Here is a 55509-nt window from a genome sequence, read left to right on the forward strand (position 1 = left end):
TTGAACTGCGCCTGGTAGATCGCGTTCATCGGGCCGATGCCCATGGACACGGTCGGGAACTGCCAGAAGTCCGGCATGGACCGGGGGTGCGGATAGGACGGGATGCCGTTGCTGCCCTTGGACTTCTCCTGCCGGAACCCGTCCAGCTGCTCCTCGGTGAGCCGCCCCTCCAGGAACGCCCGGGCGTACATGCCCGGGGAGGCGTGGCCCTGGAAGAAGACCTGGTCCCCGCCGCCGGGATGGTCGGGGCCGCGGAAGAAGTGGTTGAAGCCGACCTCGTAGAGGGTGGCCGCGCCGGCGTAGGTGGAGATGTGCCCGCCCACGCCGATCTCGGGGCGCTGGGCCCGGTGCACCATCACGGCGGCGTTCCAGCGCAGCCAGCGGCGGTAGGTGCGCTCGATCTCCTCGTCGCCGGGGAACTCCGGCTCCTGGTCCACGGGGATCGTGTTCACGTAGTCCGTGGTGACCGTCGGCGCGGCCGGGCCAGCGGACCCGGGTCGTGGTGCCGACGACTGCAGGAGGTACTGCGTCCGCTCCCGCACCTGCTTCTCGACGAGGTCCTCGAAGGAACCCAGCCACTGCGCGGCTGCGGCCGATGTGCTGTCCGGGGCCTCGGGGGTCGGCCGGTTGCGGTGTTCAACCATGTGCTCAGGGGTCACGTCAACTCTTTCTCAGGGGTCATGGGTGGAGAAAGCCAGGGGTGGAGGAGAGGCGCGTCCGACCGGCCTTCTGCGGCGCCGGGATCCCCGGCGCCGCAGAAGACCGGTGGAGGTTCGTCGGCGGGTCAGTGTGCGGACGAGCCGCCGGAGCCGTCCTGGGGCTTGCAGACCCTGGTGTCGATGATCTCGCCGGCGGCGGTGATGACGGGCACCTCGTTGCCGTCGCAGTCCACGAGCTTGCCGTTCCTGACCGTGTCGCCCTCCTGGAGGTGGTCCTGCAGGTGCTCGATGCTCTCGTAGCGCACCGCGCGCACCGGGGCGTTGGCGAAGACGGAGCCGGTGCCCCGCGGTGGGTTGCCGGCGCGGAACTCGTTGAACAGGATGTTGAGCAGGATCGCCATCACGGCCGCCGAGCTGATGCCGGAGTGGAAGATCGTCTCGAACCAGGCCGGGAAGTTCGCGTAGATCTCGGGCACGGCGATGGGCAGCATGCCGAACCCGAGGGAGGTGGCCACGATGATCAGGTTGGCGCCGTTGCCGAAGTCCACCTTCGCCAGGGTGCGGATGCCGGAGGCGGCCACGCTGCCGAAGAGCACGATGCCGGCCCCGCCCAGCACGGGCGGCGGGACCGCCGCGACGACCCGCCCGAGCACGGGCAGCAGGCCGAGGGTCACGAGGATGAGGCCGCCGGCCGTGACCACGAAGCGGCTCTTGACGCCGGTGATGGCCACGAGCCCGACGTTCTGGGCGAAGGCGCTCTGGGTGAAGCCGTTGAAGAGGGGGGCCAGGGCGGAGGAGGCCATGTCCGCGCGCAGGCCGTCGGCGATGCGCTTCTTGTCGACCTTCGTGTCGACGATCTCGCCGACCGCGATGATGTCGGCGGTGGTCTCGGTGAGGGTCACGAGGATGACGATGAACATGGAGAGGATGGCCGCCACCTCGAACACGGGGGGACCGAAGGCCAGTGGCTGCGGGACGGCGAAGATGTCGCCGCTGAGCACCTGGCTGAAGTCCGCCATGCCCAGCGCCGCGGCCGCGGCCGTGCCGAGCACCAGGCCGATGAGGATGGAGAGCCGGGAGATGGCGGCGCTGCCGAGCTTGGAGAGCAGCATGATGATCAGCAGGGTCAGGCCGGCCAGGGCGATGTTGCCGACCGAGCCGTACTCGGGGGACTGCGCGTTGCCGCCCATGGCCCAGCGGGCCGCCACCGGGAACAGCGTGAGGCCGATGGACGTGATCACCACGCCGGTGACGACCGGCGGGAAGAAGCGGATGATGCTCACGAAGAACGGGGTGATGAGGAAGCCGACGACCGAGGCGACGATGACGGCGCCGAAGACGGCCTGGATGCCGCCGCCGCTCTGGACGATCGCGGTCATGGTGGCCACGCCGGCGAAGGAGGTGCCCTGCACGAGCGGCAGCTGCGAGCCGAAGAACTTGAAGCCCCAGGACTGCAGGACCGTGGCGAGCCCGCCCACGAACAGCGAGGCCGCGATGAGCAGACCCTGCTCCTGCGGGGTCATGCCGGCGACCCCGCCGATGATGAGCGGCGGCGCGATGATGCCGCCGTACATGGTGAGCACGTGCTGCAGCCCGTAGCCGAGGCTGGCGCCCGCGCCGAGGTACTCGTCCTCGGGGCGGGCGCGGGTGGTGGTGGGCGGCTCGGCGGTGCGTGACCTGGCCATGGTGTTCTCCTAAGGATCCTGGTGACGGGAGAGACCCGGTGCCGGCGTCGGAGCGGGACCGGGGCGGAGCGAGGAGGTGGAGAGGTGCGCGATGCGCGGTGGGCGCCGCGGGGCGCCGGGCGAGCCGGCAGCGTGGGCGCCGCCCGCAGGAGGGTGCGGGGCCCGCCGTCGTCGCGCACGGACGACGACGGACCCCGGCCGGTGCCGCCGTGGGCGGCACCGGGGAGTGTGGTGCTCAGCAGAAGCCGGCGATGCCCATCCAGGCGGACTCGTTCTCCGCGGCCCTCTTGCGCTGGATCGTGGCCTCGATGAGTCCGTAGGGGCGGTCGGCCGCCCAGTGGGTCTCCTTGTCGTTCTCGAGGCCGCAGAAGCCGAGGTCGTACACGAAGTGGTGCTTGTTCGGGCACGAGAACTTGATCTCGTCGATCTCCGGGTGGGCCTCGATGACGGCCTTGCCCATCAGGTAGAGGGTCTCCTGCAGGGCCTTGGAGTAGTGGTCGGTGAACTTGGCGAGGATGATTTTCTTGACGTTCTCGTAGACGGCGTCGTAGTCCACGTCGGTGGTGTTGTACCGCCACCGGGTGGCCACGTCCGTGGACATGATCCGGTCCTCGGTCTCGGGCAGGACCGTGTACTTGTCCTTCGGGTAGCCCGTGAAGCCGGACTGCGTGGACTTCAGGACGGTGAGGTCCTTGAACCCGGAGATCACCGTGCGCTCCTCGCCGTCGGCGACGACCACCGCGGTGCGCACCTCGTCCTTGTGCTGCACGAAGCAGTGGTCGTGGTCGTTGATGCGGTTCCACGCGTACTCCTGGGCCGCCCAGCGACCACCGGTGATCCAGTCGAACTCGCCGGTGAAGTGGTCGGCGAGCTTGAGCAGGAACTGCTCGGGGGACTCGATCCCGTACTGCTGGGCGAAGGCGAACACGGTCTGCTTCTGCGTGTCCGTGGGCACGCAGTGGGCGTTGTCGCCGAGGGTGTGCACCTCCTCCAGGTCGCCGCGCAGCTGCGAGGTGACCACGAGGTCGCGGATCTCGTGGCGGTCGGTGTCGCGGTTGATGCGCACCACGTGGTTCTCGGCCTTGCCGTACTGGTTCTTGCCCAGGACGACGGTGTCCGTGGTCTTCTCGGTGATGACGTCGGTCATGACGTTTCTCCTTGCACTCGAGGTTTCTGCTGATCGGGGCGGTCGAAGACGGGCTGACCCGTCGACTCCTGGGTCAACTGCCCCGGTAGGTGGAAAAGGCGAACGGGCTCAGCAGGAGCGGCACGTGGTAGTGCCTCTCCTCGGCCTGCACCGTGAAGTTCACCGTCACGAACGGGTAGAACGTCGGCTGGTTCCGGCCGGCGAAGTACTGTCCCGTGGCGAAGGTGATCCGGTAGTCGCCGGATTCCAGGGTCTCTGGGCCCAGTTCGGGCACGCGTCCGTCGGCGTTGGTCTCGGCGGTCGCGATGGAGGTGCCGTCGGCGGCCTCGAGGGCCACGGCGATCCCCTGGGCGGGGGTGCCGGTGACGGAGTCGAGGACGTGGGCGGTGACGTAGCTCATGGGGTGACGAGTCCTTCGAGTCGGAGGAGGGCGATCTGGCGCAGCTGGTCGGCGACCACGGCCTGCTCCGTCCCGGGGTCGTTGTCCATGCGGGCGGAGAGCTGGTCGAGGATCTCCTCGGGGGTGCGCCCGGCGGCGCGGATGAGGAACACCTGGCCGAACCGCTCCTCGTAGGCGAGGTTGCCCTCGCGCAGGCGCTGCTGGACGTCGGTGTCCGTGGGGTCGACCGCGGACTGCTCCGCTCGCGACAGCCCGGCCTCCGCGTGGTCGCCCTCCGCCCGCTCGCCGATGCGAGGGTGGTGGGACAGGGCTCTCTCGATCTCCTCGGCGCCGAACGGTTTCGCGGCCGTCCGGGCCGTGCTGAGCAGGGCATCATGGTGGGCGTAGGGCCGGGCGTCGACCACGGCCTCCACCCAGCGCGGGATGTCGAGCGCAGGACGGACGACCTCGGCCGCCTGGGTCCTGTTGAGGGAGTTGAACGCGGTGAGCTTCATGGAGTGTGCCTGCCACCTCTCTGTATTCCGTAATGTGGAAGAAAACTTTCACTACGTATAGTGAACTGGCTCACAAGCCTGAAGTCAATGGTTGCATCCTTGTGTTACTGATTTTTTGCAGAGAGGTGCCGGGCGTGAAACTTCGGTTTCACTGCGGGGCAGGAGAATTGCGGCCATGCCGAGGGAGTACGGAGGGAACGTCATGGATGGAGCAGGGGATCGGCACGGCGGTGCGGGTGCGGAGGAGAAGGTGTTCGTGGTGACGGGGGCCGGCTCGGGGATCGGCCGCGCGGTGGCGCGTGCCTTCCTGGCGGCCGGGTGGGTGGTGGTGCTCGCCGGCCGGCGGCGTGCCGCCCTGGAGGAGACCGCCGCCGGGGCGCCGGGCGCCCGGATCGTCCCGGTGGATGTTGCCGACGCCGAGAGCGTGGCCTCGGCCTTCCGGGAGATCGAGCGGCTGACCGGGCGGATCGACGTGCTGTTCAACAACGCGGGCACCTTCGGGCCTCGCGGCGGGGCGGACGAGATCGATCCCGCGGAGTGGCAGCGCACCCTGGAGGTCAACCTCACCGGCACGTTCCTGTGCTCGGCGCAGGCCGTCCGGATCATGAAGCGGCAGCAGCCCCGGGGTGGGCGGATCATCAACAACGGCTCGATCTCCGCGCACGCGCCCCGGCCCCTGTCCGCGGCCTACACCGCGAGCAAGCACGCCGTCACCGGCCTCACCCGGTCCCTGGATCTGGACGGGCGCCCCTACGGCATCACCTGCGGGCAGATCGACATCGGCAACGCGGCCACGGAGTTGCTGGCGGGCCTGGGCACGGACGGTGGCGCCCTGCAGGCCGACGGCACGCTGCGACCGGAACCGAGCTTCCCTGTCGAGGAGGTGGGGCGGGCGGTGCTGATGATGGCCGAGCTGCCCGCCTCCGCCACGGTGAACTCGCTCGTGCTGACCGCCTCGGGGATGCCGTTCGCCGGCCGCGGCTGACGGATCGGTGCCGCACTCCGCGCGGGGGATCTCCGCGACACTGTCTCCGCGACACTGTCTCCGCGACACTGTCTCCGGGGGGCACCCGTTCTCGCGATCCCTCTTGACGAGCGCCCCGAGAGGTATTAATTTCATATTGTGGAAACTTAATTCCATGGTACGAATCCTGGAGGAACCCGTGAACCACACCGCGCCGTCGCCCGCACCCGCGATCTTCTTCGACTACACCGCCATCGACTGCGACCCGGACCTCAGTCGCCCGCTGCACCGGCATCGGCGGACCGCACCGCTGTGGGCGCTCGCGGTGTCCTCGGCCTGCGTGGGCGCGATGGTGGGCCGCGTGGCCGCTCGACGCCTCCCGTAACCACGTCCTCCAGGAGCCGGAGCAGACCAGCGCGCCGGCTCGCTCCACCGATCCACCCCTCGAGGAGAACCCATGACCCAGCAGATCCGTCCCGGCCGGCAGGCCCCCGACCTCGCACTGACCGACCACGAAGGACAGCAGGTCCGGCTCTCCGAGCTGCGCGACCACAAGGTGATCGTCTACTTCTATCCCAAGGCCTTCACCCCCGGCTGCACCTCCGAGGCGTGCGACTTCCGGGACAGCCTCGCCTCGCTCCAGCACCTGGGCTACACCGTGCTCGGGGTCTCCGGGGACGACCCCGAGACCCTGTCCCGATTCGCCGAGGAGTACCACCTTCCCTACCGGCTGCTCTCCGACCCCGACGGTCAGGCCGCCCGGGCATGGGGTGCCTGGGGGGAGAAGACGGTCAACGGGGAGACCCGGACCGGCCCGCTCCGCTCGACCTTCGTCATCGAGCAGGACGGCACCGTGAGCTCCGCGGAGTACAACGTCCAGGCCGAGGGCCACGTCAAGAGCCTGCGGGAGCGGCTGGGCGCCTGAGCCGCACCGGTCGTCGGACCCGGATGGGCTCAGGCCCGGAAGGTCAGCTCGGTGCAGAGGTCGTCGCCGAGCACGAAGCGGCGCACCGGGGCGCGCAGCGCCCCGGAGAGGTGGTCCGCGCCGGGGAACCGGATGCCGGGCACCCCGTCCCCGATGAGCATGGGCGCGGTGGTGAGGTAGAGACGGTGCAGCGTCCCGGCGGCGAGGAACCCGGAGACGGTGCGTCCGCCGCCCTCCACGAGCACTCGCCGCAGGCCCCGCCGGGCCAGCGCCTCGAGCACGGCCCGGGGTGCCAGCCCGGGCTCGCCCACGGGCACCCGCAGCACCGCGACGTGCGGCGCGGGCGCCGCGGGCGCGTCCGCGTCCTCGCCCACGACCCACAGCGTGGGCGCGGCGCCGTCCGTGAGCACGGCCGAGGTCAGCGGGGCGCGCGCCGAGGGGTCCAGGACCACCCGGGTGGGATGGGGGCCGGGCACGGCGCGGACGGTCAGCCGGCAGTCGTCGGCGACCACGGTGCCGACGCCCACGACCACGGCCTCCACGAGCGCGCGCAACCGGTGCAGGTGCTCCCGGTCCTCCGGGCCGGTCACGAACTCGGCGTGCCCGGTGCGCGAGGCGATGAACCCGTCCAGGCTCTGTCCCAGCTGTGCGAGGACGAGGGGCCCCCGGTGCGCCACGAGCGGTCCGTAGCGTTCGACGAGCTCCGCCCCCGGCGGCGGCACGGGGCCGGTCCGGCCGGCGAGCAGCGCCTCCCAGGCGGCGGGGGAGGCGTCCGGGGCGGCCGGGCCGGAGGCGTCCGGGGCGGCCGGGCCGGAGGCGTCCGGGGCGGCCGGGCCGGAGGCGTCGTCGTCCGCGGGCGGTGGGGCGGCCCCGGTGCCGCGGGGCGCGGAGCTGTCGATCACGGGGTCAGTCCCGGGCGAGGAACCGGTCCCGTGCCGTCTCCGCGGCGATGGCCCGCAGGCGGTCGTACTGGTCGGCGGCCCCGGCCTCGAGGGTGCTCAGCTCCTCGGCGTCGAGGCGTGGCTCGGCGGGGGCGAGCTCCAGGAGCGTGACCCACATGCTGCGCTTGGCGACCACCAGGGACTGCAGCATCTCGAGCTCACCGTGGGCGGCGATGCCGGTCCGCTCCCGGATCCGGCTCAGCGGGTTGAGGCGGGAGGCGATGCCGGTGACGGTCCCGAGCCCCTTGGCCACCGTGCGCCGGCCGGAGCCCAGGCGGTCGATCATCGCCTCGAGGCGGCCGATGTCGTCCTTGATCTCGTCGACGAACACCGCGAACCGGCCCTCGTAGGGGGTGCCGGCCCACGTGGTGGCCGCCTCGTCGAAGAGCCGCACCCCGGAGAGGGCCCCCATGTAGTGCCCGAGCATGTAGGCCTCGAGCTTGTCGGACCGGACTCCGGCGCCCGCGGCGCCGTTCGGGCCGGTGGGCGGCTGCTCGCTCATCTGCTTCTCCTCGCTCGTGGGAAGGGCGTCGCCGGGGCCCAGCACGGATCTCCCCGGGGCCACCAGCCTACTGACTCCGTCCCCCTCGCGGCAGGAGGGGTGCGGCGGGACGGCGTGCGGGGCCGCCGGGCGGGGCGGAAACCATAAGGGATGTGACTATCATGGGGCGCATGACTGAGAACGCGAGCGGATCCCCGGACCCCGACGAGCAGCAGACCATCGGCGCATCCAGCCCCGAGCCGGGCAGCGGGCTCGACCGCGACCCGGACGAGTGGGCCACCGGCGAGGAGCCGATGACCAGCGCGCAGCGCAGCTACCTCGACACCCTGGCCCGCGAGGCCGGCGAGGAGCTGCCGGCGGACCTCACGAAGGCCGAGGCGTCCAAGCACATCGACCGCCTGCAGGGCGAGAGCGGCAGGGTGCAGGACCAGTAGGTCCTGCACCGGCGGAGGGGGAGCACCGTGAAGATCGTCGTCCTGGGAGCCACGGGCAACGTGGGCACCGCGGTGCTCCGCCGGCTGCACGCCGCGCCGGAGGTCACCCACATCGTCGGGGTCTCCCGCGAGGGGCCCGAGCGGGGCGGGGAGCCCTACGACGGCGTGGAGTGGCACACCGTCGACGTCGCCGCGAAGGAGTCCACCGCGGCGCTGGCGGAGATCATGGCCGGCGCGGACGCCGTGATCCACCTCGTGTGGCTCATCCGCCCGAACCGGGACTTCGCGCTGATGCACGAGACGAACGTGGACGGCCTCGTCCACGTGCTCGACGCCGTGGTGCTCGCCGGCGTGCCCCAGATCGTCTACCCCTCCTCGCTCGGCGCCTACAGCCCCGGCCCCAAGGACCGGGCCGTGGACGAGTCCTGGCCGGTCGGCGGGGTCGAGACCTCGCACTACAACGTGCAGAAGGCCGAGACGGAGGCGCTGCTCAACCGGTTCGAGGAGGCCCACCCCGGGATCGTGGTGACCCGGCTGCGGCCCGGCTTCCTGTTCCAGGCGGACGCAGCCCCCGAGATCGGGGACTACTTCTTCGGCGCCCTCGTGCCCAGGAAGCTCATCGCCCGGCTGCGCCTGCCCGTGCTGCCGTTCCCCGAGAAGTTCCGTTTCCAGACGCTGCACACCGACGACGTCGCGGACGCGTTCTGGCGGGTCATCCAGCACCGGGCCGGCGGGGCGTTCAACGTCGCCGCCGAGCCGGTGCTCGGCGCCGACGGCGTGGCGCAGGTGCTCGGCGCCCGGCGCGTGCTGCCCGTGCCGCCGGCCCTGGTCCGCGCGCTCGTGGCGATCACCTATCGGTTGCGGCTGCAGCCCACCGACCCCGGCTGGATCGACCTCGCCGGCGCCGTGCCGATCATGGACACCACCCGCATCCGCGAGGTCACCGGCTGGTCGGAGACCGTGAGCTCGCTCGAGGCGCTGCGGGAGCTCATCGACCACCTGGACGGCCGGGAGGGCCTGGGCAACAGGGAGCACCGGCCACGGTCGCCGCTGGTCTGACCGCGCCGGCCCCGCCGGGCGGGTCCGTGGACCCGGACGTCCCGCGGGTCAGCGGTCCCGACGCCGGAGCACGGCCAGCACCGCGCTGATCAGCACCATGGCGCAGGCCGCGCCGACCGCGGCGGCGAACGCGCCCCGGTGCCCGGCGGTCTCGGCCAGGAGCCCGGCCGACGCCGCGCCCACGGCGGAGCCGAGGACCACGCCGCTCGCGAGCATCGTCATGACCGTGCCCAGCCGCTCCGGCCGGGCGACGTCCCCGCCGATGGTGTAGATCGTGACCATGGCGGGCCCCAGCGGCAGACCGGCGAGCAGCAGCACCACGAGCATCGACCCGATCCCGCTCGGCAGCAGGAACAGCAGGCTCAGGACGGCCATGGCGCCGGAGCTGACCAGCCAGCGGGAGGCGGGCGGGAAGCGCTGCGGCCACCACGCCACCGACAGGGCCGCGGCCGCCGAGCTGATGCCGAGCACGGCGTAGAGCAGACCGGTCGCGCTCTGGATGCCGAACTCGCCGCCGAAGGCGTTGAGACCGTTCTGCACGGCGCCGAAGAACGCGCCCATGGCCACCATCCCCAGGACGGGGAGCAGCACGAGGACCCGTTCGCGGCCGGGAACGGGACGGGCCGCCGCCCGGCGCCGGTCCTCGCGCGAGACGGCCGGGACCGCCAGGCGCGTGGGGTGCACGGCGAAGGTCGTGACCATGGTGAGGGTCAGGACGGCCGCGAGGACGAAGGGGGACCAGGGTGCGGCCAGGGAGGCCAGGACACCGACCAGGGCCGGGCCGAGCACGAAGGTCAGCTCGTCGGCGGTGGACTCGTAGGACAGGGCGGTGTCCAGCTCGCGCCGGTTCCCGCCGACCAGGCCGCGCCACCGCACCCGGGCCAGCGGGCCGACCTGGGGGCAGGTGGCGCCCACGAGCAGGGACGCGCCGACGAGCAGCGGCACGGCCGGCGCGTCCGGGCCCGCGGGGGCGTAGGCGGTGACCAGCAGCAGCGCGATGGCCGCGGCGTGGGCGAGGGCGGAGACCAGCAGCACGGCCCGCTGGCCCAGGCGGTCGGCGAGGTGGCCCATCAGGGGCCCGCCCAGCGCCGAGCCGACCCCGACGGCGCCGGCGGCCAGCCCTCCGACGACGTAGGAGCCGCTGACGGCGGTGGCGAGGGTGAGCGCCCCGACGGTGAGCATGGCCAGGGGCAGGCGGGCCGCGAAGGCGATCGGCAGGAAGTCGCGCCCGGCGAGCTGCACGAGCCGGGCGTACCGGCCGCCGGACGAGGGCGTCGTCCGGCGGCCGGTGCCGTGCGGGACGGCCGCGGGGTGCTCCGCGGCGGGGGCCGGGGCGGCGGGCACGCGGGCCGCGCGCTCGGCCGTGGAAGGGGTGGTCAGGGGGTTCACAGGGGTCCTCGGAGGATGTGCGCACCGTCCCCCCTCCCGGTGCGCCCGACCCGGACAACAGGGCCCAGTCTACCGGCCGGACGCCCCGCTGCCAGGGGCGGCGGACCGGCCGCCGTAGGTGATCTCCGCCGCGCCCACGGCCGAGGCCACGTACAGGCAGGGGCGGTCGTCGGGGACGGCGGCGCAGACCGTGGCCGCCGTCAGGTCCTCGGGGTCGCGGTCGTCCGCGCCGGCCACCGCGGGGGTCCACCAGTCGGCGTCCGGGACCGCGGCCTCGACGGCCCCCGCCCGGGTGGTGACGGCCACGCGCCGCGGGGCCTCGCCGACGAGCCGGACCTCGGTGGCCCCGACCTCGGTGTGCACGTCCAGGTCCTCGCGCACCCGGATCCCGTCGAGGTCCACGGCGCCGACCTCCGAGGACGCCCACAGGGCGCGGGCGCTGCCGCTCGCCTCGATCACGCCGGCCTCCGTGTCGAGCCGGACGTCGCCGAAGTCGCCCTCGACGCTGAGGGCGCCGGCGTCCCCGGAGAGCCGCAGGTCCACGGGCTCGTCCCCGGCCGGGACGGTGATCCGCACGTGCATCCCGCTGCCGGCGCCCGGCCAGGAGCGGGACGGGAGGGCGTCGATGCTCAGCCGGCCGTCCTCGACCCGGGGCTCGGGGGCGCTCTCGAGCCGGAACCCGGCGTACACGGACTCCACGCGCAGATCGGGGACGTCGGCCGTCACGACCTCGACGACCGCCGACCGGCCGTCGACCACGACCGTGTCCACGGACTCGGTCACGGTGGTGTCCACCCGGTGCTCCTGGACGGACAGGGACGCGGCGGCGGTCGCGCCGCCGGCGCCCAGCAGGAGGAGGGCGCCGATGCCGCCGAGCACGGCGGTGGGGACGAGCCAGGCCGTGCGCTCGTTGTCGCTGACGACGTCGTGGGAGGAGTCGTGGGCGGCGGGGTGCTCGGGGTGGGTGCTCATGGCCGGTGCTCCTGGTGGGACGGGTTTGCGGACGGGGTGTGGCCGGGCCCGGGGTCCGGGTAGCCGAGGTAGCGCAGGACCGCGCGGACGCGGCGGTTGCCGCCGTCCTCGTGGGCGAGGCCCAGCTTGGTGAACACGGAGCGGATGTGCTTCTCCACCGAGGACTCGGTGAGGAAGAGGTTCGCGGCGACCGAGGCGTTGGAGAGCCCCTGGGCCATGAGCCCGAGCACCTCGTGCTCCCGCGGGGAGAGGAGCTCCAGGTCCTGGCGGTGCCGCGAGCGCACGAGCAGCTGGGAGACGACCTCCGGGTCCAGGACGGTGCCGCCCGCGCCCACGGTCTCCACGGACTCGAGGAACTGGTCGACGTCCGCGACGCGGTCCTTGAGCAGGTACCCCAGCCCGTCCCGGCGGGACGCGATGAGCTCCGAGGCGTAGCGCTCCTCGACGTACTGCGAGAGCACGAGCACCGCGATCCGCGGGTGCTGGGAGCGGACGAGGACGGCGGCTCGGATGCCCTCGTCCGTGAACGTCGGCGGCAGCCGCACGTCCACGAGGGCGAAGTCCGGCTCGTGCTCCTCGACGGCCCGGAGCAGGTCCTCCGCGGTGTCGACGTCGGCGACCACCTCGTGGCCGGCCTCGGTGAGCAGGCGGACGAGGCCCGCGCGCAGGAGGACGGCGTCCTCGGCGATGACGATGCGCATCAGGATCCCGCCCCCCGGGCGACCGGCAGCTCGACGGTCAGCTCGGTCGGCCCGCCCGCGGGGGAGTCGAGGAAGAAGTGCCCGCCCGCGGAGCGGATCCGGTCGGCGATCCCGGACAGGCCGCCGCCGGGGACCACCACGGCGCCGCCGCGGCCGTCGTCGGCGATCCGGGCGACCACGCGCGTGCCTCCCGCGGGATCGGTCTCCAGGCCCACCCGCACCGACGCGGCGCCGGCCTGGGCGTGCTTGACGATGTTGGCGATGCCCTCGGAGACCGCGAAGTACACGGCGGCCTCGGTCTCCGGCGCCAGCCGCGGCACCCGCACGTCCACGGCGACCGGGACGGGGGACTGGGCGGCCACGGCGGAGAGGGCGGCGTCGAGGCCCCGGTCCTCCAGGACCGCCGGGTGGAAGCCCCTGGCCAGGCGGCGCAGCTCGGCGATCGCGGCCTTGGTGGTGGCGTGCGCCTCCCCGATGAGGTCCTTGGCCCCGGCGGGGTCGTGGTCGATCCGGCGCTGGGCCATCGACAGGTTCATGGCCACGGACACGAGCTGGGGCTGCACGCCGTCGTGCAGGTCCCGCTCGATCCGGGAGCGCTCGGTGCGGGCGCCGCGGACGGCGGTCTCGCGGGCGGCCGCGGCCTCGGCGGCCCGGCGGCGCAGCTCCGCCGCCTCGTCCACCCGGAGCAGCAGCCGGGACAGGCCCCGGTGCGCGGCCACGGCGAGGACCACGACGAGCAGCCCGAGGAGGACCAGGGTGATCCCGGTCAGGACCACGGCCCAGTCCGGCCACGTCCCGATCACCTCGGAGGGCCAGAGCGGGTTGTTCGGCGCGGCGTAGAGCGGCGCGAAGGCCAGGGCGACGGCGGCGCCGGTGCCGGCCAGGGCCGCCACGGCGACCCAGCCCAGGACCGTGGTGAGGAGCAGGTGCAGCAGTCCCGTCCAGAACGCGGCGTCGGAGACGTCCAGCCACCACTGGTGGACGATCCGCCAGCCGTCGGTGCGGGGCGAGCGCCGCCGGCGCGGGGCGGGCAGGTGCAGCCCGAACGCCGCCTGCGTGCGGCGGCGCTCGACCCACTCGATCCCGCGGACCGCGTAGATCGCGGCCACGAGCAGGACCACGCCCACCAGGGCGGCGAGCGAGGCGAAGCCGGCGGAGACCAGGGAGACCAGGGCCGTCAGCCACAGCGTGCCGAGCGCGGCGTCCACCACGAGGTCGGTGGTGCCGAAGAACAGGGTCCTGGGGGACCAGGGTCCCCACTCCCGGGACCGGGCCCCGGCGGCGGGGCCCGCGGGCCTGGAACCGCCCGCGGGGCGGGGTGCGTCGTCCGGGCTCCCACGACCGGTGCCGGGGGCGTCGCCGGGGCTCCCGGTGTCGGGATCGGTGCCGGGATCGGTGCCGGGGCTGGCCCACGGTACGGGTGGAAGGGGTCGGGTCTCGTGCGGTGTGCTCATGCCCTCACGCTACGGTCGCGGGGGTCGTCGCCGCAGCGACGTTCTCCACCTGGTGCGCCTGCGGTTTTCCGCACCCCGGTCCGGCGCTCCGGGCGCCGGCGCGGCTCAGCCGGCGTCCAGCAGGCCGACGCCCATGGCCGCGAGGGTGCCGAAGGCGACGCCCCACAGGACGATGGAGACGATCTGCCACCGGATGACGGCGTTGCGGTCCGCACCGAAGGAGACCATGGCGGTGGCCGTGATCTGGCTGGGCAGGATGGTCTGGCCGAGCAGGCTCACACCGGCCACACCGTACCTGTCGAAGGCCCGGCGCAGTCTCTGTTGCCGGGGCGAGGGCTCCCGGGGGTCTCCGGCGAACCTGCGGCGGAGGCCGTGCGCGCCCAGGACCAGCGCCAGCATGGAGGCGACGTTGCCGACGACGGCGGCCCCGACGGCGATCGCCGGGTCGAGGCCGGCCAGGACGCCGACGACGGACCCGAAGTAGGACTCGACGAACGGGATCGCTCCTGCCACCACCACCCCCAGCCACTGGAGCAGCGGCGGCAGGGAGGAGGTGAATTCCTGCAGGGCGTCGATCATCGGGATCCTTCCGGGGGAGGTCGGCGCGGCCGGCCCGCGTCCGTCGCCGGGGCCGCTCCCAGCACGCTATCGGCGCGGCCCGCCCCGGGGCCTCCCCCGGCAGGCGGAGCCTCGGCCGCTCCGGGCGAGGGAACGGTCAGCGGCCGCCGGCCGGCTCCGCCCCGGGGCGGAGGTGGCGGACCAGGAACCGGGCCTGGTCCTCGAGCAGGCGCGAGCGCACGGGGTCCTCGTAGACCGCGAAGTGCCCCACCGGGTACGTCACGACCTCGCCCCGGGGCGCCGCCCGGGCGATCCGCGCGGCCCGCCGCGGATCCGTCTCGGTGTCCTGCTCCGCGACGCACACGAGCAGCGGCGCCCGCACCCGTTCGGCGGTGCCCGGCAGGTACACGGGAGGGTGGAGAAGCAGCCGGGGCGCGAACTCGTTGCGCCAGGAAGGACCCGTCCTCACGGCGTGCTCCAGGTACCGGTCCCTGTCCGGGTCGATGATCGCGCCCACGTCCCCGGGGAGCGCGAACACCGGGATGCAGCGCGGGGGCAGCCCACGCCGTCCCCGCAGCTCGTCGCGGACCGCGGCGGCCAGCAGCCGGACGGTGGTCCGCAGGAGCAGCCCGAACGGGATGTGCTCCTGCCGCTTCTTGGCCCGGATCTCGCCGACCGTGCTCTCGGAGCCCTTGCCGAACTCCGGCACCTGGGCGACCACGGCCCGGGTCCGCCGGTCCTCGGAGGCCAGCCGCAGGACGTGCCCGCCGGACAGCGAGCTGCCCCACAGCGCGGTGCGGGCCGGGTCGAGGCCGGGCAGGGAGCGGGCCAGGCGTACGGCCGCGCGCCAGTCCTCGAGCTGCTCCGCGGCGTCCACGACCTGCCGGGGTGCGCCGCCGCTGCGGCCGAACCGCCGGTAGTCGAAGGTCAGCACGGCCAGGCCGTGCTCCACGAGGCCGGCGGCGTGCTCGGCCAGCTGGTCCTGGGTGCCGGTGAAGCCGTGGCCCATGACCACGCAGGGCGCCGCGGCGCCGGCCGGCGCCGGGCGGTACAGCGCGGCGGCGCACGGGACGCCGCCCGAGTCGAACGTGAGAGCCTCTGGCATCGTGTCCTCCACCGGCCGCGGCGGGCCCTGGTGCCCGCCCGTGGGGTCCATCGTGCGCGCGTTCCGACGCCGATGCCAGGGTCCCGGGCGGTCAGGCCGAGGTCACCAGCTCGGACCGGCGCAGCCGGTGGCCCCGGATCGAGACCAGCCGCCGGAGTCCCGTGCGGTCCTCGAGGACCCAGGCGATCCCCAGCTGCGGGACCACCTCGCTGACCGTGCCGGTGAAGCGGGGCTGCCGGTGCTCCCAGGCCTCGATCCGGTCACCCGGCCGCACCCGGGCCAGGCCCAGGATCCATCTGTTGCTCGCGGTCATGGGGAGCCCCTTCCGTCTCGTGCGCCCGGTTCCCCCATCCTCGTCCCGGCATGTGGCCGCGGCGTTTCCGGCGGGTTGACGTCCCATGTCCTCTCCTCGGTCCCGGGGGCCGCCCCGGGCCCGGAGGGAGGGCCGGCGGGGTTCAGTACTTCCGCAGGGCCACGCGCGGCTGTCCCGTCCACCGCGCGCGCAGCAGCGCCGAGACGTCCAGGAGCAGCTCCGTGAGCTCCGCGGAGCCGGGGCCCAGGGCGCGGACCACGAGGCCGGGCACCGGCAGCTCGGAGACCCCGCACCGCAGCCCCGGCAACCGGGTCTCGGCCGCGGCGAGCAGGTCGTGGACCTCCTCCACCAGCTCCCGGTCCGCCCGGGGGTCCACGACCAGCAGGGAGCCGAGGTGCGTGCGTCCCTCCAGGAAGCCGAGCCCGGCCACGGCGTCCTCCCCCGGGCGCAGGCGGAGGTTGTCGAGGACCACCGTGCGCCCGCCCATCTGCACCTCGGTGCGCAGCACCACGCCGCGGTAGCGGAAGACGGTGCCGTCCGGCGCCCACCCGGGGGTGACCACCTCGCCCGCCACGAGGCAGGCCGAGGGGTCCATCGTCACGGTCGTGGACTGCACGTAGTCGGCGTCCTCGTAGGCGATGAGCTGGTCCGGCAGGTACTCGAGAACCGCGCCGGGGCCGAGCGCGAGACGCACGTCCTGGCGGGCGGGGGCGGCCGGGGCGCGGTAGACCTTGGTCGCGGACTGGGTGGTGACCAGAGCGGTGCCGGCGGCCCCGACCGTGACGTCCAGCTCGTAGCGGTCCCCGCCGAGGTACCCGCCGCCGGGATTGACGACGACGAAGCACGGCTGCCCCGACCCGTCCAGGTGGTGCGGGCGCAGCACGCGCAGGGCGCCGGCGTGGAACTGGTGGGCCGCCACGGTCCGGTCCCCGCGGGGCACCAGCACCAGCTCGAGCCGGCCCGTCGGCGCGGAGGCCGGCGCGGCGGCCTCCGCGGCGCGCCGGCCGGGCGCCGCGGCGGCGGGCGCGGCGGCGGTCACGGGACCATGTCCAGCATCAGCACGTCGTGCCGGATCCACGCGAGGATCCGCTCGAGGCCCTCGTCGGTCCGGAGGTTGGTGAAGCAGAACGGGCGGTCCTTGCGGAACACGGCGGAGTCCGCGGCCATGACGTCGAGGTCGGCGCCGACGTGCGGGGCGAGGTCGGTCTTGTTGATGACGAACAGGTCGGACTTGATCATGCCCTGCCCGGCCTTGCGGGGGATCTTCTCGCCCTGGGCCACGTCGATGACGTAGATGGAGAAGTCGACCAGCTCCGGGCTGAACGTGGCGGAGAGGTTGTCCCCGCCGGACTCGACGAACACGATCTGCAGGTCCGGGTGCTGGGCGCACAGCTTCTCGATCGCGGCCTCGTTCATCGAGGTGTCCTCGCGGATCGCGGTGTGCGGGCAGCCGCCGGTCTCGATGCCCACGATCCGGTCCAGCGGCAGCACGCCGTTGCGGGCCAGGATCCTGGCGTCCTCGATCGTGTAGATGTCGTTGGTGATCGCGGCCATCGAGACCTCGTGGATCAGCGCCCGGGTGACCCGCTCCACGAGCTGGGTCTTGCCGGCGCCCACGGGCCCGCCCACGCCGATGCGCACGGGGCCGCGGCCGGTCGGCGCGGAGGGGGCGGGGGAGACGGTGGTCATGGTGAGCTCCTGGGTCGGTGCGGTCGGTGCGGTCGGTGCGGTCGGTGCGGTGGTGGGTCAGGACATGAACATGCGGGCCCGCTGCCAGGCGTGGCGCATCTGGGCGATCTCCAGGCCGGGGCTGGTCGCCCCGGCCTCGTGGTCGGCCATGGACCCGATCCGCTCGACGCCGCGGGCGACGTCCTCGTGCAGGGCGCGCAGCACGCGCTGGCCTGCGTTCTGGCCGATGGGGATGCCGCGCACGGCGTTCTGGGTCAAGGAGGTCACGGTCGAGAAGAGGTACGCGCCGGCGAGCTGCTCCCAGGCCACGCCGAGGCCGGCTCCCACGAGCGCGAAGGCCACCGCGGGACTGCCGCGGCTCGTCCCGGCGCGCTGGCGCTGCGCGTAGGCCAGCAGCCGGGGGGAGGGGAAGTTCTCGGCGCCGATGCCGGTCATCCGCCGGCCCATCGCGGTCGCGGCGTCCCGCACCTGGACGGGCAGGGCCTGGGCGGCCAGCAGGTCGTCGGCGCGCCACACGGCGTCGTCGTCGGCCGCCGTGGCGACCGCGCGCACCGCCCAGCCCTCCGCCGGCACCACCTGGTGGTGCAGGCAGTGCCGGACCCAGGCCAGGAAGCTCGGCTCGTCGTGGACCGTGCCGTCGTCCACGTAGGTCTCGAGCCCCAGGGAGTGGGCGAACGCGCCGGTGGGCAGGGCGGAGTCGGCCAGCTGCAGCACGGCGAGCGTCCCGGCGAGCGCTCCGGCGGCGCCCGCGGGGGAGCGCTCAGTGGGTGTGCTCGGCATGGCGGAAGGGGACCTCCATCTGCCGCTCGACGCGCGCGAAGCGCACCCCGGCGTCCCGCAGGAAGGCCTCGGCCGTGTGGTCGTACTGGAGCACCATGACCCCGTCGTGGCCGGGCAGCTCGGGGACCTCGGCCGCGGGGCCGAGGAACTGGGCGGGCAGGTGCCGGTTGCCCAGGGAGTGGGCCACGAAGCCCATCTGCTCGATCGTGGCGGGCGCGACCACCAGGACGTCGGTGGGCAGGGTCGAGACCACCACGACGTTGTGGCCCTCCCGGTGCAGGATGTCGCCGTCCCTGAGCTCCCGCCGCGAGCTCAGCCGGATCCCCACCTCGGTGCCGTGGTCGGTCACGACCCGCTGGACGCGCTTGCGCAGCTCGGGCCCGGAGAGCGCGACCCGCTCCAGGTGCAGGCCGGCGCGCTCCGGCTCGGTGAGCTCGGCCAGGTTGCCGAGGACGGCTTCGACGATCACGGGTGCGGGTCCTCTCGTGGGGCTTCGGGGTGTCTCAGGACGTGCGGGGCTCGGCCGGCGGGCCGGTCAGAACAGGAAGTAGCGCTGGGCCATGGCCAGCTCCTCGGCGGGCTCGCACGTGGCGATCTCGCCGTCCACGCGGACCTCGTAGGTCTGCGGGTCCACCTCGATCTCCGGGGTGGCGTGGTTGTGCCGCATGTCCTGCTTGGTCAGGCCGCGGATCCCGCCCACGGGCAGCACCCGCTTGCGCAGGCCCAGTCGCTCGCCGACGCCCGCCTCGACGGCGGCGCGGGACATGAAGGTGATGGAGTTGGCGTGCGGGGCGGTGCCCTTCGCGCCGAACGCGTCCCGCATCAGCTGCGGCTGCGGGGTGGGGATCGAGGCGTTGGGGTCGCCCATGAGCGAGTGCACGATCTGCCCGCCCTTGAGCACGGCGTGGGGCTTGACCCCGAAGAACACCGGGTCCCACAGCACGAGGTCCGCGAACTTGCCCGGCTCGACCGAGCCCACGACGTCGGCGATCCCGTGCGCGACCGCCGGGTTGATCGTGTACTTGGCCACGTAGCGCTTCAGCCGGGCGTTGTCCCCGCGGCCCGTCTCCTCGGGCAGGGGCCCGGTGCGTCGCTTCATCTGGTCGGCCAGCTGCCAGGTGCGCAGCACCACCTCGCCCACACGGCCCATGGCCTGGGAGTCGGAGGAGGTCATGGAGAACACGCCCAGGTCGTGCAGCACGTCCTCGGCGGCGATCGTCTCGGGCCGGATCCGGGAGTCCGCGAACGCCACGTCCTCCGGGATGTCCGGGTTGAGGTGGTGGCAGACCATGAGCATGTCCAGGTGCTCCTCCGCCGTGTTCCGGGTGAAGGGCAGCGTGGGGTTCGTCGAGGACGGCAGCACGTGGGGCAGGGCCGCGATGCGGATGATGTCCGGGGCGTGGCCGCCGCCGGCACCCTCGGTGTGGAACGTGTGGATGACCCGACCGCCGATCGCGGCCACCGTGTCCTCGAGGAACCCGCACTCGTTGAGGGTGTCGGTGTGGATGGCCACCTGCACGTCGAACTCGTCGGCCACGGTCAGGGCCGTGTCGATCGCGGCCGTGGTGGCGCCCCAGTCCTCGTGGATCTTGAGCCCCACGGCGCCGGCGCGGATCTGCTCCACGAGCGGCTCGGGGGCGCTCGCGTGGCCCTTCCCGAGCAGCCCGAAGTTCATCGGGTAGCCGTCGAGGGCCCGGAACATGCGGGCGAGGTGCCAGGCGCCGGGGGTGATCGTGGTGGCGTTGGAGCCCTCGGCGGGGCCCGTGCCGCCGCCGAACATCGTGGTGATCCCGGAGGACAGGGCCGTGCCGATCTGGTCGGCGCCGATGAAGTGGATGTGGGAGTCGATCCCGCCCGCGGTGAGGATCCGGCCCTCGCCGGCGATCACCTCGGTGGAGGCGCCGATCAGGATGTCGACGCCGTCCATGATGTCCGGGTTGCCGGCCTTGCCGATCCCGCTGATGTGCCCGTCCCGGATGCCGACGTCCGCCTTGTAGATCCCGGAGGCGTCGAGCACCACGGCGTTGGTGACCACGGTGTCCACCACGCCGTCGTCCCGGGTCAGCCGCCCGTTGTGGCCCATGCCGTCCCGGATCACCTTGCCCCCGCCGAAGACCACCTCGTCCCCGGGGACCGTGCGGTCGTGCTCCACCTCGAGGAACAGCTCGGTGTCCGCCAGGCGCACCAGGTCCCCGGTGGTGGGCCCGTAGAGGCTCGTGTACTGGGCGCGGGACATCTCGTGGCTCATGCCTGCTCCTTCCTGGGAGCGTCGGTGCCGGGGGCGTCCGTGCCGGGGGCATCGAGGGGCCCGTTCACCCGGTTCGCGAGGCCGTGGACCTCGCGGCGCCCCGCCAGGGCGACGAGCCGGACGCGCTTGCGGTCGCCGGGCTCGAAGCGCACCGCCGTGCCGGCGGGGACGTCCAGGCGGAAGCCGCGGGCCGCCGCCCGGTCGAACTCGAGGCCGGGGTTGACCTCGGCGAAGTGGAAGTGCGAGCCCACCTGCACGGGGCGGTCGCCGCGGTTGACCACGTCCAGCTCCGTGGTGGGCCGGCCGGCGTTGATCACGACGGAATCGGGCCGCAGGACGTACTCTCCGGGGATCACGGGCGCTCCTTCGGGGCCGGGGGCGGGCGGGTCAGCGGATGGGGTCGTGGACGGTGACGAGCTTGGTGCCGTCCGGGAAGGTCGCCTCGACCTGGACGGAGTGGACCATCTCCGGCACGCCCTCCATGACGTCCGCCCGGGCCAGGATCGTGGAGCCCCAGGACATGAGCTCGGCCACGGTCCGGCCGTCCCGGGCGCCCTCCAGCAGCTCGGCGGTGATCAGGGCGACCGCCTCCGGGTGGTTGAGCCGCAGCCCCCGGTCCCGGCGCCGCCGGGCGAGGTCGCCGGCCACGACGACCAGCAGCTTCTCCTGCTCACGGGGGGTCAGGTGCACGGCTCTCCTCGGGACGGCGGGTGCTCAGGGACAGTCGTCACCGTAGGGGCTCCGTGTTTCGGCGAGGTTCACCGGGTGTTTCCGGCACGTGCCGGGGCGCGGGCGCACGGGCCGGCGCCCCGGCGCGTGCGCCCGCGCCGGCTCAGAGGGCGAGCGCCGCCCGGGCGTGCTCCTCGGCCCGCTCCCCGGCGCGGCCGGAGGCGCTGACCCGCCCGGAGTCCAGGACGTACCAGTCCGTGGCCGAGCCCAGGGCGAAGCCGATCCGCTGCTCCACCAGCAGCACCCGGATCCCGGTGCCGGCTGCCAGCTGCAGGATCTTCTGCTCGATCTCCTGGACCACGGACGGCTGGATGCCCTCGGTGGGCTCGTCGAGGATCAGCAGGGACGGCTCGGTGATCAGGGCGCGGGCGATCGCCAGCTGCTGGCGCTGCCCGCCCGAGAGCAGCCCGGCCCGCCGCTCGAGCAGCCCCTCGAGCGCCGGGAACATCGCCAGGGACCGGTCGACGGCGGCCCGCCCGTTCCGCCGGCCGTCGGCCACCACCTGGAGGTTCTCCCGGACGCTGAGCCCGCCGAAGGAGCGCTGGCCCTGCGGGACGTAGGCCATGCCGCGGCGGACCCGGGCGTGCCCGCTGAGCCCGGTGATGTCCTCGCCGTCGAGCAGGATCCGGCCGGAGGTCACCCTGTTGAGGCCCACGACCGCCCGCAACAGCGTGGTCTTGCCCGCCCCGTTGTGGCCGAGGAGGGCGACCACGGCGTCCCCGCTGACGGTGAGGTCCACGCCGTGGACGACCTCGGTGCGGCCGTAGCCGGTGTGCACGTCCTGGAGCTCGAGCATCAGGAGTCCCCTTCCCGGGGGTCGGCCGCGGTGGCGGCGGCGGTGGCGGCGGTGCCCAGGTAGATCTCCTGGACCCGCGGGTCGGCCTGCACGTGGGCCACGGAGCCCTCGCTGATCACCCGGCCGTCGGCCATCACGGTGACGGAGGTGGCGTAGCGGCGCAGGAACTCCATGTCGTGCTCCACCACGATCGTGATCCGGTCGCCGCCGATCCGGCGCAGCAGCTCACCGGTCTGCTCCCGCTCCTCGTGGCTCATCCCGGCCACGGGCTCGTCGAGCAGCAGCACCTGCGCCCTCTGCACGAGCAGCATCCCGATCTCGAGCCACTGCTTCTGCCCGTGGGCCAGCACCCCGGCCGGGACGTCCCGCAGGGCGGAGAGGTTGATGATCTCGAGGGCCTCCTCCACCTCCCGGGACACGGACCGCCGGGCGGCGAGCAGGGACAGGGGAGGGCGGCCGGCCTCCGCGGCGATGTCGAGGTTCTGCAGGACCGTGAGCTGCTCGAAGACGCTCGCGGTCTGGAAGGTGCGGCCCACGCCCAGCCGGGTGATCCGGTGCGTCCTGCGGCCCACCAGCTGGTGGCCGTCGTGGTCGATCGACCCGCGCGCCGGGACGAGCCCGGTCACGGCGTCGATGAGGGTGGTCTTCCCGGCGCCGTTGGGGCCGATGAGGAAGCGCAGGTCGCCCTGGTTGACGACGAGGTCCACGCCGTCCACGGCCGTGAAGCTCCCGAAGGACACGGTGAGGTCCGTGATCTCGAGGTAGGAGGGGCGGCCGGTGCGCAGCCCGCCGGGCTGCGGCGGGGTGCGGCCCAGCAGGGAGCTCCTCCACTCGGGGCGGCGCGCGGACAGCATCTCGGGACGTGCGGCGGCGTTCATCGGGCCTCCTCCGCGGCCAGGGCCGCTGCCGGGGTGGGGACGGGGTCGTCGGGGGTGGTGGCCCCTCCGGGGCCGTGGCCGTCGCCGTCGCCGGGGGCGGTCGCGGGGGTGCGGCGACGACGCCGGAGCACACCGGGCAGCGAGGCGATGCCGCCGGGCAGGAACCCGACCACCAGCACGAAGAGCAGGCCCTGGAGGTACACCCAGAAGGACGGGAACGCGGAGGCCAGGGACGTCTCGGCGAAGGACACGGCGATCGAGCCGAGCACGGGCCCGAGCAGGGTCGCGCGGCCGCCGACGGCCACGCCGATGAGGAACGCGATGGACGGGATCACCCCGACGTCGGCGGGGGAGACGATCCCCACCACCGGGACGAACAGCGCCCCGCCGATCCCGGCCATCACCGCGGCCAGGACGTAGGCGGCGGTCTTCACGAGGGCAGGGTCCCGGCCGAGGAAGCGCACGCGCTCCTCCTGGTCCCGCACCGCCACGAGCAGCTCGCCCCACCGGCTGCGGTGGAGCTGCCAGGTGAGGGCCACCATGGCCAGGAGCAGCGCCGCGGTGACGAGGTAGAGGAGCAGCTGGTTGCGCGGGTCGGCGAGGTCGTAGCCGAACAGGGAGCGGAAGCTGCTCAGCCCGTTGGAGCCGTTGGTGAGGACGGGCTGCCCGATCAGCCAGACCGCGAAGGCCGCGGCGAGGGCCTGGGACAGGATCGCGAAGTAGGCGCCCTTGACCCGCCGGGTGAAGATCGCCAGGCCCAGGGCCGCGGCCACCGCTGCCGGCACCAGGACCACGCCGAGCACGGCGGCCACCGGGTGGGCGAACACGGCCCACACGGCGGGCAGCTCGGTGACGCCGTTCTGCCGCATGAACTCGGGGACCTGCTCGCCCAGCAGCCGGGTGTCCGCGAGCTGCAGGTGCATGGCCATGATGTAGGCGCCGAGGCCGAAGAACAGGCCCTGGCCCATGGTGAGCATCCCGCCGCGGCCCCAGGCCAGGCCGATGCCCACGGCCACCATGGCGATGCACAGGTACTTGCCGAGCAGGCCCAGGCCGAACCCGCCGAGGGCCAGGGGCGCCAGGACGAGCAGCAGGAGCGCGCCGAGGGCCAGCCCGGCGGCGGCTCCCCGGGGCCCGGTGAGCCGGTCGCGCCACGCGGCGGCGGGACGGGGTGCGCTGGTGGTGCTCATGCCAGACCTCTCGTTCGGACGCTGAAGATCCCCTGGGGGCGCAGCTGCAGGAAGGCGACCACGGCGACCAGCACCAGGACCTTGGCGATCGAGGCGGTCGTGGAGTACTCGACGAAGGCCTGGAGCACGCCCAGGCCCGCCGCGGCGAGCACGGCCCCGCGGATCTGGCCGATGCCGCCGGCGACGACCACGAGGAAGGCGTCCACGATGTAGGTGGTGCCGAGGGTGGGGCTCGTGGAGCCCACGAGGGTCAGCGCCACCCCGGCCACGCCGGCGAGCCCGGAGCCGATGAAGAACGTCAGCTGGTCGGTGCGCCGGGAGGAGATCCCGCTGACCTCGGCGAGGTCGCGGCTGAGCACCACGGCGCGGATCCGGCGGCCCAGGGAGGTGCGGTGGAGCACGAGCGCGAGGGCGGCGACCACGACGACGGCCAGGGCCAGCAGGAACACGCGGGACGCCGGGACCGGGACGCCCAGGACCTCCACGGGGCCCTGCAGCAGCTCGGGCAGCCGCACGTCCACGCTGGGGGCGCCGAAGACGTCCCGGGCCACCTGCTGGAGGATCAGGGACACCCCGAAGGTGACGAGCAGCGTGTCCAGCGGCCGGTGGTACATCCGCCGCAGCAGCAGCCCCTCGACCAGCAGGCCGAGGGCCCCGCCCACGAGGAACGCGATCGGGATCGACAGCAGCAGGGAGACCCCGGCGTGGCCGAGCACCTGCTGGACCGTGAAGGCGGTGTACGCGCCGGCCATGATGAACTCGCCGTGGGCCATGTTGATGACGCCCATCTGCCCGAAGGTCAGGGACAGCCCCACGGCCGCGAGGAGGAGGATGGAGCCGAGGCTGAGCCCGGCGGACAACTGGCTGACGATGACTTCCATGGACGACTCTTCTCTCGGTCTGCGGGGCGTCGGGGGGCGGTGCCGGCGGCGGCGGGGCGGCTCAGCCGGAGACGCCGTCGGCCCAGTCGTAGCCGGTCAGGAACGGGTCGGGGACCACGGGCTCGGCGGCCTCCTCGACCGTCTCGATCAGCCCGTCCTCGCGGATCCGGCCGATGCGCGGGGTCTTGGTGACGTGCTGGGTCTCCCCGTCCACCTCGACGGTGCCCTCGGGGGCCTCGACCACGGTCCCGTCGGCGGCCTCGCGCACGGCGTCGACGTCGAAGGACCCGGCCTTCTCGACCATCGCCCGCCACAGGTGCACGGACGTGTAGGCGGCCTCCATGGGGTCGCTCGTGACCCGCCCGGCGCCGTACCGGTCCTGGAACGCCCGCACGAACCGCTCGTTCTCGGGGGTGTCGACGGTCTGGTAGTAGTTCCAGGAGGTCAGCTGGCCGGCGACGTTCTCCACGCCGATCCCGGGGACCTCCTCCTCCGCGACCGACACGGAGACCACGGGCATCTCGCCGGCCTCGAGGCCCACGGAGGTGTACTGGCGGAAGAACGCCACGTTGGAGTCGCCGTTGAGGGTGTTGAACACCGCGTCGGCGTCCGAGGCCAGGAGCTTGTTGACGATGGTCGAGAACTCGGTCGAGCCCATCGGCAAGTACTCCTCGCCCACCACCTCCATGCCGTGGGCCGCGGCGTAGGCGTTGATGATCCGGTTCGCCGTGCGGGGGAAGACGTAGTCGCTGCCCACCAGGAAGATCCGCCGGTGCCCCTGCTCCCGCAGGTGGTCGAGGGCCGGGACGATCTGCTGGTTGGTGGTGGCCCCGGTGTAGAAGATGTTGGGGGAGGCCTCGAGCCCCTCGTACTGCACCGGGTAGAACAGCAGCGAGTCCTGGGCCTCGAAGACCGGGAGCATGGCCTTGCGGCTCGCGGAGGTCCAGCCGCCGAACACCGCGGCCACGCAGTCCTGCCGGATCAGCTTGGCGGCCTTCTCCGCGAACACCGTCGGCTCGCTCGCGCCGTCCTCGGTGACGGGTTCGAGCTCCTTGCCGAGCACCCCGCCGTCGGCGTTGATCTCCTCGATCGCCAGGTTCAGGGAGCGGTTGACGGTCGTCTCGCTCACGGCCATCGTGCCCGAGAGGGAGTTGAGCAGCCCCACCTTCACGCTGTCCCCGGAGGTGTCCACGCACGAGCTCGAGGGCGCCTGGACCGCCTCTGCGCTCGGCCGCGGGTCGTACTTGGCGCCGCACCCCGTGAGGAGCGTGGCCGCCACGAGGGCCGGGATCAGAGCGCGCCGTGCGGGGACCGTCATGCCGTCCTGCTTTCCGGGGGAGGAGTCGCTGGGTGCCGGGCGGTGGTCCTGCGGGCAGGACCCGGTCCGCCGGGATGGGAGCGACGCTAGCCAGCCGGGATTTCCGGGGTGCGGCGCAGAGGTTTCCCGGCGATGTCGGACGCGGCGCCCGGTTTCGGGCGTGTGTCGCCCGGTCCCGCAGCGGCGCCGTCCGACGCAACTCCGTATGCTCGGGACCGATGGAGAGCGCGGTCCGCCGGGACCGCCCCGGTGCTTGGAAAGGTCGTGCGGCGATGTCCCCCTCGGTGCGCCCGCTCGCGGTGGCGGTGCTGACCGCGGCCCTGGTCACGGGGTGCGGCTCCGGGTTCCCGAAGGACCCGGAGGGCACCCTCGACCGGGTGCGCGGCGGTGAGCTGCGGGCCGGGGTCTCGGAGAGCCCGCCCTGGACGGAGGTCGCCGACAGCGGCCGTCCCTCGGGGGTGGAGGTCGAGCTGGTCGAGGAGTTCGCCGAGCGGATCGACGCCGAGGTCGTCTGGACCTCCGGCGCCGAGAGCCACCTGATCCGCTCGCTCGAGGGCGGCGACCTCGACGTCGTCGTCGCAGGCCTCACCGAGACGTCCCCCTGGGAGAAGCACGCCGCGCTGACCCGCCCGCACACGGAGATCGAGCCGGGGGACGGCCGCACCGAGAAGATCGTGCTGGCCACCCGGCTGGGGGAGAACGGCTTCCTCACCGAGCTCGAGACGTTCCTGGTGGAACGGGAGGAGGGGTGATGTCGCAGTCCGGGGCGAAGGCCCGGTTCGGGTCCACCGAGCTCACCGGCGCCCAGGCGCGCACCCTGGCGCGTGCGGTGCGCCTGGAGAAGATCACCCTCGGGGTGCTCGCCGTGACCGTGGCCGTCGTGGCGCTCGTGGCCGGGCAGTCCCAGGCCATGAAGGTCGCCTGGATCGAGGACTCGCTCTCGTTCCTGCCGCCCCTCGCCTTCCTCGTGGCGGTCCGCGTCGCCGGCCGGCGCCCTACGCCCCGCCACCCCTACGGCTACCACCGCTCCGTGGGCGTGGGCCACCTCGTGGCGGCGGTCGCGCTCCTGGCGATGGGCGCGTTCCTCGTGGTCGACTCCGGCTCCGGGCTCCTGCGGGGCGAGCGGCCCCCGATCGGGGTCACGAGCCTGTTCGGCACGCCGGTGTGGTCCGGGTGGCTGATGGTGGCGGCGATGACGCTCACCAGCATCCCGCCCGTGATCCTGGGCCGGATGAAGATGAAGCTCGCGGAGGAGCTCCACGACAAGGTGCTCTACGCCGACGCCGACATGAACAAGGCGGACTGGATGACCGGCCTGGCCACGGCGCTCGGTGTGCTGGGCATCGGGATGGGCCTGTGGTGGGCGGACGCGGTCGCGGCGCTCGTGGTCTCCACGTCGATCCTCAAGGACGGGACCACGAACCTCAAGGGGGCCGTCGCCGACCTCGTGGACTCCCGCCCGACCACCTACGACGACGCCGCGCCCCACCCGCTCGTCCAGGACGTGGAGACGGTGCTGCGCCAGCAGCCGTGGGTGCAGGACGTGGGCGTGCGGGTCCGGGACGAGGGCCACGTCTTCCACGTGGAGGCCTTCGTGATCCCGGCCGCGGGCACCGCCCCGACACTCGGGCAGCTCGCGGCCGCCCGGAAGCGCTGCGCGGACCTGGACTGGAAGATCGAGGACGTGGTGCTCGCCCCCGTGGCGGAGCTGCCGGAGGACCAGGTCCCGCGCTGACGCGATCCCTGCCCCTGCGCGAGGGGTCTCGTCCCGAGGCCATCCGGGATGTGTTCCGACAGGAGGCGCCCCCTCGGCAGGGATGTGGGTGGAGCCGGACCCCTCGGCGGGGTCAGATCTTCAGGTGCACCAGGCTCGGCCCCTCGACCGCGAGCGCCTCGACGACCTTCTCGGCCAGGTTCTCCGGGGTGGCCTCGAACCCGACCGCGCCGAAGGCCTCCGCGAGCGCGGGCCAGTCCGGCTGCCGCAGGTCCACGGCGAGCGGGTCGATGTCCCGGTCGGTCATGTTCTGCCGGATCTCGCCGTAGCCGCCGTTGTCCACGCACACGATCGGCAGGTCCACGCCGAGCTCCACGGCGGTCATCAGCTCCTGGATCGAGAACATCAGGGCGCCGTCGCCCACGAGGCACAGCACGGGCCGGTGCGGGGCGGCGAGCTTCGCCCCGATCGAGGCGGGCAGGCCGTAGCCCAGGGTCGCGTAGGTCCCCATGTAGAGCAGGGAGTGCGGGAGCTGGGCGCGGAAGAACGTGGTGGAGCCCAGGTAGGTGACCTGGGAGGAGTCGCCGCCGATGATCGTGTCCTCGGGCACCACCGCCATGATCGTCTCGTTGAGCGCCGCGAGCTCGGGCGCGGTGCGGCGGCCCTCGTCGTCGAGCCGGGCGAAGACCTCGGTGAGGTCGCGTGGGGGGCGCGGGGCGAGCGGGCCGATCGCCTCGAGGAGCTGCGGGACCACGGCCGCGGAGTGGCCGGGCAGCTCGATGTCCGGGTCCAGGTTGCACAGCATCTGGTCCCGCATGATGTCCACGCGCACGACCGGGCCCCGCGGCGTGATGTCCCCGCCCCACAGCTCGGCCTCGCCCACCTTCGAGCCGATCACCAGCAGGGCGTCGGCGGAGCGCAGGAACTCGTGCGCGGTGGACAGGCGCAGGTCGGCGCCCAGCGAGAGGCGGTGCCGCTCGGGGATCGCACCCTTGCCGTTGGTCGTGGTGATGACCGGCGCCTCGAGCAGCTCGGCGAGCTCGAGCAGCCGCGCGCCGGCGGCCAGCGAGCCGCCGCCCGCGAGGATGACAGGGTGCTCGGCGTCCCGCAGCACCTCGGCGGCGCGGCGCACGTCGTCGACCGGCGCCGGCTGCGGGGCGCCGAGCCGGCGCGGGGCCACCTGCCGGTCGGTGTAGTCGAGCTCCGCCTCCAGGACGTCCAGCGGGATCTCGATGTGCACCGGCCGGGGGCGGGAGTGGGCGAAGTCCCGGAAGGCGTCGTGGACCATGGTCACGGCCTCGGCCCCGCTGGTGACCCGGCGGCTGCGGCCGACGATCGCGTCCACGGCCGCGGACGGGTTCTTCGTCTCGTGCAGCGAGCCGATGTCCCGGAAGTCGTGGCCCACCGGACGGCCGGGGGACAGGATGATCATCGGTCGGGACTCGGCGTAGGCCGTGGCCGCCCCGGACAGCGAGTTGAGCAGGCCCGGCCCGGACGTGGTGATGACGACGCCCGGCAGCCCGGAGACCTGGCTCCACCCGTCGGCGCCGTACGCGGCGCCCTGCTCGTGGCGGGTGGTGACCGCCCGGATGCCCAGCTCGCGCAGCGGGCGGTAGAACTCGAGCGAGTGGGTGCCGGGGATGCCGAAGACGGTGTCGACGCCGTAGCCCCGGAGCGTTTCCAGCACGGCACGGGCGGTGGTCCTGCGGGCGGTCATGAGCGGTCCTCCAAGGGGTGGGGCGGGTGGTGTGGGGCAGGTGGAGCAGATCGGGCCGGGCGGATCGGGCCGTGCGGCGGGCGCTCAGCCCTCCCCGGCGGTCCGGTCCTTGACGTAGAGCAGGCGCTTGTTGACGAACTCGTCCATGCCCAGCGGGCCCAGCTCCCGGCCGTAGCCGGAGCGCTTGACCCCGCCGAAGGGCATCTCGGCGCCCTCGGCCTCGGCGGCGTTGACGGCGGCCATGCCCGCGTCCAGGCCCTCGGCGAGCCGGCGCGCCCGGTCGGGGTCCGTGCTGAAGACCGCCCCGCCCAGGCCGTAGGGGGTGTCGTTGGCCAGGGCGAGCGCCTCCGCGTCGTCGGCCACCCGGTAGACCACGGCCACGGGGCCGAAGAGCTCCTCGTGGTGGGCGGCCATGTCCGGGGTGATCCCGGTGAGCACGGCCGGCTCCAGGTACGCGCCCGGGCCCTCGAGCAGCCGCCCGCCGGCGTGCAGGGTGGCGCCGGCGTCCACGGCGGCCCGGATCTGACGGGCCAGTCCCTCGGCCGCGGCCCGGGAGGACAGGGGGGCGAAGGTCCCGGGGGCGGCCTCGGCCGGGTCGCCCGGGGTCAGCGCCTCGGCCTGGCGGGTCAGCTCGGCCACGAACTCGTCGTAGAGGTCCGCCATGACGATCATCCGCTTGTTGGAGTTGCACGCCTGGCCAGTGTTGCCCATGCGGGTGGCGAAGGCCGTCCGGGCGGACTCGCGCACGTCGTCGGTGTCGAGCACGACGTAGGGGTCGGAGCCGCCGAGCTCGAGGACGACCTTCTTCAGGTTCCGCCCGGCGATCTCGGCGACCTTCGCCCCGGCCCGCTCGGAGCCGGTCAGGGACACGCCCTGCACCCGCGGGTCGGCGATGATGTCCGCGACCTGGTCGTGGCTCGCGAAGACGTTGGCGTAGGCGCCGGCCGGTACCCCGGCGTCGTCCATGAGCTGCTGGAGGGCCAGGGCCGCCCGGGGGCAGGACTCGGCGTGCTTGAGCAGGATCGTGTTGCCCAGCACCAGGTTGGGGGCGACGAAGCGGGCCACCTGGTAGTAGGGGTAGTTCCACGGCATGATCCCCAGCAGCACCCCCACAGGACGCTTCTGGACCACCGCCCGGCCGCCGCCGGAGGTCGTGATGGGCTGGTCCGCGGCCAGGGCCGGGCCCTGCTCGGCGAAGTACGCGAAGATCTCGGCACAGAACGCGACCTCGTCCCGGGCCTCGGCGAGTGGCTTGCCCATTTCCTCGGTGATGACGGCGGCCAGCTCCTCGACCCGTTCGGTGAACAGCGTCCCGACGCGGGCGGCGACGGCCGCCCGCTCCTCGATCGGCAGGGTCCGCCAGGCGCGGAACGCGGCGTCGGCGCCGGCCAGGGCCTCCTGCACCTGGGCGTCGGTGGCGGTCGGGTGCTCGGCCAGGACCCGGCCGGTCGCCGGGTTGACGGATCGGTAGGAGGACGGGGCGGTGGATCGGGCGTCAGCGGTCATGGCGGGGTCTCCTCGGGAATGATCGGGTGTCGTCGTCGTCGTCGGCGTCGGTGGCGTCGTGGTCCCGGGGCGGGGACCGGGCAGCGGCGGCGCGGGGCTCACGGCTGCATCGCCACCGCCCGCACCGGGGAGCCGTCCAGTCCGCGCAGCCGCAGCGGCAGGACGCTCACCAGCGGGTCCCGCCAGTCGACGGCGTGCAGGTTCGTCAGGTTCTCGACGATCGCCCCGCCCGCCCCGAGGACCGCCGCGTGCACCGGCAGCTCGGGCGGGCCGGACGCGCCGGCGTCCGGGGTGCGGTCCGGGTTGAGGGTGTCCGTGCCGAGCACGTGCACGCCCGCGGACAGCAGGCGCTCGGCGATCTCCACGTCCAGCACCGGGTGCGCCAGGTAGCGCGGGGTGCCGAAGTGCCGGGACCAGTCGGTGCGGAACAGCACGATCGTGCCGGCCCGCACGTCCTCCAGCTGCGCGCGGACGTGCGCCCAGCGGATCACCTCGTGCCCCCGGAGGTCCGGCACGTGCACGATGCGCGCCGGTCCCACCAGGCGGGCGAGGTCGAGCTCGTCCACGGGCGAGCCGCCGTCCACGGTGTGCAGCGGGGCGTCCACGTGCGTGCCGCTGTGCGTGCCCAGGTGCAGCTCGGCCACCTGGAAGCCGTCCCGCGGGACGGACGCCGCGAGCCGGGAGTCCACGGCCGGGTCCCCCGGGAAGACCTGCATGCCGGCCTCCACGGGGTGGCTCAGGTCAACGAGGCGCATCGGCGGCCTCCTCCGGCCTGCCGGCCGCGCCGACAGCGCCGACCGTGCAGGGTCCGCCGGTCCGCTCGGGCGCGGCGGCCCCGTCCTGCGCGTCAGTCCCGTCCCGCGCCCCGGTCCCGTCCGTCCCGGTCCTCCCCGCCTCGGTGAGGTGGCGCTGGACCGGCCGGCCCGGCACGATCCGCTTCGCGGCCAGGGCCCAGAGCAGGTAGAGCGCCGCGGAGAGGACGAACGTGGGAATGGTCGCGCCCACGGGGCTCGGCAGCACGTAGGTGAGCACCAGCGAGCAGACCGCGCCGACGACCCACACCGCCACGGCGGCGGGGTTGACCCCGCCCCGGTACCAGTACCGGCCGCCGCGCCCGCGCAGGATGTCCGCCACGTAGGCGCCGCGCTGGACCACGTAGTAGTCCACCAGCATGATCGCGAAGACGGGGATGAACAGCGAGCCGATCAGCACCAGGAACTCGGTGAACTGGTCCAGCAGGCCCAGCCGGGTGGACCCGAGGACCGACACGGCCCCCAGCACGAGGGCCGTGGGCAGGAACCGCAGTCTCCGCGAGGGTGTCAGGTTCACCACCGAGGAGACCATGCCGTAGACGACCATGGTGTTGGTGGCCATCACCGACAGGAAGACCACCACCGCCAGGGGCGCGCCGAAGGCGGCGACGAGCACCGTCGGGTCGAACCCGACCGCCTCCCCGCCGTCGAGCACCACGTAGGCGACGGCGGTGGCCCCGAGGCTCATGGCCGCGACAGTGGACAGGACGTACCCCGCGCCGGAGCCGATCATGCCCGCGGACTGCCGGCGGGCGAGCCGGTTGAACTCCGCGGAGAGCACGGTCCAGGAGATGGCCGTGGCGATGACGACGTCGAGGACCGCGATGGGGGACCAGCCCGCCCCGGGGTCCACGGGCAGGGCGGCGAAGTCGGCCACCGGGTAGGACGTGAACGCCACCGTGAACACCCAGGCCATGATGCCCAGGATCACCACCGCCAGCCACGGCTCCACCCGGGCGATGCCCTCGTGGCCGAGGACGGCCAGCGCCACGACCAGCGCCTGGCAGAGCACCGAGAACAGCACCGGGTTCGAGTAGCCGGTCGCCTGCGCCACGAGGAAGTTCACGGTGACGCCGGCGAGCATCGCCTGCACCCAGCTCCAGCCCATGAGGATGACCACGTTCGCGGCCACCGGCAGGAAGGACCCGCGCAGGCCGAAGGAGCCCTTGGTCAGGGACATGGTGGCCAGACCGGTGCGGGTGCCCATGTTCCCCACGAGCACCAGCACCGCCCCGCCGATCAGCGTCCCCAGGACGATCATGGCCAGGGCCGTGGGCCAGGACACCCCGGGCACGAACAGCGTCCCCGTCAGCAGGGTGGTCACCACCAGGTTCGCCGCGAGCCAGATCATCCCGATCCGGCCGGCGCCCAGCGTGCCGCGCAGCGGGCCGTAGCCCTCGGAGTTCTCGTCCAGGTGGTCCGAGAGCCGCGACCAGGCGCTCACGGGCGGGCCTCCGCGCGGTCGGCGCCGGAGCCCGCGAGGCGCTCGTTCCACTGCCGCAGCACCCCGGCGTGCGTGGGGCGGGACAGCAGCGAGACCACCACGTAGACCAGCGCGGAGCTCGCCAGTCCCAGGTAGATGGGCGCGTTGGCCAGCACGCCGAAGACCGCCATGGACGCCACGGTCACCACGGACCCGACGAGCATGGACAGGGCCGCGCCGAGGCTCGTGCCGCGCCGCCACAGGAGCCCGCCGAGGATCGCGACGAGCAGGCCGCCCACCAGGATGTCGTAGGCGATGGTCAGGGCGGTGACGGTGTCCGAGACGAAGATCGAGATCACCGTGATCACCACGCCGAAGACGAGCACGTAGATCCGGTCCCCGCGCAGCGCCTCCGCGGTGCCCTCCGGGGCGGGGGCCGCGTGCCGGGTGAGCAGGGACCTCACGGTCGGCACGACGTCGACGCGGGCCACCGTGGCCGCGGCGATGAGCGCGCCCGAGGCCGTGGACATCATGGCGGCGACCCCGGCGGCGAGCACGATCCCGCCGAGCCCGGCCGGGACGTACTGCTGCGCCATCGTGGCGAACGCGTCGTCCGGGGAGGACAGGTCCGGGGCCACGGCGGCGGCCGTCATCCCGATGACGGCCCCGGCCACGCCGTAGAGCGCCACGTAGGCGGCGGAGGCGAGCCCGCCCCAGCGGGCGACCTGCGGGGAGCGGGCGGTGAAGACGCGCTGCCAGATGTCCTGGCCGATCAGCATGCCGAAGCCGTAGACCACGAACTGGGTGACGATCGCCTGCGTGCCCATGCCGTCCCAGGTGAAGAACGTGGCGTCCAGCCGGTCCTCGAGCCCGGTCCAGCCGCCCGCCGCGGAGAGGGAGAACGGCAGCAGGACCAGGAAGATGCCGACCGTCATGAACACGAACTGCATCATGTCGGTGAGCGTGATCGACCACATCCCGCCGAGCACGGAGTAGGCCACGACCACCACGCCGCCGAGCAGGATCGCCCACGACCGGTCGAGCGGGAAGAGGACCGAGAAGATCGCGGCGTACGCGGAGGTGGAGGTCACCGAGAGCATCACGGTGTAGGCCAGCATCACGAACGAGGACGCCTTGGCCCCGCCGCGCTCGCCGTAGCGCAGCTGCAGCATCTGGGAGACGGTGAACACCTTGAGGGACTGGATGCGGCCGGCGAAGAACAGGCTCAGCGCGGCCAAACCGGTGGCGATCGCCACCACCAGCCACATCCCGGAGATGCCGTAGGTGTAGCCGAGGCCCACCCCGCCCACGGTGGACGCGCCGCCGAGGACCACGGCGGCCATCGTCCCGGTGTAGAAGCCGGGGCCCAGGCGGCGGCCGGCCACCCGGTAGTCCTCGGCGTCGTGGGCCCGGCGGCTGGCCCAGAGCCCGACCGCCACCATGGCGACCAGGTACAGCACGATGATCAGCACGTTCATGGGTGTCGCTGCTTCCTCGGGGCGCGGGCGCCCACGGGGTCGATCGGGAGCCTCCCCGGACGGGGGTTGCTCTACAAGAAACAAAAGTTGTCCCACATAGTATGATGCAGATCATGTTTTGGGAACGGGTCCGGGTCGTGACGGGCGGGTAAAACCGTCCGGGAGGAGGCGTCGTCGTCGTGAAAGCACTGCCCATCGAGAGCTCCGGGCACACCGCCGCCGTGGGGTCGCGGCTGCGCAACCACCGGCGGCGCAGCCACATGACCATCGACCAGCTCGCCTCCGCCGCGGGCCTCACCAAGGGCTTCGTCAGCCGGGTGGAGCGGGACATCACCTCCCCGTCCGTGGACTCCCTGGTGCGGATGTGCCAGGTGCTGCGGATCGACGTGGGCGCGCTCTTCGCCGGGCCCGCCGACGTGGAGCTGGTCCGGCTCGAGGACGCCCCGCACATCGACCTCGGCGGCGAGGGGATCGAGGAGCAGCTCGTCACGCCGTCGGCGCAGCGCCAGGTCCAGGTCATCCGGGCCCGGGTGGCCGCCGGGGGCCGGGGCGAGGACGCGATGTACAGCATGGACTGCGAGACCGAGGTGCTGCACCTGATCAGCGGCCGGTTCCGGCTGCACGTCCCGGACCGCACCTTCGACCTGGCGGCCGGGGACACCGTCACCTTCCCCGGCTCCGAACCGCACACCTGGGAGAACCCCGGCACCGAGGACGCCGTGCTGCTGTGGATCCTCGGCTCGTGAGCCCCCCGCCCGGCCCGTCCGCCGCCCCCGCCAGCACGCCTGTCAGCACCCGTGTCAGCATCCACCGAGAGGACCGCACACCATGAACCCCGAGCGCATCACCGGCACCACCCCGGACGGCACCCCCGTCGTCGGACCCGTCAACGCCGCCCTGACCCCGCGCTGGGCGGGGCTGGGCACGTTCGCCCGCCTGCCGCGCACGGACGAGGTCGAGCACACGGACATCGCGGTGGTGGGCGTGCCGTTCGACGCCGGCGTCTCCTACCGGCCCGGCGCCCGGTTCGGGGCCAACCACGTCCGGGAGTCCTCGCGCCTGCTGCGCCCCTACAACCCCGCGCAGAACGTCTCGCCGTTCGCCGGGGCGCAGGTCGCCGACGCCGGGGACATCGTGGCCAACCCCTTCGACATCCCCGAGGCGATCGCCTCCATCGAGGCCCAGGCCAAGGAGCTCATGGGCGAGGACACCCGGCTCGTGGCGATCGGCGGCGACCACACCATCGCCCTGCCGCTGCTGCGCGCCGCCCACGCACGCCACGGCAAGGTCGCGCTGCTGCACTTCGACGCCCACCTGGACACCTGGGACACCTACTTCGGCGCCGAGTACACCCACGGCACCCCCTTCCGCCGCGCGTTCGAGGAGGGCCTCCTCGACACGGACGCCGTGTGCCACGTCGGCACCCGCGGGCCGCTCTACGGCACCGAGGACCTCGACGACGACGCCCGCTTCGGCTTCGGCATCGTCTCCTCCGCCGACGTCATGCGGCTGGGGGTGGACGCCGTCGTCGCGCACCTGCGGGAGCGCGTCGGCGACCGCCCGCTCTACGTCTCGCTGGACATCGACGTGCTGGACCCGGCCCACGCCCCCGGCACCGGGACCCCTGAGGCCGGCGGCATGACCAGCCGGGAGGTGCTCGAGATCCTGCGCGGGCTGCGCGGGACGAACGTGGTCGGCTGCGACGTCGTCGAGGTCGCCCCGGCCTACGACCACGCCGAGATCACCGGGGTGGCGGCCGCCCACGTGGCCTACGAGCTCATCAGCCTCCTCGCGCTGGGACCCGGCGCGGCGCCGGGCGGACCCGCCTACGGGCTGGCCGGGCACGTCTACGGGGACGCCGTCCCGGCGCAGGCCCCGGCGGGGGAGGACCGGTGACCGGGGGCGCGGCCGTGACCCCCCGGCCCGACCACACCTCGCTGTTCGCCCACCGCTCCGAGGAGTTCCGGCCCTCCCCGGTCCGGGCCGTGTTCGAGATCGCGATGCGCCCCGGGATCATCTCCCTGGCCGGCGGCAATCCGGACATGAGCGTGCTCCCGCACGACGTGGTGGCCGCGATGTCGGCGCGGATCCTCGCCGAGCGCGGCCCCGAGGTGCTCCAGTACGGCTCCGGGGCCGGGATCAGGCGCCTGCCGGGGCTGGTCGTGGAGCTCATGCGCCTGCAGGGCGCGGAGACCACGCCCGACACGATCCAGATCACCGCCGGGTCCCAGGCGGGTCTCGACCTCGTGACCAAGCTGTTCTGCGACCCGGGGGACGTGGTCGTGGCCGAGGGCCCCACCTACGTGGGGGCCCTCGGCGTGTTCGGCAGCTACGAGGTCGAGGTCGCCCACGTGGACGTCGACGACGACGGACTGGACCCCGAGGCGGTCGCCGGGCGGATCGACGGGCTGCGGGCCGCCGGCCGGAGCGTGAAGTTCGTCTACACCATCCCGAACTTCCACAACCCCACCGGGGTGACCCTCACCGAGGAGCGGCGCCGCCGGCTCGTGGAGGTCTGCGCCGAGCGCGGCGTGCTCATCCTCGAGGACGACCCGTACGCGCTGCTCGGCTTCGACCGCGCCCACCGGCTCCCGTCCCTGTACTCGCTGGACCCCGGCACCGTGATCCACCTGGGCAGCTTCTCCAAGATCTTCTCGCCCGGGCTGCGGGTCGGCTGGATCGCGGCGGCGCCGGCGGTGCGGGCCCGGCTGCAGATCGCGGCCGAGGCCGTGACCATCCACCCGTCCGTGCTCGGCCAGGAGCTCGCCGCCGAGTACGTGGCCAGCGAGCACTGGCGGCCCGCCCTCGACCGCGCGGTGGACCTGTACCGCGCGCGCTGCGCCGCCATGATGACCGCCCTCGAGCGGTTCATGCCCGAGGGGGTGCGCTGGACGCGTCCCGCCGGCGGCTTCTTCACGTGGCTGGACCTGGACCCGGCCCTCGACCACGGGGACCTCCTGGGCCGGGCCATCGGGCACGGCGTGGTGCTGGTGCCCGGCGGCGCCTGCTACGCGGACGGGCGCGCCTCCACGAGCCTGCGCCTCGCCTACTCCGCGGCCTCGCCGGAGGACATCACCGAAGGGGTCCGGCGGGTGGGGGAGATGCTGCGCGACTGACCTGCTGGGCCGCGGTGCCGCCCCCGGCCCTGCGCCTCCTCCGGAGCTGGTGCGGTGTCCCCGGGAGGGGCGATACTGACCGCATGAGCGAGGAGCGGGCCGGGGGACTGTGGTCCCGCGCCCGGGGGAGCGGGCCGGAGTTCGTCCTGCTGCACCCCGGGGGCGCGGACTCCCGGGCCCTGGGCCCGCTGGTCGCGGAACTGGCCGGCCGGTACCGGGTGATCACCCCCGATCAGCGCGCGCACGGCCGCACCCCCGACCGGGAGGGCCCGCTCTCCTACGCGGCGATGGCCGAGGACACGATCGCCTTCCTCGAGGAGGAGGCCGGTGCCCCGGTGCACCTGCTGGGGTACAGTGACGGCGCCGTCGTCGCCCTGACCGTGGCGCTGCGCCGTCCCGACCTGGTCCGGGACCTGGTGCTGGCGGCGGGGGTGCACCACCGCGACGGGTGGGAGCCCGGCGTCCTGGCGGGCGAGGCGGAGGTGCCGGCCTTCATGGTCGACGCCTACGCGGAGGTCTCCCCCGACGGGCGCGAGCACTACGGCGAGGTCGCGGCGAAGCTGCGGCGGATGCACGAGGAGGGGCCGGTCTTCACGGACGCGGACCTGGCGGGCCTCGACCTCCCCGTCCTGGTGCTCGTCGGCGACGACGACGAGGTGCGGCTCGAGCACGCCGTGGCCGCGTACCGCGCCCTGCCCCACGGGGAGCTGGCCGTGGTCCCGCACGCCTCCCACGGCGTGCTGGTCGAGAAGCCGCAGCTGTGCGCGCGCCTGATCACCGACTTCCACGCCGCCGACAAGCCGGCCACCTTCGCCCCGAGACGGCGCCGGCCGGGATCTTGACGGAACGGGGGCGTCGCCGTCGGGCGGACGGCCTCGACGGGGCACCGGCTCCTCCGTGGCGGACGCCGGATCCGGTCCCGTTCGTGACGATCCCGGTCCGCCGAGTGGACCGCAGACTGAGGGTAGCCTAACCTCTCCTCCGGGGGATTCCCCGATCATTCACATGTCCTCGGCGGGCGCTCTGTCCAGGGACGTCGACCTGAGGTGGTTCTGTGCGCGCAGTTTTCCGGGTAGCGGCATCGACGGGTGCCGTCGCCGTTCTCACGTTGTCGGGGTGCGGCTTCAGCGGTGGGGACGGAGGGAGCGAGCAGGCGGCGGATACCGGCCGGCGGATCGTGGTGGACAACTTCCGTGCACCGGTGGCCGACTGGGCCCTGGAGAGCGACGCCGCGTACATCCTGTCCCTGTCCGGGTGCCTGGAGACCCTGACCCGCTACGACGAGACCCAGGGGGAGATCGTCCCGGCCCTGGCCACGGAGTGGGACCAGGTCTCCCCCACGGAGTGGGACTTCACCCTGCGGGACGGCGTGCAGTTCCAGGACGGCACTCAGCTCACCGCCGACGCGGTGGTGACCTCGCTCCAGAACGTCCTGGACGCGGAGGTCCCGGCCCGGGCCTTCAGCCCGGCCGTCGTCAGCGGCGTCGAGGCCGTCGACGAGCGCACGGTACGGGTGACCACTCCGGAGAAGAGCCCGCTGGTTCCCTACCGGCTGGCCAGTGTCAACACCGGCGTGCTGGCCCCCGCCGCCTTCGAGGGCGGGACGGTGGACCCGTTCGGGCACTGCACCGGGCCGTTCACCCCGGTCTCGGAGCAGCCCAAGCAGTCACTGACGCTGGACCGGAACGAGGAGTACTGGGGCGGACCGGTGCAGCTCGCCGGGGCCGAGGTCCGGTTCATCACGGACGGGGCGACGCGGGCGACGCAGGTGCAGACCGGCGAGGCCGACGTCTCCCTGTCCATCCCCGTCGCCAACCTGTCCGCACTGGAGGCCGATCCCGGCGTCGAGGTCCTCAAGGCCGAGTCCCCGCGGACCGCGACGCTGTACATGAACAACGGCAGGGCGCCGTTCGACGACGTCGACTTCCGCAGGGCCGTCCGCTCCGCGCTGGACCTGGACGCCCTGGCCGGCAGCGTCTACGAGGGCGCGGCCCTGCCGAGCACCGGGCCCTTCGCCTCGTCCGAGCCCTGGGCGGGCGAGGAGGCCGAGACGCCGCAGCAGGACGTGGCGGCGGCGAAGGAGCTCCTGGCCGGCGCCGGGTACACCGCCGAGCGGCCGCTGGAGATCATCGCGATCGTGGAGCGGGCCGAGTTCGCCGACGTGGCGACCGTCATCCAGGAGAACCTGGAGAGCGTCGGCGTCCCCGTCACCATCACGACCAAGGAGTACGCCGCGGTGGAGCCGGACCTGCTGTCCGGGGACTACGACATGGTGCTCAGCCAGCGCAACCGCCTGATCGACATCGCCGACCCGATCGGGTTCCTCACCGCCGACTACACGTGCGAGGGCAGCTACAACCTCAGCCACTTCTGCGACGAGGACTACGACGCGCTCATCGCCCGGGCCGCCGGGACCGCCGACACCGAGCAGCGCTACGAGTTGTACGCCCAGGCCGGGAAGATCCTCGAGGACCAGGCCGTGAACGTCTGGCTGGTCAACGAGCAGGCCATCGACGCGGTCCGCGCCGACCTGCAGAACTACGTCCAGGACCCGCTGTCCCGGTACGTGCTGCGCGCGGAGACGACGAAGTCCGGCTCGTGAGCACGACCGGCAGCCGCAGAGCCCCGCAAGCGCGGGGGCGTCGATGACGGCGTTCCTCGCCAGGCGGACGGCGACCCTGGGGGTCACCGTCCTGCTGGCGTCCTTCGTGGTCTTCCTCATCCCCTACGTCACCCCAGGGGACCCGGTGCGCAAGATCATCCGCTCGCGGGTGGCGGGGGAGGTGGTCGACGACGCCGCCGCCCAGGGGCTGGCGCTCGAGCTGGGACTCCAGGACCCCCTCGCGGTGCAGTACCTGCGCTGGCTCGGCCGGCTCGCCCGGGGTGACCTGGGCCTGTCCTACGCCAGCCGGACACCGGTGATCGAACAGGTGCTCCCCGCCCTGTGGATCACCCTGAGCCTGGTGGTCGTGACCCTCGGGGTGGCGGCCGCGGTGTCCGTGGTGCTGGGGACCGTCGCCGCCCTGCAGCAAGGGCGCCCGGCCGACCGGGTGATCACCACGGTCACCCAGGCCTTCATCGCGATGCCGGAGTACTGGCTGGCCCCGATGCTCGTGCTGGTCTTCGCGCTGCAGCTGTCCCTGCTGCCCTCCGCCGGGTGGGAGGGCCCCGCGTCCGCGGTCCTGCCGGTGGCGGTCCTGGCCCTGCGCCCCATCAGCTACTTCACCTCGGCGGTGCGCGAGGGGATGCTCGAGGCGCTGGGCGCCGAGCACGTCGTCGCGGCCCGGGCCCGGGGACTCAGCCACGCGCAGGCGGTCTGGAGCCACGTGCTCCCCAACGGTCTGCTGCCCCTCACCACGCTGGTGGCCGTGTGGTTCGCCGGTCTGCTGGGCGGGTCCGTCATCGTGGAGGTCGTCTTCGCGATCCCGGGCATGGGGAGGCTGCTGTTCGACGCCGTCCGCAACAGCGACATCCCCCTCGCCCAGGGCGGCGTGGTGGTGGTCGTGGGACTGGCGGTCGTCCTGACGACCGCGGCGGACCTGGTGCACGGCATCCTCAACCCCCGGATCAGGGGGCGTCATGCGTGACCGGCCCGTCCTGGTCTGGGCGGCGGCGGCACTCCTGGCCCTGATCGTGCTGTCCGTGGTGCTCTCGCCCTGGATCGCACCGTACCCGCCGGCAGCCCAGGACCTCACGGCACGGCTCGCCCCGCCCGGCCCGGCGCACTGGCTGGGGACGGACCACCTGGGCCGGGACACCCTGAGCCGGCTGCTCGACGGCGGCCGGTTCTCCCTGGTGACCGCCGCCGTGGCCACCGTGCTGACCGCTGCGATCGGCACGGGGATCGGGGTGCTGAGCGCCCGCCGCCGGGGCTGGGTGGACGAGCTGCTCACCCGGACCAACGACGTCCTGCTGGCGCTGCCGGAGATGGTGGTGGCCCTGTTCCTGGTCGCCGTGCTGGGACCCGGCCCCCTGTCCCTGCTCCTGGCCCTGACCGTGACCGGCTGGACGCCCTTCGCGCGGCTGGCCCGGGCACTGGCCTACGACGTCTCGGCCCGGGGCTTCGTCGAGGCCGCGCGTGTCCTGGGGTGCTCGCCGTCCTTCATCGTCCTCCGGCACATCCTGCCGCACCTGTCCGGACCCCTCCTCGGACAGGCCGCGCTGCGGTTCGGCCAGTTCCTGATCACCGTCGGCGCCCTGTCCTACCTGGGGCTGGGGGTGCAGCCGCCGCAGTCGGACTGGGGGGCGATGCTGGCCGCGGCCCAGCCGTACGCCGTCCGGGCGCCGGTGACGATCCTCGCCCCGGGTCTGGTGGTCTTCACCGTCGCGCTGTGCGTGACCCTGATCGGCCAACGGCTGGCGCACATGAGCAGCACCCGCATGCTGCTGCCGGCATCCTCGCGGACGGAACGCGATGTCTGAGCGCCTGGTCGTCGAGGGACTGCACCTCAGCCACCGGCCGGGCGCGGACGGCGCCGGTGGCCGCCCCCTCCTGTCCGGCGTCGACCTCACCGTGGCTCCGGGGGAGTTCGTGGCGCTGGTGGGCGCCTCCGGGTCGGGCAAGACCCTGACGGCCATGTCCGTCCTGGGCCTGCTGCCCCCGCAGGTGCACCGGGACGCCGGGACGATCCGGCTGGGTGACACCGACCTCGCCCGGGCCGGCGAAGCGGAGCTGAACCGTGTGCGCGGCGGCCGGATCGGCATGCTCTACCAGCAGCCCCAGCGCATGTTCAACCCCCGCCGGACCGTCGGCGAGCATCTGCGGGAACCGCTGGGACTCCATGCCGGCCTCCGCGGCACGCAGGCTCGTGCACGGACGCTGGAACTGCTGGCCGAGGTGGGGTTCGAGGACCCCCGGTGGTGCGCCCGGGCACGTCCCCACCAGCTCTCCGGCGGCATGGCCCAACGGGCCATGGTGGCCCTGGCCCTGGCCGGCCGCCCCGGACTGCTGCTGGCCGACGAGCCGACGTCGGCCCTGGACACGGTGCTCGAGCGGCAGATCCTGGAGCTGATCGACCGCGAACGGCGCGACCGCGGGCTGGGGGTCCTCTACATCACCCACAACCTGGCCACCGTGTCCGCCTACGCCGATCGGGTCGTGGTGCTGGACGCCGGGCGCGTGCAGGAGTCCGGGCCGGCCGGCACCGTGCTCAACGATCCGCGCAGCACGTGCACGAAGGCCCTCCTGAAGGCATCCGCCCTCACCCCCACCGGGACGCCGCCCGCCACCGGCGGGGCGCGCCCCCTCGTGGTGCTGGACGAGCTCACCAAGCGCTTCGGGCCGACGCGGCGGGAGGCCCGTCCCGCGGTGGACCGGGTGTCCCTCGACCTGCGGGAGGGCGAGATCCTCGGGGTGCTGGGGCAGTCGGGCTCCGGGAAGAGCACGCTCGCCCGGTTGATCGTCGGACTCGAGGCGCCGGACGGCGGACGGGTCACCAGCACCCCGGGCGCCGACCGCGCCGGCTCCGGCGCGGCGGCCTCGCACGTGCAGCTCGTCTTCCAGGACCCGCACGACTCCTTCGATCCCCGCATGCCGTTGGGCACCAGCCTGGAGGCCCCCCTCCTGCGGCACCGGAACGGCACGCCCGAGCAGCGGCGTGCGAGCATCCACGAAGTGGTGCGGGAGGTGGGACTGGAGCCGGAGCTGCTGGACAGGCGTCCCGGCCAGTGCTCCGGAGGCCAGCTGCAGCGGCTCACCATCGCCAGAGCACTGCTGCTGGAACCGGCGGTGCTCATCTGCGACGAGGCCACCTCGGCCCTGGACGCGGTGACCCAGCGCACCGTCCTGGAGCTGCTGCTGCGCCTGCACCGGGACCGGCGCCTGTCCCTGGTGATGATCTCCCACGACCTGAGCGTCGTCCGCTACATGAGCCACCGGGTCGCGGTGCTCTTCCGGGGCCGCCTGGTCGAGCTCGCGGAGACCTCCGAGCTCTTCGCCCGGCCGCGCCACGAGCACAGCAGGCAACTGGTGGCGGCGGCACTGCCCCAGGTGTGCGCGATCCTGGACACCCACCGCCTGTCCGAGGAGCACCTCGATGCCCTTCCGTGACCACCGGGCCGAGACGCGCACCCTGCTGGGCGCCCAGCTGGTGTTCAACCTCGGCTTCTACGCCGTGGTGCCCTTCCTGGCCGGAGCCATGAGCACCGAGTACGGGATGGGCGCCGCGGCCATCGGACTGGTGCTGGGGGCCCGGACCTTCAGCCAGCAGGGCATGTTCCTGCTCGGGGGCATGCTGGCCGACCGGTGGGGTGCCCGCCGGGCCGTCCTCACCGGCTGCCTGGTGCGCATCGTCGGCTACGCCACGCTGGCGGCGGCGTCCGACGTCGCCCTGTTCCTCCTGGGCGCGGTGCTCACCGGTGCCGGAGGTGCCCTGTTCTCACCCGCCCTGGAGTCCCGGCTCTCCCACGCCGACCAGCCGGCGGGGACGGAGGGCCGGGACCGCCGGACCGGCCGCCGGCGGTCGGTGTTCGTGTGGCTGGCGATCACCGGAGAGATCGGCGCCGTCCTGGGCCCGGTGCTGGGATCGTTCCTCCTGGGCTGGGGATTCGACGCGGCCCTGTTCCTGGGAATCGGGGTGTTCACCGCGGTGACGGTCCTGCTCTGGTACCTGCTCCCCGCCGAACCGGCCCACCCTCAGCCGGACCGAGCGGCCGGGACGCCCACCGCGGCGCCCTCCGCGGCCGGCCCCCGGTGGGCCTGCCTGCGGGACCGGCGCTTCGTGACGTTCTGCGCACTGGCCGGGGTGAAGATGCTGGCCTACCACCAGCTCTACTTCGCCGTGCCCGTCGAGCTGGGCCGGCGAGGCCTCGACGGTGCCTGGCTCGGCGCGCTGTTCCTGCTCGCCTCGGTCCTGACCCTGCTGCTGCAGCTGCCGGTCTCCGCCGCCGGTCTGCGCATGGGCCCCGGCGCCGCCCTGGCGGTCGGCTTCGTGCTCGAAGCCGGCGCGTTCACCCTGGTCGCCGCGACCTCGATGCACCCCGGGACCGCCACCGGCTCGATGGCGCCGCTGATGGGCGCCGTCGCCGTCCTGATCCTGGGCCACATGCTCCTGACCCCCACGATCCTGTCCCTGATCCCGTCGTTCGTCCCGGCGCACGGACCCACCTCGGGGCGGGGCGCCTACTACGGGCTGGCCGCCACCTGCGGCGGCATCACCGTGCTGGCCGGCAACGCCGTGCTCGGGCAGCTGCTCGATCTCACCGACCGGCACCACTGGTGGCCCGGCACCCCCTGGGCGCCTCTGGTCGTGCTCGCGCTCCTGGCCGCCGCGGCCCTGCCGACCGTGCTCCGCGGCCATGGCACCGCCGGGCCCGCCGACGCGCCCTCCACCACGGCACCGGCTCGACGAACCCGCTGACGACCCGCGGCCGCGGGGCCTGCTCCTCGGCAGGGGACGGGGCTCCGCCACAGCGGCGGGACCCTCGCACACCGGCGCCCCACCGGGCCCGTCCGGTCGCCGGCCTGCCGATGGCTAAGCTCGGGGGGACGACGTCGAGCTGCTCCGCGGGGCAGCCTCCGAGGCCGCGGCACCACGTGCCGTGCGCTCGGGGGAGGAGGCCATGTGCAGTCACTGACCGTAGGAGTTCTCGCTGATCCGGGGCTGCCGGAGAAGGTGGCCCGCCGGGTGGCCGAGGACCTGCCGCGGGCGCTCACGGAACGCTCCGGCCGGGAACGCTCCGGCCCGGAGATCTCCTGGACGGTGGAGGTCAGCCGCGAGACCCTGCCCCTGACCGCCGAGGGGAACATCCCGCTGCTGGACAAGGCCGGCCGGCTGCGCGAGGAGCACGGGTGGGACTTCGTGGTGTACCTGACGGACCTGCCGCGCGTCCACGACGGGGAACCGCTGCTCTGCGAGGTCGGCGCGGCCGACGCCGCGGCGCTGGTCTCGCTGCCGGGCCTGGGCGCCGACCACTTCTCCCGCAAGACCTGCCGGCTGCTGGCCGCCCTGGTCGGCGCGATCCGGGACGGCGCCGAGGACGCCCCTTCGCCCTCCGCGGTGCACAGGGCCCTGGGACGGGCGGCGGCGCGCACGGTCTCCTCGGGGGAGGCGGGAGGCGCGGCCTACGTCGTGCTGCCCGGGCGGATGAACCGGCTGCGGCTGCTGATCGGCATGATCCTGAGCAACCAGCCCGGGCGCCTGCTGCCGGCCCTGGCCAGCTGTGTGGCGGCCGCGGCTGCCACCGGCGCCTTCGGCATCTTCTACGCCTCCATCTGGAACATGTCCGATGTCCTGTCCCCGCTCCGGCTGGCCACGATCAGCGTGGTGGTCACCGCCGCGCTCAGCGGCTGGCTCATCATCCACAACGGCCTGTGGAACCGTTCCGCGGACGACGGCGAACCCTGGCGGTCCCGGTCGGACAACGCCTCCACCGTCATCACCGTGTGGCTGAGCGTGGCCCTGATGTACGTGCTCCTGTGGGCGATGCTGCTCCTCGTGGGCCTGGCGGTGATCGAGGCCGGCTACCTCGAGTCCCAGCTGGGCCATCCCGTCGATCTCCTCGACTACCTGCACCTGTCCTGGCTCGCCGCGTCGCTGGGCACCCTGGCCGGCGCCCTGGGCTCGAACTTCGACAGCGACGAGGCCATCCGCGAGGCCACCTACAGCCGCCGGGAGCACCAGCGCCGCCGGCTCGCCGACACCTACGACGACTGACCCGGCGCGGCCGGGTCACCCCCGCAACCAGCGGGCTCAGGCCAGCAGGGCCTCGGCCGCGCGGCGCCCGGAGCGCAGGGCGCCCTGGGTCGAGCCGTCGGTGCGGTGGTCGCCGCACACGTACAGGCCGTCGCCGAGGGCGGCGGGCCGGTCGGCCACGAGCCCGGGCGGCTGCTCCGGCAGCGCCCGGCGCACCTCGTGCACGGTCAGCAGGTCCCAGGCGGCGGCGTCGGCGGACCAGATCGTGCCCAGCTGCCGGCGGACGTCGGCCTCGGCGGGGAGCTCGGCGCCCCGCGGCAGGAGGGCGGTCGCCTGGATCAGCGCCCGGCCGTCCGGGGCGTAGCTGGGGGCGGCGTTGCTGACCACGGCCGTGTCGACGAGCGGGCCGGTCGACTCGCCCGGCAGGACCAGGCACCCGAGGTCGGAGGGCGCGGCGTCCGCCGCGAACCACCAGGTCGCCTCGCCCTTCATGGGGGTGTCCGGCAGGCCCAGGAGCCGGGCGGCGGCCGGGCCCTCGGTGGCCACGACCACGGAGGACGCCCGCCAGACGGCGTCCCCGGCGCCCACGGTCCACCCGTTCCCGGTGCGCTCCACCGCGTCCACGCGGGCACCGAGGACGGCCGGGGACCGGAGCCCGTCGTGGATCCAGGCCGGGAGCGCGCCCATGCCCCCGGAGGGCAGGCCGGGGGTGCCGAGCAGGAACCAGCCGACGAGCTCGCGCACGAAGGCGGCCGAGGTGCGGCCCTCGTCCTCGAGGATCACGCCGGCCAGGAACGGCTCGAGCACCAGGTCCCGCAGCGGTCCCCGCACTCCTGCGGCGTCGAAGGACTCGTGCCAGGGCAGGTCCCGCCGCTCCCGGCGCCGTGCGCGGAGGTCCAGGCCCGGGGCGAGCCAGGCCGCCAGGGCGGGCAGCCGGCGCAGCTCCACGAGCGGGCTGCGCAGCGTCCCCGACAGCCGGGAGGGGACGCGGCGGGGGTCGGCGAGGACGTCGATGCCGTCGCCGCGGCGGACCCCGGCGGCGGCGTCGAACTGCTGGATCCCCAGGGCCGCGACGTCCACGCTGCGCCGCAGCTCGGTGTAGGCGGGGTTGAGCACCTGGAACCCGCGGTCGCAGCGGAAGCCGTCGACCGTGTCGGTGCGGATCCGGCCCCCGACGCCGTCGGAGGCCTCCAGCACCACCACGTCCAGTCCGTGCCGTTCGAGCAGGTGGGCGCACTGCAGGCCGGCGAGCCCGGCGCCGACGACGACGACGTCGTGGTCCACGGGAACCTCCTAGCGGATCGGGACGGCCGCGGCGGGATCGAGCTCCGCGGCCGGTGCCGCGGCCCGGGCGGGGATCGTGAACAGCGCCGACTCTACGGTCAGGCCCGGCCCGAACGCCAGGGCGCAGACGGTGCGGGTCTCGTCCGCCGGGGCCGCGTCGATCACCTGGCGCAGGACGTGCAGGACGGTCACGCTGCTCATGTTGCCGCGCGTGGCGAGCACGTCGCGGGACTCCCGCAGCGCCTCGGGCGGCAGCCCCAGGGTGTCCTCGAGCTTGTCGAGGATGCCGCGGCCGCCGGGGTGGAGGGCCCAGTCGGTGATGCGGTCCCGGTCGACGGACCCCTCCGGCCCGTCCAGCAGCGCGGCGAGGGCGGTGTGGATGTTGTCCTCGAGGACCTGGGGCACCGCGGCGCCGAGGATCATCTCGAACCCGGCGTCGCCGATGGTCCAGGCCATGGCGTCCTCGCCGTCCGGGATCACGAGGGTGCGGAACCGGTCGAGCTCGAGCAGCGGGGTGACGCACTCGGGGGCCCATGCGCTGACCACGGCCGCCGCGGCGCCGTCGGCGAAGAGCGCGGCCCCCCGGATGGCGTCCGGGTCCCGGGCCGGGCGCAGGTGCAGCGTGCACAGCTCCACGGCCACGAGCAGGACCACGGCGTCCGGGTCCGCCGTGGCGATGGCCGCGGCCTGGCGCAGCCCGATCAGCCCGCCGTGGCAGCCCATGAAGCCGATGTGCGCACGGCGGACGGCCGGGTCGAGGCCGAGGTCCCGGACCAGCTGGTAGTCGGGGCCCGGGGCGAAGAAGCCGGTGCAGGAGACGGTCACCACGTCGGTGACGGTCGCGGGGTCGAGCCCGGGGCAGCGGGCGAGGGCGTCCCTCGCGGCCTCGGCGAAGAGCGCGGGGGCCTGCTCCACGTAGGTCCGGTTCCGGACGCCGGTGAGGGGGGTCAGGAACCGGCCGTCCTCGGTGATGTACGGGGATCCGGCGCGGGCGCCGTCCTCGACCAGCTCGGACAGCACCGTGTGCCGGCGCTGGACCCCGGAGGCGCCGAACACCGTGCGCAGCAGCCGGGCGTTGAGCCGGTCGGTGCCGGGCTGGGCCTGGTAGAGGTCCTGGGCGTCGGTCTGCTCGAGCACGTGCGGCGGGAGGGCCGTGCCGAGGGACAGGAGTGCGGGCGTCATCCCGTCCAGTATCCGTCCTCGGGCCGACAGGTGCCACGGAGGGCGCGCGGGGACCGGGCGGACCCGCGGCCGGCGGGTCCGCCCGGGGCCGCCTCAGACAGTGCGGGTCGCGGCGTCGAAGTCCAGGCGCGGCAGCCGGTCGTGGCGCGGGGCGGCGGGGGCGCCGATGTTCACGACCATCAGCGCGCGCAGGCTCGTCCCCGCGTGGAACTCGGCGTCCACCCCGGGGGCGTCGAAACCGCCCATGGGGCCCGCGGCGAGGCCGACGGCGCGCACGGCGAGCACGAAGTACCCGGCCTGCAGGTGGGCGTTGTCCCGGCCCATCTGCGCGCGCAGCTCCTCGTTGCCTGCGAACATCTTCTGGTTGCCGGCGGCGGGCGGGAAGACGGCGGGCAGGTGCTCGTGCCAGTCCACGTCGTAGCTGAGCACCGCGACGGCGGGCGCGGCGGCGGTCTTCGCCCGGTTGCCCTCGGCCATGTGGGGGAGCAGGCGCTCCCGGGCCTCCGCGGAGCGGATCCACGTCACGCGCAGCGGCTGGATGTTCATGGCCGTGGGGCCCATCTTGGCGAGCTCGAAGGCCGCCCGGAGCTGCTCGTCGGCCACGGGCTCGTCGAGGAACTCCGAGGCCGTGCGGGCCTCGCGGAAGAGGAGGTCGGCGGCGAGGGCGTCGAGGGTGAGCTGGTCCTGCAGGGTCTCGGGGGCCACGGGGTGTCCTTTCGGAGGCACGGTCATCTTGATGTACACGTCAACAAAGAGGGGGGCGGGTCTATGCCGGGGACGTCGTGTGCCGTCCGTCACGTCGCGGCGCCTCCCGCTGGGTACCCTGGCCCCATGCCCCTCCGTCTCCCGCAGCTCCTGTCCGGACCGGACCGCCGCGCGGCCCGCTCCGGCGCCGAGGCGGCACGCGCCCTCCGCCTGGGCGCGGCCCTGTGCGGGACGGGCGTGCTCCACCTCGCCCGGCCCGCGCTCTTCGACGGGCTGATCCCGCGCTCCCTGCCGGGCCCGCCCCGCGCCTGGACGCTGGGCTCCGGGGCGGCGGAGATCGGCGTCGGGGCGCTGCTGCTCCGTCCCGGCACCCGCCGCGCCGGCGGCTGGGCCGCGGCCGCCCTGTTCGTGGGCGTGTGGCCGGGCAACGTCACCATGGCCTGGCGGGCCCGCCGCGGCTCCCCGGCGCGGCGGGCCGTGACGCTCGTGCGGCTCCCCCTGCAGGTCCCCCTGATCGCCGGAGCCCTGCGCATCGCCCGGGCGGGCTGAGCGCCCGGCCCCCGGCCCGGGGCGACCTCCGGGCCCCGGTCCGCGGGGTTCGCATTCGGTCACACACGCACACCGTCCCTACGCTGGGCAGAGCACAGGAGTGGGGGCTCCGTTTCCGCAGGGGGATCGCTCTCGCTCCAGTCCATCGGGGGGTGGGCTCTGCGCACCATGCCGCCTCCCGTCCCGACGGCCGGAGGAATCCTTGACCACCACCCGCAGCACCACCGCTTCCCTCGCGCTCGCGGCCGCCCTCGCCCTCGTCCCGCTGGGCTCCGCCGCGGCGGCGACCGGGGCCGCCGTGCCCGCGACCCAGGCCGTCCAGGCGGTCCCGGAGGCCACCGTTGCCGCTCCCGGTATCGCCCCGGGTGCCGACTCGGCGGCGGCGACCGACCGCGTCGTCGTGAAGTTCCGGGACGGCGCCGCCCCCGAGGACTCCCGCGACGTCGTGTACGCGCAGGCCGCCGGCCGGTCCGGGGGCGCCGGGCTCGTGGAGACCACGGCCACCGCGGACGGCGCCCAGGTGGTGCGGACCGACGGGATGCTGGCCGGCACCGAGCTCGAGGCGCTGACCACCGCCCTGGAGCAGGACCCCGCCGTGGAGTACGCGGAGCCGGACCTCCTGGCGACCACCACCGCCGTACCGAACGACCCGTCCTACGCCGCGCTGCAGTGGAGCCTGTGGGACGACCCGGCCGGACTGGGCATGCCCCTCGCGTGGGACCGGGCCACCGGCGCCGGGCAGACCATCGCCGTCGTGGACACCGGCATCACCGCCCACCCCGACCTGGACGCCAACGTCCTGCCCGGCTACGACTTCGTCTCCACGGCCCAGAACGGCCGGGACGGCGACGGGTGGGACGCCGACCCGACGGACATGGGCGACTACCCCGACGCCGTGCTGTGCCCCAACAGCCCCCTGCCCCCGAGCTCCACCTGGCACGGCACCCACACGGCCGGCATCGCCGCGGCCGACGCGAACAACGGACTGGGCGTCGCGGGGGTGGCCCCGGACGCGAGGATCCTGCCCGTGCGCGCCGTGGGCGCCTGCAGCCAGGGGTACATCACCGACGTCGCCGCCGGCGTCCTGTGGGCCGCCGGCGCCCCGGTGGCGGGCGCCGCCGCCAACCCGAACCCCGCGACGGTCATCAACCTCAGCCTCGGCGTGCCGGGGGAGTGCCCGGCGGTGCTGCAGTCCGCGATCAGCGAGGCCGTGAACCGCGGGATCCCCGTGGTCGTGGCCGCGGGCAACCAGGCCGTGGACGCCGCGCAGTCCGCGCCGGCCAACTGCGCCGGCGTGATCTCGGTCGCCGCGACGGACGTCTCGGGCGCCCTGGCCCCCTACTCCAACTTCGGCTCGGTCACGGTCGCGGCCCCGGGCGGGGACCCCTACGCGCAGATCCTCTCGACCGGCAACGCCGGGACGCAGGGCCTCGGCGCGCCCACGTACACGGAGCGCAACGGCACGTCCATGGCGGCCCCGGCGGTCGCCGGCACCGTGGCGCTGCTCCGGGAGCTCGCTCCGGGGCTGGGCGTGGCGGGTCTCCAGGACGCCCTGACCTCGACGGCCCGGCAGGCCCCTGGCGGGTGCGCGCCCGGCTGCGGCGCCGGCATCGTCGACCCGGTCTCCGCGCTGGTCGCGGTGCAGGGCGGCGAGCCCTTCAGCACCGCGGGCGGCATCGGGGCGCTGCACCGGAAGATCGGCGCGACCACCGGCGAGGCCCGCTCCCGGGAGCTGTGCGCCCTGGGCGGCACGCCCTGCTTCCAGGAGTTCGCCAACGGCTGGATCGTCTGGAACGCCGGCCTCGGGGCCCGCTGGCAGCAGGTCCTCCCGGCCCAGTGGTGGGCGATCCCCGCCGCCGGCTGACCCCCGGCCCGCCCGCCGGCGCCGTCCACCCGCTCGGGGTGGGCGGCGCCGTCGTCGTCCCCGGGCCGTTCCTCCGGGACGACCTCAAAGTCCAGCGAAAAGCATGGATCTTCCCATTCGGTAACACGAGCAGACGCTCCGTACGCTGAGCGCAGCGGCGCCGACTCCCGCTTCCCGTGGTCGGCGCGCCGCAGCTCCCCCCGCTGCGCGCTGCACCCCCCACCGGCTGGAGAGTCCATGACGTCCTTCCACGGCCGCGCCCTGGCGGCCGCCCTGGTCCTGATCCTGGCCGGCGCCGCGGCCCCCGCCGCGGCCCGGCCCCCGGTCGAGGCCACCGTGCCCGCCGCACCGGCGCCCGCGCCCGCTGCGGAGGGGGCCGGGAGCCCCGGCGCGACCGACCGGGTGATCGTGAAGTTCAAGGACGGCGCGGAACCCGCCCCGCGGGCCCGCGAGCGCGTCTACGCGGAGGCCGCGGAGCGGATCGCGCCCGGGGGCGCGGCGGCGGGCGAGCCGGCGGCGGCGCCCCTGCTGGACGAGATCAGCCGGACCGTGGACTCGGCCCGGGTCGTGGCGGCGGACGGGCTCCTCGACGCGGAACAGCTCGAGACCCTGACCGGCGCCCTCGAGGAGGACCCGGCCGTCGAGTACGCCGAGCCGGACCATCTCGCGAGCATCGCCGCGGTGCCCGACGACCCGTACTACGCGACCTCGCAGTGGAACCTCCAGCCCGCCGCGGCAGGCCTCGACCTGCCCAGCGCCTGGGACCGGGCGACCGGCAGGGGCCAGACCATCGCGGTCGTGGACACCGGGATCACGTCCCACCCCGACCTGGACGCCAACGTGGCACCGGGCCACGACTTCGTCTCCCTGCACGCCGGGGGCGTGCAGCCGGGCCACTCCCGCGACGGGGACGGCTGGGACCCGGACCCGCAGGACGAGGGGGACCACGCCGGTCCCGGCGAGTGCGGATCCGGCTCCGCCGCCCGCTCCTCCTCCTGGCACGGCACGCACACGGCGGGCATCGCGGCGGCCCGGGGCAACAACGCCACTGGTGTGGCCGGTGTCGCCCACGGCGCGACGCTCCTGCCGGTGCGCGCCCTCGGGGCCTGCGGGGACGGGTACGTGTCCGACATCGCCGTGGCGATCGCCTGGGCCGCCGGCGACGACGTCGACACGGTCCCGGCGAACCCCCACCCGGCGACCGTGGTGAACCTCAGCCTGGGCTTCCTCTCCAGCACGTGCCCGGCCGCCCTGCAGGACGGGATCGACCGGGCCCTGTCCCGCGGGGCGAGCGTGGTCGTGGCGGCGGGCAACCACGACCGCGACGCCAGGATGGAGTCCCCGGCCAACTGCCGGGGGGTGATCACCGTGGCCGCCAGCACCGCCCAGGGCGCCCGCGCCGGGTACTCCAACTGGGGCCGGGTCACGCTGGCCGCCCCGGGCGGGGACCCCTCCCGGCAGATCCTGTCCACCGCCGACACCGGGAGCGCCCGGCCCGGCGGCGGCACCTACTCCTACAAGTACGGCACCTCGATGGCCAGCCCCACGGTCGCGGGGGTCGTGGCGCTGGTCCGCGAGACGGACCCGTCCCTCTCCCCGGCCCAGGTCAAGGAGGTCCTGGTCGCCACGGCCCGGCCCCTGCCCGGGTCCTGCCCGGGCGGCTGCGGCGCCGGGCTCGTGCACCCCAGGGCCGCCGTCGCCCGGGCCACGCTCCAGGAGGGCTACCGCACCCAGGGCGCCATCGGCGCCCTCCACGCCCGGATCGGCGCCTCCACCGGGGCGCCGCGCTCGCACGAACGGTGCGGCCTCGCCCAGGACGGCTGCTACCAGGAGTTCGAGCGCGGAGCCGTCTACTGGAGCGCGGACTCTGGCGCCCGGTGGGTGCACGGCGGTGTGCGCGGCGCCTGGAACCGGGCAGGCGGCGTGAACGGTCTCCTGGGATATCCCCGGACCGGGGAGCGCGACAACGGCGCCGGCGGCGTCCACCAGCACTTCCAGCGGGGCACGGTCGTCTGGAGCGCCGGGACCGGTGCGGCCCCCGTGCACGGCGCCGTCGGCGCGCGCTGGGCGGCCCTCGGCGCGGAGACGGGTCTGCTGGGGCACCCGCTGGGCGGTGAGCACCGTGGCCCGGCCGGCGGGGCGCACCAGTCCTTCGAGCGGGGCAGGATCCTGTGGTCGCCCGCGACCGGCGCGCAGCCCGTGCGCGGGGCGATCGGCCGGGCCCACGCCGACCTCCGGGGCGAGCACGGCCGCCTGGGCTACCCGGTGACCCCGGAGCAGCGCTCCGGGGACACGGTCGTCCAGCGCTTCCAGGGCGGATCGATCGGCTACCGCCACGGCGCGGTCACGGTCTCCGCCCGCTGAGCGGGCCCGGGCCGCCCGGACCCGCTTCAGGAGTTGAGCTGGTGGATGCGGGCGCTCAGGACCGTGGCGAAGCCGCACCAGCCGGCGTAGGGGAGCAGGGCGGCGCCGTGCAGGGGCCGTGCCTGCGCCGCCCGGCGCGCGAGATCGGCGGTGCTGACGGTCAGCGCCGCGGCCGTGACGGTGGCCAGGCCGGTGTCGTGCTTCGTGAAGAAGACCCAGCTCCACCCCGCGTTGAGGGCGAGGTTCAGCGCGAGCGCCCGGCGGTAGCCGCGCTCGCGCCGTGCCGCCTCGGACGGGGCGCACCCCGGGCGCCGGATCGTCCGCACCCGCGGGCCGCGGCGGTGCGCGCCCGGGCGGGTCTGCCGCTGCAGCTGGGTGAGCACGGCCGCGGAGGTCACCGCCAGATCCGCGTAGAGCACGGTCCACACGACCGGGAACACGGCGGCCGGCGGCTGCAGCCCCGGCTTCCGCAGGTCCCGGTACCAGGGGCTGTCCACCCCGGCGGAGGCCGCGGTGCCGGCCGCGGCGGCCGCCCCCGTCTGCGCGCCGGTCTTGAGCAGGTTCGTCCAGAACATGGGTCAGTCCTTCGTCTCGGTGGTGTCCGGGTCCTCGGCGGCGTGCCGCCTCCCGACGGCGTCCCGGGGGCCGGTGCGGTCCGGTGGGCCGGCGGCGTCCCCGTCCGGACGGGTGCCGCCGGAGGCGTCCGCCCGCTGCCGGGCCCAGGTGCCCAGGATCCCGGCGACCACCGCCCCGGCGTGGCCGGCGGCCATGTCGCCCATGGTGTCCAGGTAGCCCACGTTCACCTGGGGGTCCACGAGGTAGTAGCCGGCGAACTCGAGGTACTCCCACACGAGGGCCAGTGCCGCGCCCAGGGAGCTGACCAGGACCACGTGGGAGACCGGGCCGGGGGACGAGAGCCGGGACCACCGCTCGAGGGCGCGGAACGTCAGC

At 74.2% G+C, this 55509-nt stretch carries 55 protein-coding genes and 1 pseudogene (1 of these 56 only partly in view); 20 read left to right on the top strand and 36 right to left on the bottom strand.

The features are described from left to right. The 5 genes and pseudogenes from RF644_RS15965 to uraD all read right to left on the bottom strand — a co-directional run. Positions 1–644, bottom strand: a pseudogene (locus RF644_RS15965) (pyruvate dehydrogenase (acetyl-transferring), homodimeric type); the annotation flags it as partial. Positions 645–784: 140 nt separating this feature from the next. Then, a complete protein-coding gene (locus RF644_RS15970) occupies positions 785–2344 on the bottom strand; it encodes a nucleobase:cation symporter-2 family protein (RefSeq protein WP_368797219.1) in 1560 nt (519 codons plus the stop codon). Positions 2345–2579: 235 nt separating this feature from the next. Then, positions 2580–3491, bottom strand: a complete 912-nt coding sequence (gene pucL, locus RF644_RS15975; RefSeq protein WP_368797220.1) for a factor-independent urate hydroxylase — start codon at positions 3489–3491, stop codon at positions 2580–2582. Between the two features lie 73 nt (positions 3492–3564). Continuing rightward, positions 3565–3891 carry a hydroxyisourate hydrolase gene (uraH, locus tag RF644_RS15980; protein WP_017834776.1) on the bottom strand — a complete coding sequence of 109 codons (327 nt, stop codon included), beginning with the start codon at positions 3889–3891 and terminating at the stop codon, positions 3565–3567. Beyond that, on the bottom strand, positions 3888–4385 hold the full coding sequence (uraD, locus tag RF644_RS15985) for a 2-oxo-4-hydroxy-4-carboxy-5-ureidoimidazoline decarboxylase (protein ID WP_133411002.1): 498 nt from the start codon (positions 4383–4385) through the stop codon (positions 3888–3890). Before uraD ends, uraH begins: the two co-directional genes overlap by 4 nt. Positions 4386–4587: 202 nt before the next feature. On the opposite strand from uraD, the gene RF644_RS15990 reads away from it, so the two are divergent. From RF644_RS15990 to bcp, 3 genes are all read left to right on the top strand, one after another. Then, positions 4588–5370 carry an SDR family oxidoreductase gene (locus tag RF644_RS15990; protein ID WP_368797221.1) on the top strand — a complete coding sequence of 261 codons (783 nt, stop codon included), beginning with the start codon at positions 4588–4590 and terminating at the stop codon, positions 5368–5370. A gap of 178 nt (positions 5371–5548) precedes the next feature. Beyond that, positions 5549–5734 (top strand): hypothetical protein, encoded by a 186-nt coding sequence (locus tag RF644_RS15995; RefSeq protein WP_368797222.1) that lies wholly within the window; start codon positions 5549–5551, stop codon positions 5732–5734. Positions 5735–5806: 72 nt separating this feature from the next. Further along, positions 5807–6274: a thioredoxin-dependent thiol peroxidase gene (bcp, locus tag RF644_RS16000; protein ID WP_368797223.1), complete on the top strand. Its 468-nt coding sequence runs from the start codon at positions 5807–5809 to the stop codon at positions 6272–6274. Positions 6275–6303: 29 nt separating this feature from the next. Here bcp and RF644_RS16005 read toward each other — a convergent pair whose 3' ends face one another. Together RF644_RS16005 and RF644_RS16010 are read right to left on the bottom strand one after the other, a co-directional pair. After that, entirely contained in the window at positions 6304–7176 is an 873-nt protein-coding gene (locus tag RF644_RS16005) for a RibD family protein (protein ID WP_368797224.1), read from the bottom strand. Positions 7177–7180: 4 nt separating this feature from the next. Next, positions 7181–7717, bottom strand: a complete 537-nt coding sequence (locus RF644_RS16010) for a hypothetical protein (protein ID WP_368797225.1) — start codon at positions 7715–7717, stop codon at positions 7181–7183. Between the two features lie 170 nt (positions 7718–7887). On the opposite strand from RF644_RS16010, the gene RF644_RS16015 reads away from it, so the two are divergent. After that, positions 7888–8151, top strand: a complete 264-nt coding sequence (locus RF644_RS16015; protein WP_017834783.1) for a DUF3072 domain-containing protein — start codon at positions 7888–7890, stop codon at positions 8149–8151. 27 nt (positions 8152–8178) lie between these two features. Continuing rightward, positions 8179–9210: an NAD-dependent epimerase/dehydratase family protein gene (locus RF644_RS16020; RefSeq protein ID WP_368797226.1), complete on the top strand. Its 1032-nt coding sequence runs from the start codon at positions 8179–8181 to the stop codon at positions 9208–9210. Positions 9211–9258: 48 nt separating this feature from the next. On the opposite strand, the gene RF644_RS16025 is transcribed toward RF644_RS16020, so the two are convergent. The 19 genes from RF644_RS16025 to urtA all read right to left on the bottom strand — a co-directional run bounded on the left by RF644_RS16025 (position 9259) and on the right by urtA (position 26211). Next, a complete protein-coding gene (locus RF644_RS16025) occupies positions 9259–10599 on the bottom strand; it encodes an MFS transporter (protein ID WP_368797227.1) in 1341 nt (446 codons plus the stop codon). Positions 10600–10668: 69 nt separating this feature from the next. Beyond that, the gene (locus RF644_RS16030; RefSeq protein ID WP_368797228.1) at positions 10669–11571 is read right to left on the bottom strand and encodes a hypothetical protein; all 903 of its coding nucleotides are present in this window, start codon (positions 11569–11571) and stop codon (positions 10669–10671) included. Further along, positions 11568–12272 carry a response regulator transcription factor gene (locus RF644_RS16035; protein ID WP_017834787.1) on the bottom strand — a complete coding sequence of 235 codons (705 nt, stop codon included), beginning with the start codon at positions 12270–12272 and terminating at the stop codon, positions 11568–11570. Before RF644_RS16035 ends, RF644_RS16030 begins: the two co-directional genes overlap by 4 nt. Continuing rightward, positions 12272–13726 (bottom strand): histidine kinase, encoded by a 1455-nt coding sequence (locus RF644_RS16040; protein ID WP_368797229.1) that lies wholly within the window; start codon positions 13724–13726, stop codon positions 12272–12274. The genes RF644_RS16035 and RF644_RS16040 overlap by 1 nt, the downstream gene beginning before the upstream one ends. 105 nt (positions 13727–13831) lie before the next feature. Next, the gene (locus RF644_RS16045; protein ID WP_368797230.1) at positions 13832–14305 is read right to left on the bottom strand and encodes a hypothetical protein; all 474 of its coding nucleotides are present in this window, start codon (positions 14303–14305) and stop codon (positions 13832–13834) included. Positions 14306–14441: 136 nt separating this feature from the next. Then, the gene (locus tag RF644_RS16050; protein WP_368797231.1) at positions 14442–15389 is read right to left on the bottom strand and encodes an alpha/beta hydrolase; all 948 of its coding nucleotides are present in this window, start codon (positions 15387–15389) and stop codon (positions 14442–14444) included. A 91-nt stretch (positions 15390–15480) separates the two neighbouring features. Continuing rightward, positions 15481–15702, bottom strand: a complete 222-nt coding sequence (locus tag RF644_RS16055) for a hypothetical protein (protein WP_017834791.1) — start codon at positions 15700–15702, stop codon at positions 15481–15483. Between the two features lie 142 nt (positions 15703–15844). Next, the gene (locus tag RF644_RS16060; RefSeq protein WP_368797232.1) at positions 15845–16741 is read right to left on the bottom strand and encodes an urease accessory protein UreD; all 897 of its coding nucleotides are present in this window, start codon (positions 16739–16741) and stop codon (positions 15845–15847) included. Next, positions 16738–17391, bottom strand: a complete 654-nt coding sequence (gene ureG / locus RF644_RS16065; protein WP_017834793.1) for an urease accessory protein UreG — start codon at positions 17389–17391, stop codon at positions 16738–16740. The genes RF644_RS16060 and ureG overlap by 4 nt, the downstream gene beginning before the upstream one ends. A 57-nt stretch (positions 17392–17448) precedes the next feature. Then, complete coding sequence (locus RF644_RS16070; RefSeq protein WP_368797233.1) at positions 17449–18171, bottom strand: urease accessory protein UreF; 723 nt, start codon at positions 18169–18171, stop codon at positions 17449–17451. Then, positions 18152–18640 (bottom strand): urease accessory protein UreE, encoded by a 489-nt coding sequence (gene ureE / locus RF644_RS16075; protein ID WP_368797234.1) that lies wholly within the window; start codon positions 18638–18640, stop codon positions 18152–18154. Before ureE ends, RF644_RS16070 begins: the two co-directional genes overlap by 20 nt. 66 nt (positions 18641–18706) lie before the next feature. Continuing rightward, complete coding sequence (gene ureC / locus RF644_RS16080; protein WP_368797235.1) at positions 18707–20419, bottom strand: urease subunit alpha; 1713 nt, start codon at positions 20417–20419, stop codon at positions 18707–18709. Further along, positions 20416–20775 (bottom strand): urease subunit beta, encoded by a 360-nt coding sequence (locus RF644_RS16085; protein WP_368797236.1) that lies wholly within the window; start codon positions 20773–20775, stop codon positions 20416–20418. Before RF644_RS16085 ends, ureC begins: the two co-directional genes overlap by 4 nt. A gap of 31 nt (positions 20776–20806) precedes the next feature. Next, positions 20807–21109: an urease subunit gamma gene (locus tag RF644_RS16090; RefSeq protein WP_017834798.1), complete on the bottom strand. Its 303-nt coding sequence runs from the start codon at positions 21107–21109 to the stop codon at positions 20807–20809. A 142-nt stretch (positions 21110–21251) separates the two neighbouring features. Continuing rightward, positions 21252–21944, bottom strand: coding sequence for an ATP-binding cassette domain-containing protein (locus tag RF644_RS16095; RefSeq protein WP_368797237.1), 693 nt, complete (start codon positions 21942–21944; stop codon positions 21252–21254). After that, positions 21944–22822 (bottom strand): urea ABC transporter ATP-binding protein UrtD, encoded by an 879-nt coding sequence (gene urtD / locus RF644_RS16100; protein WP_133410982.1) that lies wholly within the window; start codon positions 22820–22822, stop codon positions 21944–21946. Before urtD ends, RF644_RS16095 begins: the two co-directional genes overlap by 1 nt. After that, positions 22819–24012, bottom strand: coding sequence for an urea ABC transporter permease subunit UrtC (urtC, locus tag RF644_RS16105; RefSeq protein ID WP_368797238.1), 1194 nt, complete (start codon positions 24010–24012; stop codon positions 22819–22821). Before urtC ends, urtD begins: the two co-directional genes overlap by 4 nt. After that, a complete protein-coding gene (urtB, locus tag RF644_RS16110; RefSeq protein ID WP_368797239.1) occupies positions 24009–24893 on the bottom strand; it encodes an urea ABC transporter permease subunit UrtB in 885 nt (294 codons plus the stop codon). Before urtB ends, urtC begins: the two co-directional genes overlap by 4 nt. A gap of 61 nt (positions 24894–24954) precedes the next feature. Next, on the bottom strand, positions 24955–26211 hold the full coding sequence (gene urtA / locus RF644_RS16115) for an urea ABC transporter substrate-binding protein (protein ID WP_368797240.1): 1257 nt from the start codon (positions 26209–26211) through the stop codon (positions 24955–24957). Between the two features lie 272 nt (positions 26212–26483). Between urtA and RF644_RS16120 the strand changes: the two genes are divergently transcribed. Then, entirely contained in the window at positions 26484–26963 is a 480-nt protein-coding gene (locus tag RF644_RS16120) for a transporter substrate-binding domain-containing protein (RefSeq protein WP_368797241.1), read from the top strand. Further along, positions 26963–27946: a cation diffusion facilitator family transporter gene (locus tag RF644_RS16125; protein ID WP_368797242.1), complete on the top strand. Its 984-nt coding sequence runs from the start codon at positions 26963–26965 to the stop codon at positions 27944–27946. The genes RF644_RS16120 and RF644_RS16125 overlap by 1 nt, the downstream gene beginning before the upstream one ends. A 112-nt stretch (positions 27947–28058) precedes the next feature. Here RF644_RS16125 and RF644_RS16130 read toward each other — a convergent pair whose 3' ends face one another. The 5 genes from RF644_RS16130 to RF644_RS16150 form a co-directional block, all read right to left on the bottom strand. Beyond that, a complete protein-coding gene (locus RF644_RS16130; RefSeq protein ID WP_095651212.1) occupies positions 28059–29642 on the bottom strand; it encodes a thiamine pyrophosphate-binding protein in 1584 nt (527 codons plus the stop codon). A gap of 84 nt (positions 29643–29726) precedes the next feature. Beyond that, positions 29727–31148: an NAD-dependent succinate-semialdehyde dehydrogenase gene (locus RF644_RS16135; RefSeq protein ID WP_368797243.1), complete on the bottom strand. Its 1422-nt coding sequence runs from the start codon at positions 31146–31148 to the stop codon at positions 29727–29729. A gap of 98 nt (positions 31149–31246) precedes the next feature. Beyond that, positions 31247–31903, bottom strand: coding sequence for a cyclase family protein (locus RF644_RS16140; RefSeq protein WP_035923266.1), 657 nt, complete (start codon positions 31901–31903; stop codon positions 31247–31249). Continuing rightward, a complete protein-coding gene (locus RF644_RS16145; protein WP_368797244.1) occupies positions 31890–33404 on the bottom strand; it encodes a cytosine permease in 1515 nt (504 codons plus the stop codon). Before RF644_RS16145 ends, RF644_RS16140 begins: the two co-directional genes overlap by 14 nt. Continuing rightward, on the bottom strand, positions 33401–34861 hold the full coding sequence (locus RF644_RS16150; RefSeq protein WP_368797245.1) for a sodium:solute symporter: 1461 nt from the start codon (positions 34859–34861) through the stop codon (positions 33401–33403). The genes RF644_RS16145 and RF644_RS16150 overlap by 4 nt, the downstream gene beginning before the upstream one ends. A gap of 179 nt (positions 34862–35040) precedes the next feature. Here RF644_RS16150 and RF644_RS16155 point away from each other — a divergent pair, with 179 nt between their 5' ends. The 10 genes from RF644_RS16155 (at position 35041) to RF644_RS16200 (ending at position 46631) form a co-directional block, all read left to right on the top strand. Further along, a complete protein-coding gene (locus RF644_RS16155; protein WP_017834812.1) occupies positions 35041–35607 on the top strand; it encodes a helix-turn-helix domain-containing protein in 567 nt (188 codons plus the stop codon). An 82-nt stretch (positions 35608–35689) separates the two neighbouring features. Then, positions 35690–36757: an agmatinase gene (gene speB / locus RF644_RS16160; RefSeq protein ID WP_368797246.1), complete on the top strand. Its 1068-nt coding sequence runs from the start codon at positions 35690–35692 to the stop codon at positions 36755–36757. Then, complete coding sequence (locus RF644_RS16165; RefSeq protein WP_368797247.1) at positions 36754–37977, top strand: PLP-dependent aminotransferase family protein; 1224 nt, start codon at positions 36754–36756, stop codon at positions 37975–37977. The genes speB and RF644_RS16165 overlap by 4 nt, the downstream gene beginning before the upstream one ends. 83 nt (positions 37978–38060) lie before the next feature. Continuing rightward, entirely contained in the window at positions 38061–38819 is a 759-nt protein-coding gene (locus tag RF644_RS16170) for an alpha/beta fold hydrolase (protein WP_368797248.1), read from the top strand. Positions 38820–39157: 338 nt separating this feature from the next. Then, entirely contained in the window at positions 39158–40579 is a 1422-nt protein-coding gene (locus RF644_RS16175) for an ABC transporter substrate-binding protein (protein ID WP_368797249.1), read from the top strand. Between the two features lie 43 nt (positions 40580–40622). Beyond that, positions 40623–41564 (top strand): ABC transporter permease, encoded by a 942-nt coding sequence (locus tag RF644_RS16180; protein WP_368797250.1) that lies wholly within the window; start codon positions 40623–40625, stop codon positions 41562–41564. After that, complete coding sequence (locus RF644_RS16185) at positions 41557–42399, top strand: ABC transporter permease (protein ID WP_368797251.1); 843 nt, start codon at positions 41557–41559, stop codon at positions 42397–42399. The genes RF644_RS16180 and RF644_RS16185 overlap by 8 nt, the downstream gene beginning before the upstream one ends. Continuing rightward, positions 42392–44026: an ATP-binding cassette domain-containing protein gene (locus tag RF644_RS16190; protein WP_368797252.1), complete on the top strand. Its 1635-nt coding sequence runs from the start codon at positions 42392–42394 to the stop codon at positions 44024–44026. The genes RF644_RS16185 and RF644_RS16190 overlap by 8 nt, the downstream gene beginning before the upstream one ends. Continuing rightward, positions 44013–45335, top strand: coding sequence for an MFS transporter (locus tag RF644_RS16195; protein WP_368797253.1), 1323 nt, complete (start codon positions 44013–44015; stop codon positions 45333–45335). The genes RF644_RS16190 and RF644_RS16195 overlap by 14 nt, the downstream gene beginning before the upstream one ends. Before the next feature lie 204 nt (positions 45336–45539). Continuing rightward, the gene (locus RF644_RS16200; RefSeq protein ID WP_368797254.1) at positions 45540–46631 is read left to right on the top strand and encodes a hypothetical protein; all 1092 of its coding nucleotides are present in this window, start codon (positions 45540–45542) and stop codon (positions 46629–46631) included. A gap of 36 nt (positions 46632–46667) precedes the next feature. Here RF644_RS16200 and RF644_RS16205 read toward each other — a convergent pair whose 3' ends face one another. The 3 genes from RF644_RS16205 to RF644_RS16215 form a co-directional block, all read right to left on the bottom strand. Then, positions 46668–47894 (bottom strand): NAD(P)/FAD-dependent oxidoreductase, encoded by a 1227-nt coding sequence (locus RF644_RS16205; RefSeq protein ID WP_368797255.1) that lies wholly within the window; start codon positions 47892–47894, stop codon positions 46668–46670. Between the two features lie 9 nt (positions 47895–47903). Continuing rightward, a complete protein-coding gene (locus tag RF644_RS16210; protein WP_368797256.1) occupies positions 47904–49076 on the bottom strand; it encodes a type III polyketide synthase in 1173 nt (390 codons plus the stop codon). Positions 49077–49169: 93 nt separating this feature from the next. Continuing rightward, complete coding sequence (locus tag RF644_RS16215; protein WP_368797257.1) at positions 49170–49781, bottom strand: malonic semialdehyde reductase; 612 nt, start codon at positions 49779–49781, stop codon at positions 49170–49172. A 126-nt stretch (positions 49782–49907) separates the two neighbouring features. Between RF644_RS16215 and RF644_RS16220 the strand changes: the two genes are divergently transcribed. From RF644_RS16220 to RF644_RS16230, 3 genes are all read left to right on the top strand, one after another. After that, positions 49908–50330, top strand: coding sequence for a hypothetical protein (locus RF644_RS16220; RefSeq protein WP_241482784.1), 423 nt, complete (start codon positions 49908–49910; stop codon positions 50328–50330). Positions 50331–50532: 202 nt separating this feature from the next. Then, complete coding sequence (locus RF644_RS16225; protein ID WP_368797258.1) at positions 50533–52194, top strand: S8 family serine peptidase; 1662 nt, start codon at positions 50533–50535, stop codon at positions 52192–52194. A gap of 237 nt (positions 52195–52431) precedes the next feature. Beyond that, positions 52432–54558, top strand: coding sequence for a S8 family serine peptidase (locus RF644_RS16230; protein ID WP_368797259.1), 2127 nt, complete (start codon positions 52432–52434; stop codon positions 54556–54558). A gap of 26 nt (positions 54559–54584) precedes the next feature. On the opposite strand, the gene RF644_RS16235 is transcribed toward RF644_RS16230, so the two are convergent. Both RF644_RS16235 and RF644_RS16240 read right to left on the bottom strand, forming a co-directional pair. Beyond that, on the bottom strand, positions 54585–55133 hold the full coding sequence (locus tag RF644_RS16235) for a TspO/MBR family protein (protein WP_368797260.1): 549 nt from the start codon (positions 55131–55133) through the stop codon (positions 54585–54587). A gap of 3 nt (positions 55134–55136) precedes the next feature. Then, positions 55137–55509, bottom strand: the 3' portion of a protein-coding gene (locus RF644_RS16240) for a hypothetical protein (RefSeq protein ID WP_017834826.1). Its footprint extends 269 nt past the window's final position; 373 of the gene's 642 nt are visible here — the last part of the coding sequence; its start codon lies beyond the right edge, outside the window; it ends in the stop codon at positions 55137–55139.

The sequence above is a fragment of the Kocuria sp. CPCC 205258 genome, from assembly GCF_040981005.1.
Lineage (GTDB): Bacteria > Actinomycetota > Actinomycetes > Actinomycetales > Micrococcaceae > Kocuria > Kocuria rosea.

Bases quoted from the DNA above. Each gene is read 5' to 3' on its own strand.
- RF644_RS16185 (WP_368797251.1), top strand. From the start codon at position 41,557: ATGCGTGACCGGCCCGTCCTGGTCTGGGCGGCGGCGGCACTCCTGGCC.
- RF644_RS16055 (WP_017834791.1), bottom strand. From the start codon at position 15,702: ATGACCGCGAGCAACAGATGGATCCTGGGCCTGGCCCGGGTGCGGCCG.
- RF644_RS16130 (WP_095651212.1), bottom strand. From the start codon at position 29,642: ATGACCGCCCGCAGGACCACCGCCCGTGCCGTGCTGGAAACGCTCCGG.
- uraH (WP_017834776.1), bottom strand. From the start codon at position 3,891: ATGAGCTACGTCACCGCCCACGTCCTCGACTCCGTCACCGGCACCCCC.
- ureC (WP_368797235.1), bottom strand. From the start codon at position 20,419: ATGAGCCACGAGATGTCCCGCGCCCAGTACACGAGCCTCTACGGGCCC.
- RF644_RS16050 (WP_368797231.1), bottom strand. From the start codon at position 15,389: ATGCCAGAGGCTCTCACGTTCGACTCGGGCGGCGTCCCGTGCGCCGCC.
- RF644_RS16235 (WP_368797260.1), bottom strand. From the start codon at position 55,133: ATGTTCTGGACGAACCTGCTCAAGACCGGCGCGCAGACGGGGGCGGCC.
- urtA (WP_368797240.1), bottom strand. From the start codon at position 26,211: ATGACGGTCCCCGCACGGCGCGCTCTGATCCCGGCCCTCGTGGCGGCC.
- RF644_RS16125 (WP_368797242.1), top strand. From the start codon at position 26,963: ATGTCGCAGTCCGGGGCGAAGGCCCGGTTCGGGTCCACCGAGCTCACC.
- RF644_RS16040 (WP_368797229.1), bottom strand. From the start codon at position 13,726: ATGAGCACACCGCACGAGACCCGACCCCTTCCACCCGTACCGTGGGCC.
- RF644_RS16195 (WP_368797253.1), top strand. From the start codon at position 44,013: ATGCCCTTCCGTGACCACCGGGCCGAGACGCGCACCCTGCTGGGCGCC.
- pucL (WP_368797220.1), bottom strand. From the start codon at position 3,491: ATGACCGACGTCATCACCGAGAAGACCACGGACACCGTCGTCCTGGGC.
- RF644_RS16180 (WP_368797250.1), top strand. From the start codon at position 40,623: ATGACGGCGTTCCTCGCCAGGCGGACGGCGACCCTGGGGGTCACCGTC.
- urtB (WP_368797239.1), bottom strand. From the start codon at position 24,893: ATGGAAGTCATCGTCAGCCAGTTGTCCGCCGGGCTCAGCCTCGGCTCC.
- uraD (WP_133411002.1), bottom strand. From the start codon at position 4,385: ATGAAGCTCACCGCGTTCAACTCCCTCAACAGGACCCAGGCGGCCGAG.
- RF644_RS16070 (WP_368797233.1), bottom strand. From the start codon at position 18,171: ATGCCGAGCACACCCACTGAGCGCTCCCCCGCGGGCGCCGCCGGAGCG.
- RF644_RS16015 (WP_017834783.1), top strand. From the start codon at position 7,888: ATGACTGAGAACGCGAGCGGATCCCCGGACCCCGACGAGCAGCAGACC.
- RF644_RS16095 (WP_368797237.1), bottom strand. From the start codon at position 21,944: ATGCTCGAGCTCCAGGACGTGCACACCGGCTACGGCCGCACCGAGGTC.
- RF644_RS16140 (WP_035923266.1), bottom strand. From the start codon at position 31,903: ATGCGCCTCGTTGACCTGAGCCACCCCGTGGAGGCCGGCATGCAGGTC.
- RF644_RS15990 (WP_368797221.1), top strand. From the start codon at position 4,588: ATGGATGGAGCAGGGGATCGGCACGGCGGTGCGGGTGCGGAGGAGAAG.
- RF644_RS16045 (WP_368797230.1), bottom strand. From the start codon at position 14,305: ATGATCGACGCCCTGCAGGAATTCACCTCCTCCCTGCCGCCGCTGCTC.
- speB (WP_368797246.1), top strand. From the start codon at position 35,690: ATGAACCCCGAGCGCATCACCGGCACCACCCCGGACGGCACCCCCGTC.
- RF644_RS16230 (WP_368797259.1), top strand. From the start codon at position 52,432: ATGACGTCCTTCCACGGCCGCGCCCTGGCGGCCGCCCTGGTCCTGATC.
- RF644_RS16220 (WP_241482784.1), top strand. From the start codon at position 49,908: ATGCCCCTCCGTCTCCCGCAGCTCCTGTCCGGACCGGACCGCCGCGCG.
- RF644_RS16120 (WP_368797241.1), top strand. From the start codon at position 26,484: ATGTCCCCCTCGGTGCGCCCGCTCGCGGTGGCGGTGCTGACCGCGGCC.
- ureG (WP_017834793.1), bottom strand. From the start codon at position 17,391: ATGACCACCGTCTCCCCCGCCCCCTCCGCGCCGACCGGCCGCGGCCCC.
- urtC (WP_368797238.1), bottom strand. From the start codon at position 24,012: ATGAGCACCACCAGCGCACCCCGTCCCGCCGCCGCGTGGCGCGACCGG.
- RF644_RS16010 (WP_368797225.1), bottom strand. From the start codon at position 7,717: ATGAGCGAGCAGCCGCCCACCGGCCCGAACGGCGCCGCGGGCGCCGGA.
- urtD (WP_133410982.1), bottom strand. From the start codon at position 22,822: ATGAACGCCGCCGCACGTCCCGAGATGCTGTCCGCGCGCCGCCCCGAG.
- RF644_RS16190 (WP_368797252.1), top strand. From the start codon at position 42,392: ATGTCTGAGCGCCTGGTCGTCGAGGGACTGCACCTCAGCCACCGGCCG.
- RF644_RS16150 (WP_368797245.1), bottom strand. From the start codon at position 34,861: ATGAACGTGCTGATCATCGTGCTGTACCTGGTCGCCATGGTGGCGGTC.
- RF644_RS16135 (WP_368797243.1), bottom strand. From the start codon at position 31,148: ATGACCGCTGACGCCCGATCCACCGCCCCGTCCTCCTACCGATCCGTC.
- RF644_RS16210 (WP_368797256.1), bottom strand. From the start codon at position 49,076: ATGACGCCCGCACTCCTGTCCCTCGGCACGGCCCTCCCGCCGCACGTG.
- bcp (WP_368797223.1), top strand. From the start codon at position 5,807: ATGACCCAGCAGATCCGTCCCGGCCGGCAGGCCCCCGACCTCGCACTG.
- RF644_RS15970 (WP_368797219.1), bottom strand. From the start codon at position 2,344: ATGGCCAGGTCACGCACCGCCGAGCCGCCCACCACCACCCGCGCCCGC.
- RF644_RS16035 (WP_017834787.1), bottom strand. From the start codon at position 12,272: ATGCGCATCGTCATCGCCGAGGACGCCGTCCTCCTGCGCGCGGGCCTC.
- RF644_RS16030 (WP_368797228.1), bottom strand. From the start codon at position 11,571: ATGAGCACCCACCCCGAGCACCCCGCCGCCCACGACTCCTCCCACGAC.
- RF644_RS16170 (WP_368797248.1), top strand. From the start codon at position 38,061: ATGAGCGAGGAGCGGGCCGGGGGACTGTGGTCCCGCGCCCGGGGGAGC.